Raw genomic sequence first — 57,480 nt, forward strand, 5'->3', positions numbered from 1 at the left:
ACCCACCTCCGCAGCCATTTATTGGTGTGGTCTACAGAGGATTAAGTCTTTTTAGAGGGGAAAATCCCTAGAACCCCAATGTGGTAAAACTCTCTGGGCAGAAAACCATGACTGCTCCGTTGCCGATCATCGTGGTACAAGATGAACCCTTCAAGGCTGGACAGATCGCTTCGTTTGTGGCCGCAGTGGAGAGAAAGCAACGCTCGGACAAACAAAGCTCAACTATCCTTGGCACGTTCGCTGGCCGACAAATAGAGCAGATAGCTCCCAAAAAGTTAAATAAAGAAGATTCAACGTAAAACGAAGACAGAAGAAATTGATATCAGTTGTTCGGTTAAACCGAACAACTGATGCTTTTAAGGATTGTTAGATGTTGTCGTCAATAGCCCAATACGATGAGCCGCTTGGCATTGCTGGAGATTGTTCAAGATGCTCAATTCCCATATCTTTAGCAACATACTGAGCTACATCATGAGACACGTGACCATCATCCAAGTCCGAAGCTATCATTGCTTGTGAGTAAACAAAAAAGGGAGGATGTTCCTTAAAATCACGTTGCCTCATCCAGGCTTGCACTGAGCGAGAAAAATATCCCCACAATTTGTTTTTATATAAAGCAGCTTGGTCAGCGATAGTTGGATTAGGATCGTTCAATTGAACGGATTTGGCCTTTTCAAACATTTCATAAGTAAACAAAGGTCTCCCGAAATACTCACTAGCAGAAGACAATAGAGTACAGAACTGATGATGTAGAACTCTATCCTCAGCCAAGTTTGGCACGTAATTCAAACCACACTTGTCGCAAATAACAGCATGACCTAAACCATCGTATTCAGGCGGCATCATTTCGACAACTGTATTGGACTGAACGCTCCTCAATTCATTCAAATATTTTTCAGTGACAAAAGTACCTGAATCAGAATCCTTTGGAAGGTGAAAATACTTAACCTCAGGGTCATAGTACCAATAACCTCCGCGTCCATTAGTGTAGCGTTTGCCTGTTATAACCACTGTGTACACAGTCATTGAACCTGCTGTGATGCTGGGGTTTTCCGAGTATGCTTTTCTTCTCCTCTCACAAAGCTCGGCGGATAATTCGTTTGACATAACTCGTACTGAGTCAAAAAGATTAATATCCAATATTTCAACTATATAGGATGTTGCCGCGTCAGGATTCGCATCAACCGGAGCTCGTTTTAAAAAAGGCACAGGAAGATCTAAGTCATAAGCGATAGGTGGTCGCTCAGTTAAAGCTTGATCTGTATTTTCAGAAAGCCCAGCCCCAGCCCAGTGGTTCCAATTTTTATAACCCTGAGCCTTAGCTAGTGCATGAAGGAGTTTGATTGGTTTCAGCGAAACATTAAAATCATCTTTCAATGTTGATGACAGTTTTCTTGCGAGATATTCAGCGTTTGATTTCGAGCCAAACGATATCGTGGTAGTTTTCATATTAAAGCAACTCCAAATTAACGGGGTATCTATGAAAGGTTGCCCTGATTACCTGCCAAGCCCCCAGTTAAATGAATCTGCATTAACACGGTTAGACATTTGCAAAGATAAAATCACCTGTTTCACAGGGCGGTCTAGTCAAAAGACTGGTCAAGGACTTGAGCATATTTCAGCGCGAAATCGTAATGACCCCAGAATGATAGCAAGTACATATCAAATGACACACTGTAGAACTGCCCGTTGAGGGCAATCAGGCAGAGAACTGATACATTCACACACATAAATTTGGTTCCCTCATAGATGAGGGAACCAAAATCCATCTGTTCAAAATCCAACCATCCGGAATTTCCGGATGGTTGGTAATTACGCAATTTGATAGTGGAGCCTATCCAAAGAGAGGTCTGTAAACACCAGCCAATACAGGGATGTTTCCTTCAATAGAACTTAAAAATTCCATAAGCTCATCTCGATCCATTACCTTATGATTGCCTTCACTATCAAAGTAAGCGAATTGCTCCACGGGAGAAAAATAGTGAAAGCCAATGCTGTGCTCCAGTTCCTCATTAAAAAAAGCACCAATGGCATTATCGAGACGGTAGTAAAGTGTATTAAGACGAGGGTTATCATAGACCCCAAAATAATCAAGCTGAGATTGTTTTTTCAGTTCATAAGAATCAGGTTCACGCTTTAATTGCGATAAAATGGATAACTTTGCTCGCTCCGCGATCTCTTCGTGAGTCATCATAAAACGCTTGGCAACAACAAATGAATGGATCACACCTCCATAGTTTTCGATATGGAAGTCGTACTCGTCATCCGGCCTCATATGCTCGATAGCTTTTTCTAGTGTAGACAGCACCTTACTACCACATAAATAAGCTATTTCGCTATCGTTAGCTCTAACTTCATCAATACAAGACGCATCTAAGAACTGAATTGGAGTGCGCTCCTCATGAGAAACAAAGAATTCATCATCCCCATTATCACCTGATAAATACATGAGATCAGATTTGGAGCTAAATGCAGAGCCACACCAGTGATTCCAGTTTTTATACCCGAGACATTTAGCCGTGGCGTGAAGCAGTTTTATTGGTTTGAGCGAGATGCTATGGTCTTGTTTCAAAACTGAGGAAAGGTTATCAGCAAATGAATTTGCAGCCTCTTTAGAGGCAAAAGTTACGTCATTAGATAGGTTTTTCATGTCAACTCCAATAGAGCGAGTTTATAGGATGCCCTGATTACCTAACATCGCTCCGGTTTACACGAAACATATTGGTTTAGATAAAAACACCTTTTTCACAGGGCGGTCTAGTCGAAGGACTGGTCAGAGATTTGAGCATCTTTCAGCGCGAAACCAAATTGACGATTAGATTTTCCTTTTCGTTACTCCATTTTTCCACTCCCAAACTGCCCAAAATGGACCATTACACGAAGTCTCTAACCTTTGCGACGTATTTGCCCAAAATGGGCTGATACAGAGTCATAATCTATGCACCTACCCTATTAGACTGGAAACCTCAAACAGGTCTAATTAAAGAGGGCAATACATTAATGAAACGTTCAGCATTGGCAATTGCTTTGATTGCAGCATTAAGCGGATGTGGTTCCGGTGGAGAAGATGGAGGAAGTAGTTCCAATACAAACACCAACCCAGGAACAAAATCTGGCTCTATTAAAATTGATAACATCTCGATAAAAGAAGGAAATTCAGGTAACAGTGATGCCAAAGTGCGTGTTACTCGTAGCGGTGGTAAAGATGGTGTAATTAAAGGTAAATACCGAACTACCCCTGGAACTGCATTATCAGATCAAGATTACCTGGAAACTGTTGGAGAATTTGAGCTTCAAGATGGCGTTACTCGGGTTGATTTGATCATCCCTATCATTGGTGATGTAAAGGATGAATATGATGAAACATTCTCCGTTCAAATTTTCGATGTTTCTGGTGCCTCCAGCATAGAGAGAGATACTGCTACCGTAACAATCACCAATGATGACTCCTCTCCAGAAATATCATTTACCTCAGAAATCAGAACCACATCAGAAGGAAGTGGTCGCGTTAAAATTCCGCTACAACTAAACACTTCATCAGGAAAAGATGTAAGCGTCAGTTACGAACTCAGTGGATTAGCTATTAACGGCCAAGATTATAGTGTCATCAGTGACAGCACTATTGTTTTCCCGGCTGGAACTACTGAGCAGTTTCTTGAGTTAAATATTGTTCAAGATGACGTTCCCGAAGGCGGTGAAACAATAAAAATTAAACTTACCGAGGCTAACAATGCCACACTCAGCAAACAGTTTGAGACCAGTGTTATTATCCTTGGAGACTTAGTGTTAAACGATACTGGCGTCACCAGATATGTAAATGGGAATGACTTCGATGCCCAAGGCGCACCTAATGATCTTCCTGGGCAAGATGCTGAATTTGGCGCTGATACTGACTCACCAAACTACTTAGATGGTTATGCAGGTTTCTCTTTTACAAAATTAGACGTTTCCGGAAACCACCTTCCTCATACAGCGACGGCATGGTCATGTGTCTTGGATAACCGAACAGGGATCGTCTGGGAAAACAAAGGTGATGCAATTACTGATATTCCATCTTCACTTTCGGAAGCAGAATTCAAAGCCCTAGTAAATGATGCTTGGCGTGCCAGCAGAAACCCAAGCTCAAAGGATTATGTTCCTTACCCTTATTATCACTGGCATCAAAACTGGCAAGCTAAAAACTACCTATACACCTGGTACAGCAAAGATAGAACTAATGACGGTGGCAGTGCTGGTGGCGCTTCACTAGAATTCCAAAACCGTAATGCTCCTGTTCACGATAAGGCACAATGCGCGTTCCCTACGACAGATAACGCTGGCTATGTAAAAGTCACATCATGTAGTACCGATGACTACATTCGTGCGGCCAACGAGCTAGCCGTTTGTGGCTATAAAGATTGGCGATTACCTTCCATTGAAGAGCTACGTTCTATTGCCAATTATGAAAACAGTCAAACACTGCTCGATACCGACTATTTCTATAACTACGAAGGTGGCGCACCGATTTGGTCTGGAACCCCGAGTTCAAATGGTGAAGGTACAGCATGGTGCATGGACTCAAGCAATGGACAAGCTAAGTTGTGTCATAAACAAAGCAACTCGGCGAGCATTCGTTTAGCAAGAGGAGGGAAACAGTGATGAAGTCCAAACTAACCGTTGCGGCAAGCATTCTTTGTCTTGTAGGGATATCAACTCAAACTTACGCACAGACTTGTAAGTCAGATATTATCGCTCCCACCACCAATATAGAGCAATTTACAGTACATAAAGACGGCACAGTTACTGACGCCGCAACAGGCTTGATGTGGACCACTTGCACTATGGGACAAAGATATAGTGCCGATAACTGCATTGGAACTCTAAAATCATTTCCTACTTGGTCTGATGCGTTACTAGCTGTGGACGACGCTAACAGCAGCAATTTACTAGGGTACTCTGACTGGAGACTACCCAACATTAAAGAGCTTGGTTCCATTGTCGAAAGGTCATGCTCAGCTCCTGCGATCAGATTGGAGGTATTCAAAAGCACCCCAAAAGTACTTTATTGGTCAAACACTCCTGACAGCAAGGTTAACCCTCAGTTGAAAGCGCGAGTTATTGATTTCAATGAAGGAACTGAGTTCGCATCGTTAGCACAATCTAATATATATCTGCGGCTAGTTCGTGACCTTAAAGAAACGTCCAACTAATTCCATCGTAAGCCCCGGATTTTATTCTGGGGCGTTCCCATAGTGAAGTACACGCGATGAACAAAACATTACCACCTGATACCCCAGAGCAAGCCCGAATCACCAACTATCAAGGAAACCAACTGATAGTTAGGGCCTATGCTGGCACGGGAAAGACAACAACCCTCATCAAATATGCTCTTGCTAATCCTCGCCTAAGAATGCTGTATATCGCGTACAACCGAGCGATAAGAGATGAAGCTGCGGAAAAGTTTCCCCGAAATGTTACGTGCAAAACCTCTCATCAACTAGCATTCGCATCTGTTGGACGTATGTTTGCGCACAAATTAGTGGGAAACATTCGCCTGACCGATATAGCACAAGCGTTAAACACAAAAAACTGGACTCTTGCAAGAGACTGCCTGGATACGCTAAATGCATTTATGTGCAGCGCAGATGACCAAATTCTGTATGACCATTTCGAAAGAGCAGATACTGGATTACTACTAACAACAAAGCAAGAGAGATACGTAATAGAAGTCGTTCAAAGTGCAGAAGATATTTGGAAGAGGATGTGTGAACCTCAAGATCCTTTCCCTATGGTTCATGATGGATACTTAAAGCTGTACCAATTATCTCACCCCAATTTATCATTGAGATACCAGGTAATCCTCTTTGATGAAGCACAGGACGCTAACCCAGTAACTAGTGACATTGTAATTAGGCAGCGCTCAAGGACTATTCTTGTTGGAGACGTCCACCAGCAAATCTATCGTTTCAGAGGTGCAAATGATGCGATGAATAACCCCCGCTTCTCGAACGCAGATCAACTCTACCTCACACATAGTTTCCGATTTGGGCCTAATGTAGCGATGGTTGCTAATGCCCTTCTCGAACTAAAAGGAGAGACCAAGCCGGTAATTGGGCGCGGAGCTAAAGATCAGGTTCTTATGATGCTACCTCAAAATATCGGGCATCATGCTGTGTTACACCGCACGGTAATGGGAGTTATTCAAACTGCTTTGGGCTACACAGGTGCGGGACATAAAGTTTTCTGGGCTGGTGGTATAGAGTCTTACCAAATCGACTATCTGGAAGATATCTTTTGGTTCTCACGTGAAGAAAGAGAACGTGTCAGAAACAAGCAGATACTTAATGATTATGAGGACTATCAAGAGTTCACCGAGATAGCTCGTGCGACTCAAGACAACGAGATGTTTAGAGCGATGGCAATTATCGAAGCCTACGAAGATCTTCCTGAACATCTTGCGATATTACGCCTTAACACCGTAAAAGACGAATTGGTTGCAAATGTCACTGTGTCTACCAGTCATAGAGCAAAGGGACTGGAGTGGGATTATGTCCAACTATTTGATGACTTCCCTGACGTTTTGGACCCCGAGCTAGAACCTGAGGCACGGGATGATGAGATCAATCTACTTTACGTTGCAAGCACGAGAGCCATGCGAGCACTTGCGCTTAACGCTTCAGTGGAAATGGTGATCAGGTACATCACCCATAAGCGTCAACTTGAAAAGATTCAGCAGGAAGAAGCAACTAACAATCAGTCAGAACACATAAAAACAGCCTAATCGACCAAAAATACAACAATAAAACCTCCCCTAATTGCCCTAAATGGGAGGTTTCAGATGCATTCCTTAATCCTCCCCCCCGTTACCATATGCCTGAATGGGAAAATATGTGTGGTGACATGAACAACAAGACTTTAAAGAAAGCTACTTTAGCGCTGGCATTGATAGCCTCAATGCCAAATATCTCCGTAGCAGAAGACAGTAGGCCCGGCTTTTACGATAGAAAGGCGGAAGGATGGTTTTTCTATGAAGTCGAGCCAGAAGAAAAAGAAGTACCTAAACCTAAGCCAGTAGCAGTGCAACCTCCCCCACCACCTCCTGAGCAAGAACAGATGGCCCAGAGTGAAGGACCTGAATATTTTTCTGCTGCGTGGTTTAGAGAGAACTTACCTAAATACAAAGATGCTTGGTGGGATAACCCAACCATTGAGAACGCTAAAGCTTTTGCTTACATGCAGCGATTCGCAATGGATCGTTCAGAACAAGCGCAAGATGCATATGAACTGGCTATTTTAGGTGATCCTTATCTTGATGAAGTGTCCAGAAGACCTTATGCCACGTTCGCATCTCAGCAAGTAGATAGTAAGGCTGGGAAGGAAAGGCAGACATTACTTGGGACTGTAGCAAGTCGTGTGGGTCTATTTTTCTTCTACCAGCCAAACTGCGAAATGTGCGAAATACAGGCTCCAATAGTCAAAATGCTTGAGCAAGGATATGGATTTACTGTCGTGGCAGTATCTTCTGACGGCACCCCTTTCCCAGGAAACATTTTCCCCGAGTTCAAAGTAGATAACGGCCATGCCGAACAGCTAGGTGTCGTCACCTACCCAGCTTTATTCTTAGCTTCACCAGATGGGATTTTTGCTCCTGTTGGGCAAGGGGTAATGTCACTTCCAGATACAGCCAATCGAATTCTAGTTACTGCTCGCCGAGCAGGTTGGATCAGTGATGACGAATTCAACAAAACAAGAGCACTGGTTAATACCGACAACAACATTGCGGAAATTCTTACCGATAAAACAGGTGAGGCTTCCTTAGAAGAAATCATGACGGATGATAAAGGGAACTATATCCCGCCGGAACAATTGATGGACTTCATCCGCGAAAAAATTAAGGAGAAATAAGATGTTCAGAAAGAACAAGCTGCGGAAGAAAGCTCTCGCTATTTGCGTAGCATCCGTTCTGTGGACAGTACCGAGTATATCTACAGCTAACGGCTTAAAGTCTGAAATGGACGCCCTTTTCAATGAAATGAGCAATGTCACTCAACCAGGTGTATTTGAAACACAGCGTCGAGGGGTTCTGGCTGGTGGTCGATACACCACGAAAACACGCATATTTAATGAAAACCTAGTGTCATTCACACCTCCATCATGGAAAGCTGGTTGTGGTGGTGTTGACCTATTTGGGGGCTCATTGAGCTTTGTTAACGCAGAACAAATCGTCACTTTGCTGCGTTCGGTAGCTGCAAATGCAAAGGGATACGCATTCCAATTAGCATTGGATAACGTCTTTCCTGATGGTGCAAAATGGATAGAAAACTTCCAAAAGAAAATACAACAATTAAACCAATATTTGGGTAATTCTTGTCAACTTGCACAAGGTATCGTAAATGACGCTACCTCTTCATTCGATGTTAAACACAAAACTGACGCTTCCATTACAGCTACCACAACGGGTCTGTTTGACGATGTATTCTCATCTAAGCAAGAGCAAGGCGGTTCTACACCACTCGAACAATTGAAATCAAACAACCCAGATGAGTACAAGAAAATGATTGGTAATATCATCTGGAAGCAATTGAAGAAAAATAATGCAAACGCATGGTTCACATACGGAGACAACACATTACTAGAAGCCATAATGTCTGTGACGGGAACAGTAATAATCGGTGATATTGTTAATGATTCACACGCAAGTATTACGGAAAAAACGACACCAATCACCACTTTACCTGGCAATAAAATCCAAATTTCAGATCTAATCACTGGTAGTAACGTTGAAATATACTCATGTGGTTCAGATACTGAAAATTGCCTAAGCGCTGGGGCAACTGGTGGCGGTGTTAAAACCGTCAACATCACAGGCATAAAGAGCCAAATTGAAGATATGCTTATTGGTTCAAGTACATCTACAGGTATTATTTTCAAGTTTGCTAGTAATGCTGGAACACTATCAACTAGCGAGCAAAACTTTTTAGCTAGCTTACCTGTTGGTATAGGTGCAATCATCCGAAATCTTTCTGTTCTATCTAAAGACTCTGCAATGTTATTTGCCTCAGAGTCGTCTGGAGCGATTTCTCTAGCAATGATGTATTCATTTACTAATGAGCTTTTCAGAGCTGCATTTATTGCTATATCAAACAGTGATAGTCCTTATAAACAGCAAGCGTTGGAAGTATTACGTGAATCTCAAGCCAACATGAGAGCCGAATACTCAATTCTTACAGCTCAATATGGAGATCTCTCTTCTCAAATCGAAAAGTACAACAACCTCCTAAATAACGTTCGAAAGCAAAAATATATGTTATCGACGCTAACTAAAGCACCAAGAACAAAGGAGTAAAACTTCATGCCTGAATTTACTATTTACTCCATTGGCGACTCAGCATTTCTTGAGCAGATATTAATTGCTGTAGCCATGATCACGGGGACCAATGACTTCACCAAGATGGTCAGTGTTGGGTTGCTTATTGGTGTAGTGATGATAACCGTTCAATCTGTTTTCCAAGGGGCAAAACAGATCAATATTCAGCAAATTTTTATGGGGTGGCTACTATACGCCTGCTTCTTCGTACCGACTTCATTAGTCAAGATTGAAGATGCTTACACCGGGCAAGTTCGTCCTGTGGCAAACGTGCCGATTGGTATAGGCTTTGCCGGAGGTGTTATATCGAATGTTGGCTACACCCTAACAAAATTATTTGAGACTGGTTACGGCATTATCGTACCCAATGTTACTGAAACTCACTTTTCTGAAACACTCAAGCTACTGAATGATGTAAGACGCGGTGTGTACGATAGCGCTATTTTTACAGCCCTAAACCAAGAGCAAGGTGGTGGCTATGTTGATGTTCGTCGCTCAGTTTCTAATTACATTAGAGAATGTACGCTAACAAAAGTAGATCTCAACCTGATGAGCTTAGATGAGCTTCTAACACTCCCTTTAGATCAAGCCTTACAATTCAATTCTTCACTATACGGAACGCGTGTATATCTAAACGCGTCGAATCCCGATGGTGGTGATTTTACTTGTAGTGAGGCATGGTCTACAGCTGAGGGGGTTGGCATTGTTGGGGCATTAAATAACCTAAGTGGGTCCAATGTAAATAACGCTTTAAACAATCTACTTGGTGTAGATCCTACCTATACAGGTGTAAATGCTCTAACAAAGATAGCTGACTCATTACAAGCAGTAGGAGCAATTTCCACCTCAGCAGTAGAATATACAAAAGTCGCTCTACTAGAGCCTTTGTATTATGAAGCAGCTGCCGGACGATACCAGGACCTTCAAGACTATGGTTCTGCATTGATGATTAACCAAGCGATTCAACAGCGAAACACTCAATGGGCAGCAGAGCAATCTATGTTCATGTCAGTCGTCAGACCGATGTTAACGTTCTTTGAAGGTTTTGTTTACGCGATAACTCCTATAATGGGCTTTATCATCGTTATGGGTTCAATGGGAATGACGTTGGCAGGAAAATACTTCCAAACGGTTCTCTGGATACAGCTATGGATGCCAGTTCTATCTATAACAAACCTATTCATTCATACAGCAGCGACTAATGAAATGGCAAGCCTGTCTACACCAGGCTTAAACTCAATGTATGCATTATCCTCAACAGGAGACATTCTACAGAACTGGATCGCTACGGGGGGAATGTTAGCAGCAGCCACTCCTATTATTTCACTATTCATAGTGACAGGATCAACATACGCATTTACCAGTCTAGCTAACAGGGTTAACGGTTCTGATCATGTCAATGAGAAAATTCAGTCGCCTGACGCTTTGAATCAAGGCCCAGTAATGAACAGTCAACCTGCATATAACCACAACCAATTTAGTGGGACGATGGCAACAGGAGCGGAAAGCATGATCAGTTCATTTTCTCTTGGCTCATCTATTGGAAGCGGGGTTAGCTCAGCAAGGGCAGTACAAAGCCAGAAGTCAGAAGCATTCTCAGACACCCTTGGCCGAGGTTTTTCTCATGGCGTATCACAAGACCAAGCATACTCCCGTCTTTCTAGCATTGGCCGAACAATCGGTTCACAAAACACTCAACAAAGCCAGTTGGTTAATCAACAAGCTAAAAGCTTCATGGATAAGTTTCAAGTTGATGATCAACATGCCGATGCTGTAAAAGGCGCGTTCGCAATGCAGGCTACAGGCTCTTTAGATGTAAAAGAAGCTGCGGCAATGGTAATGCCACTGATGGGCACCGCTCGTGCAGCAGTAAAAAATGCAGTTAAAGGTCCCTCCAAAGGAACTGGTTTGGCAACTATACCTTCTCAAGAGGATGGAGCCAAAGGCGGTGGTGGTGATATTGTAGGTCTAACTGCTCAAGCCCAGGGAAAAACGGAATCGTCTGCAACAGATACGTCAACATGGTCTGCCAGTGATGTATCGCAATTCATGAAAAATGTTTCATGGGGGAAGACTGATTCTCAGGCACTTACCAATCAATTAGCTCATGGCATTAATAGACAAGGTGGCGAATCCTTTAAACAGTCATGGGGTGATAATTTATCTCAAAATCTATCTAAGTCTGCACAAGAGCTTGTTTCTGCCACTAATGCATATACAACAATGGATCAATTGCAAAACTCTATGGGCTCGATGACAAATAGCGACTTTAAAACATTGGGTGGCGAAGTCGCTCGCTCGCCAGAAGCAATGGATTACCTCAACCAACATTATCAAAATGCACCGGACTCAGTTCGAAAAGAAGCGGCAAATCTCGAACAAAGATATCGTGGTTATGGCATGGACCCAGGTGTAGCTAAAGCGGCAGCTAGACTGACAGCTATGACAAATACCAACAACTATCAGCCAGGGCAACAAGTTGGAGGCTTCCAAGCTGCTGTTAGTGCAATCAACTTAGCTACCGGGAGAAATAGCGGATTTGAAAGCGACCCTCTACAGTACAGCGGCCTCACTCCTCCGACTGTGCCAGAGAATTTAGGGCAGACAGTTGGCAGCAACGTTGGAAGCGGTCCTGTTTTACCTTCCAATTTTAGGGAGAACACAATCAGTACGTCTGGCACAGCTCCGGTAACAGAAACGCCACCAACACCTCCTGTTACTCCGGTAACTGGCGAACATGATGCAAACCTCCAACAATTAGGCAATCTTGCAAATCAGACTAACCGAGCTGTTTCTAGCCCAGAAGAGCAAAAAGCAAGAAATAATATGCTCAATGCTTTGCCGGATATGTCATGGAGCGCTTCCACTTGGGGGGCAGTAGACAATACTGGAGACTGGTTGGCTCGAAGAGCTGAGCAAGTTGGTGGTGCAGCAGTAGCTGGTGGACAGGCGACAGCGAGCGATTTTTCAAATGCAATGGATCAGTTGCGAACCATGACACCAGAACAAAGGGACCAGTTTATCGAAGCGACTCAACGTGGTGACGACTATATATCCGAAGAGTACGGCTTTGGCGGAGAAATGGCAGTTGCAGCGGCAAAATTAGGTCGTAATGTTATTGGCGCAGCAGCTAGCGGTTACAACGCAGCCAAAGAGTGGTTAACGGGAGAGTCGGATCTCTCAGAAGCAGCTAAAGGAATGAGCTTAGAACAACGAGGGGCATTCTACGCAGCAGCGGCAGCGTCGGCAGCGGAAGCTGGCTGTAGTGCAGCAGCTAATTTCATGGAACAATATGGAGATGAATTCAAGCAAACTATGGCTGAGCTCGGGACATCGAGATACGGTTTAACAAACGAACAAGCGGCTGTTTATGCTGAATCTTTTGATACTAACCAAGATAGAATGAGTCAAGCTGTTAACAACTTAAAAATGCAGTATGCTGAAACTGATGCTAATGGTTCAGTAATGATGAATGAAGATGGCAGCCCTGTTTTATCTCAACAAAACCAAGAGTTTACAGACCAACTTGTGAATGTTTTACAAAATGCAGGTGACGCTGGAGATAGATCAGGAAGTTATCTTACTGCCGTTCGTGGCTACAACATTGCAAATCAGCAATTCGATTAATTCTTCCCTTTCACCCGAATCCAAAAGGAGCACCAAGTGCTCCTTTTTATTTAGAAGGTATTAAAAGGATTACCATTTGAATCTACATCCATACCTTTGTGGCCCATCATTGGCAAACCTGTAGCGGGATTGTGTCGTTTTTTCTTTGCGCATCTCCCAGTTCCTATTTTATTAACACCACCAGAATAAACAGCGCGCATCCCAACGAAAAGAATAAAAGCCATCATTGCTACCAATGCTACTTGCCACTGTATGTATGCGACAGCAGACCAGAAAACAATCGCTGCAAATGGACTTTTATGAACCAATAACACAAACCCCAACGTCCAGTACATTACAGGAACAGACATCAAAGCCCATCCCCAAGCAGTATCCGCTGCCATAACAAACCCCAGCAGCAACAGAAACAAACCGATAATATTAATGACATGCTTCATGCTCTTACCCTCAACGAATTTCATAATACCAATATAACACAGAATCAAATAATGCAACCATGAATCCGTCTTCTACTACTCACTTTCACATGTGAAAGTGCCTATAACGCCATCTTCATATAGAAAAATATGAAAAATGTGACTTTCACTCAGCAAAAATGTGATGAATACGCTAAATATAATAAAGAACCATTTGTGAAATCAGTTGATTATAATTTTATTAGTGGTTAAAATGCACCCTATTCGGTCAAATGTAATGGTTGCAATTGCATCTGATCCCATCTGCAAGTCAGAGTATTAATAAGAATCACCCTTAGGGTTAGTTGTGAATTTATTAGGAACCAGCGCCCGCTCGGTTCCTAAACCTTATTTAGCTTACTACACACACGTAGAGTACATTCCTTTTTGGTACTCTGCCTCTTCGTACCACTCCCCCGAATGGTACGCCTATAGCCCATGACTCCAACCCAACTGGGCATAAAATTCTAGCAGGTCAAAAGCACCTGCATAAAAATTAAACTTCAAATTTCAATTCGCTTACTGCAAAAAACGTTACCACGCAAGATAAAACTATTTTTAAAGTTTTTTTCTGTTGATAGGCTCACTTTATGATCCTATAAATAAGGTCATAATACGTCAAGAAATGTCAACAAACGACAAGAAAGCAACTTTAAAAAGAGTTTGGTAATAGAGAGACAAAGGATGTATTTGAATAGCGAAATTCCCCAAAACGAAGAACAGAAACGCAGTTGGATAAAGTATCAATTAAAGATACAAGGGAAATCCCTGGCATCCCTGGCAAGGGAGCACAAAACATCTCGACAAGTACTTTCTAACACTTTGTACGAACCGTCCCCGCGCTGGGAGTACGTTATCGCACAAGCGTTAAACAAAAAGCCTACTGAGATATGGCCGGAAAGATACGAAGACGGATTACCAAAAGAAAAATTGAAAGTTTAAGGGATCACCCCGAAGGACTGGCTAGGAAAATAAGGGTTTTCATATATGGCAAGGGTCAAGAAGTTTATAGCAATTACGTTGCTCGGGATGTCTAGCGTAGCAAACGCGATTGACTTAACTGGTACAGTATTCGAAAAGGCAGCAATAAAACACGGTGTAGAAGCGAAGCTTTTGTACTCTGTTGCGTTGGCTGAGTCAGCTACAGGTCGAGGTGATGGAAACATTAGCCCTTGGCCTTGGGCATTAAGGACACTCAAAGGTGGTCCTCATTACGAGACCTCTCTCGAATCAGCCAAGTTAAAACTCGATGCACTTCTCGCTCAGCACGGAAGAAATGTTGACGTAGGTATGATGCAAATCAATCTGCGTTGGCATGGAGATAAAGTAAGTTCTCCAGATGAGCTCTTGGACCCTGCTAAAAACGTTGACGTCGGAGCTGGTTACTTAGCCCAGTGCATTTCGTCCGCTCCTGGAGATTTGGAGCTAGGCATCGGTCGTTATTACACCTGGTCTGATGAAGCTAGAGCAAGAAATTACGGCAGTCGAATCCTTGCCATTTATAGAAACTTGGATACTGAGGGCATTTAGGATGGACTACTCATGTTCTTACAATATGAATATTGCCTCTCTTAGTGAATCCCAGGCTGATAGAAATGTTTACGAATTTGATCTGTCTTTATGGACATTGTTGAAGCACCTAGCAGAAATCCACCCACGAGAAGTCTCGGAGCAATTTTCTCTTCCACTGGAAACAGTGGAAGCACTTGCGGATGCTACAAAGCATCAATTAGAGCTCTTATCATCAGGTGTAATCCTTTCTTTTAAGCTTTCCTCGCCAGAAAAAATCTATATCTCACACTTGGAGCAATCCTTCGATCAAATTTGTTTGACGCCTTCTTCTGACTCTGGATTTGGGGCTGCATATTGGCTGCTTATGGGAAAAGTGTCACAGCAAGACATTAATATTGCAGCGCAAACTTTCGGGGTCTCAGTCAACCTTACAAAAATCGTATCTCAAGCCTCTGATAATCAACTAAGAAACTTAGCATGTAGCCAGGACATGCCATTTTCGATCAGGTTTTCACCTGAGCTGGTGAGAGAAATTCTGGACAGTGACGAACAAAGGGTTACACACCTCATTTTAAAGAAGCATCAACAATCTATAACTACAACGGGAGGCGGCAATGAGTTGTAATTCAAACTCTTTGGCCCGATGGATATCGGCTAGGAACATGGCTTTGGCTGGATACATTACCAAGATCATCATGGTAGAAACAGGACTTACCTACAAGCAAGTACGTAGAATGTACAAAGAGCTAGAAGATGAAGGTCTTGAAATTTGCAGGAAGAGTAGAACTGCGCGTGGAGGTGCAACTTTGATTCATAGCCATACATCAAAGATTGAAGCGTCTCTATTGATGCAGCTTTATTACAATATAGCTGGCGAAGCGGCCCTTCGTTCAATAAACATTGATGCACTCCATGTGGCTTACCAAATGTATTGCGCTATTAGAAATGAGACGCCTGGAATGAAAGGAACTCGTTGGCAGATGCTCGACATCACCGATGCGTGGTGTTTAGCCCAAGAGCTGCGTTCTGGTGAAGCTATGATAGAAACTTGTCATAGCTGCAAGTGCAACTACTTCACATCAGTTAATCAAAGAACAAGTGTGGATTGCCCTTTCTGTAAAAACCAAGCATGTAGCGGAAAAAATGAAGAAGAATCGCTCACCCATGAAAGCAACTATTCTTATGCTTGATTTGCTCATTGATTAAAAAAGGGGTGAGATTTCTCACCCCTTTTCTATTGGAACAACGCTCTATTTACAATCTGCGTCATACACTTTGCAGCAATTTACCTTTCAACCCATTCCTAGCTTTGTCTAACTTATTATTTTTCTCTTCAACCTGCTCTTCAAGTGGAGGGCTAAAGTGTTGGACTGTAGTCATTGCCCCACCTCTAAGAGCATACATACCTAACATAGCTAAACATCTAAGACGGTCACAACGTTCCTTATGATGCATTTGAGATAGCTCTTGATAAAGCTCGGGAAATGCCTGCTCTGAGACTTTGAAATTACTAATTTTCCCATCCCAATCACTACTAGCCATATGTCCCCCTTAACTAGCCGCAGAACCAAAAACCACGAGCATTCGATGCCACTGCGTTGGAAGGAACCACAACCTTTGAATGAGGGAACAGTTCTTTTGCAGCTTCTTTGTAAGCCGAAGCTCCTCCACCAGCAAGCAACACAGCATCAGCAGCCATACCTTCTTCACGCATAGACTTCTTCATAGGCGTTAATGCATTTGGAGCAACCTTAGACGCAGCCTTATCGAAGTACTCACTAAGAGGAACTTTCGAACCGTGTAGAAGCAATTCTTTCTTATTCGAGCGGATAGCTTTTTCGATTTTTTCTAATCCAGGTCCCGTACCATAGTCCTCTTGTATTAGTCTATTTAGTTCCTGTAGAAGAATAGACATTGCTTTCAGAGACGTACCAGAAGATTGATAACGTACCTCCCCCTCTTCGAGAGCGACCCAATCAACACTAAAAAACCCAGGGTCAATAACAACTGTTCGACCTTCATTTATGATTTCTAACAGTTCCTCATCATCGCAAGAACTAACCACATCCATATACGCTCCGGCAGGCTGAGGCACGACTACAACTGATTTCACCAGCACCTTTCTTTTAGGTGAAATTTGATGCTCACCAGTAAGACGTTCAACAAGTGCATCTCTCTTAGACTTATCCATAAACTGATCAACAGGAAGACCAGTTACAAGAACATCAATCTCTGAACGTCCGCTCAAAAGTAAGCCAGCTAAAAATAAAGCCTTATACGATTTGGTTGAGGGATAATCACCATGTAACTCTCTTTCCCAACCCTGCAATCGATCTGGCTCTACCCCAGCGACCCATTTTTCTCCGTCTATGTCCACCAGGATACAATTAGACGCGCCTCCCATTAACTGCTGAGGCATAAGCTCTGCTGGCCCAGCGCCTACAGGCAGAACTTCAACCTTAGGCTCTTCCCCCTTCTCTCCGAATGCAAGTTTTAAGTTTGAGTATCCAATATCTAGACCAAGAACAAACATGCCCCACTCCTATTAAATCAAAAAGTAATCACAAGATGGCTTTTAGATGCAATTCAGCCGATGAGAGACAATTTACATCACGACATTTACCAAGACCGCCTCCACAATTGCCCAAAAGGGGCGTTTAGATTGCTTTTCGATTAAAAAAACCAAAAAAAAGCAACAATCGAAGCATTTGCTCAAGACTCTTTAATAACCTCGCTGGTGTATAGTGAAATATTTATGAGTAGAAATCCTATATCTATCTGGATAAAACCGATACATAATCATAAAGATTGCAATATCTAGGATATTGGTAACAAATTATCCAGATAGATAGAGCGTTGACAAAAATAATTCACGAGCTATCGTAAGAGAGTACCTATCTATCTGGATAAAAGAGTTAAATCCTCCAGATAGATAGGTATTTGGATAGGAATTGGTTAGGAATTTTGCTATTAGCCACGCTAAAGCCAGCTCAGGAGCCTAAGAAATGAGTACGGATAAAACCAGTAAGAAGGCAAATATAGACTGGGATCTTTTGTTAGATCCCAAAAATGAGGATGAAAGATCTGAACTGTACCTTGATGACATTGAAGCAATATCAAGAGACTTTGTTCTAGAGATACAAACCGCACTAGAGCAAGAGATGAAAGTTCTTATCGTTGAAGCAAAGAAAAGAGCAGACGTACATTGGGCATCAAACAGAATAGCCAGAGAAGAAGAGGACGAAAATAATCAATGGCGATTCGGAACTAGGGCAAGAATGAATGGAAGAAGCCTATCTGCCGAATGGTTTTTAAACCGTTTCAAGCCAGATCCAAAGGGGGGTAAATCCCAAGTGTATTCAACATACCTCAAGAAAGGGACAGGCAATCAATACGACTTGTCAGCATTCAAAAAAGCCACTGACGATGAGTTCAAGTCCATAAAAATGACCGAAGAATACTACGCAGTGCTAAGACAACGCTCAAATGTACTAATGAAGATCCGTAGGCTTCTGAATGACTACGAAAAACTTATTGATAAGCGAAAGGTTGAACTATAAGAACAATGAACCAAGGAGACCAACATGAATTCTGTATCAGCCACTGAAATGGCAAAATTAGGCAAATGTGAAAAAATGATCAAACGATCACGAGTGAGTAAAAGGATCAACGAGAGAGCGCCTAGAAAGCTCTCTAACGCTTTTAACGGAACCAGTGATACATTGCGAGGTGAATTTGCTCACTTCTCCTATGAGAGTGCCACACAGCGCTTTATGACAGACAAACAAGTTAAATGCCGTCGTGTGCTGCAACTATGTTTAAGCGGTGCGTTCGCTATGGGATTGCTATCACTAGTAGCTTTATACGCAAGTTAAGCAAGGGTAATTTGCACTCACAAGACACAGAGGAATTGGTGTTAGTACAAAACTTATCCACTTTTTCTGTGGATAAAAACATCATTTGTCACCTCACAACAAACCTTACTGATACACAGAATTTGCACGTTGTTAAGAGCAGCATTGAGACACAGCAAAGGTTTTAATGTCAGAGTCGAAATAATGGCTTACATCCTCTCGGCTTACTTCCATTAGGTGATTACCCCCAAACACAACGCTGCCCTCTACAAATCACCAATCGGATACTAAACATGATTGCCAGGTAAAATTCGAACGAGACGAGAGCTCTAACAATGTCACAGCAGAACATAGCGTGACAAAACACAAATGACGCACCAGAACACACCAAGCCAATTAACATACAGACCCGATCAGTTAACCGATCGCGCCTTATGTCTATGAATCAATATCAAACCTACCCCAAAACCAAATTAGGGAGCTCTACCAATTAGCAACCTAAAAGACTCCAACAGTGCAGGTCCTAGAGTTAACGAAACCACTTGCTGGTCTTACGTTAATCCAGAAAATCAATGTGTATACTTGCCTTGCGGCCAGCTCAGAAGTTCTATTCTCAAGTATTGCGAGCTTTATTACCTTTGCAAACGCGGTATCCAGCTCACTATCGCCATACGATGAACGTCATAAAAAATGATGCAGATATGAATGTCTTGAAGATACCGAAGGATTTATGTAATGCTTGGTACTACCTAGTTGTGTTTCCTTCGGTCCATAGGAACTGCTTTGGTGAAAGCAAAGAAGATAAATAGCACTAGAGGCTAATCAATGAATTAGAACCCGGTTTGGTGATGTTTCCGAGCACCGAAATAACATCACACATCGAATCAAGACCGGATAGACAACTCAGAACCATTACTCGCCATAACCTCCACAATACCAAACAGAGCTAACGAAAGAACAAACACTCCAGCAAGCAGTAACATAAAGTACCCTATCTCTTTGACTGCGAACTTGAGAGCTGACAACAGAGAGACCTGTTTGCCGGAAATCTTTGAGTAACCCCACTGAAATGCCAGGAACGAAGCTAGGCCGCAAAACGCAACTATACCTGCAACAACCAGAGGTTGTTCTATCAAAACATCCTTATTCAGAAAGCCTTTTGAAATCGCTACTGAGAACAATCTACCAATCAAAAACCCAGCCCCCACAGCCACTCCACTGCGAATTAAGACGACCTTAAAAGACTGGGAATAACTTAGCGTTGTTCCGTTAGTACGCCGAGAAGTGTATTGCACCACCAGCGTGGATATAGCTAATCCAAAGAAAGTAATAACGACAAATTCCATACAAGGCTCTCCAAGCCAATTCTGAGCGTCCAATAAAAAGCATAGGACACTGATTTTCTTTAATCGACCGTACTGACATTTACTTTAACCAGCCGTGAATTAGTGTATTGCATCATCTTTATAAGGTCATATAATGAGCTTAAAAGGCAAACCGAAAACGGACTTGGCTTTTCAATGTGAAATATCGAAAAGCAACCCAAAGACGACATTTAGATTGAATGCTGGGTATGCATAAAAATAGATTGAATGCCGTCAAGAAAAGCAAAGTGCCTTTAAGGTAGTGTTTTGATAGATAAGGTAAAGTTGCATTGTTCACTAAAGGAACACAAAAGCAACCTAAAAACAACTTAGGAGTTAGGTAATGATAAATGGAAAACTAATAGGTTTAGGCGTGTCAATAATGTCGGTAATAATGACTGGTTGTGCGTCAACTTCCCAACCAGTGTCATACGATGAATCACACAGTCGTGCATATAACATCGCGCAGGCTGGTGGATTGTACGATGTAAGTGACAAATACGTCCCAAGAGAGAATTACGAGTCTTTGCAATTTGCAGGCAGCGCTGCGACAAACTCTCTTTTGTTTACCTCCTCCTTCGGTGCGAACCTAGATTTAACATCAGGGTTAGGATTGGGGCTTGTCACCTCTCTTTTAGAGCAGCCCGACACAGCATCCAGAAACAGCGTAATTGCATGGATGCCAAAGTCCGAAGCGTCATCCACCAAAAATGCTCAAGAAAAACTTTTGTCTGAAATGAAAACGGCCATTGAATCAACGCTAGAAGAAATGGGATTAGAGTATGAAGCAACAAATGGCAATTCCGAACGCAAAGTAGAGTTCTACTTTCACAGTGAAGAGTACGGTTGCCCCATATACAAACCAGGCATGACAAATGTGGATCTCTGCTACATAGCAACCGAAGTCTTTGAGCCCCGCGAAGCAAAGGCCCCTAGCTTTGTCGGAGTCGATGAAATTGATTCGTATGCTTTTGAATCAAACCACAGTGTTTACTACAACCGATTCCGAGTTACTCCCGGCAAAGGTAGCCATGTCCCAAGCGACAAAATATATTCACTTGTAAGCGGAAAACTTCCCTCTTGGGCTTATGTTTACGTAGCATCTGGGAACATACAGGTAGGTGAATCTAAATTTAAAACGCCTTATCTACTCGACAATGGCGAACCTCTATTGTTCATACACCCAGAGAACTAATTAGCTCTCCCCAAGCATTTTGCTTAGGGAGATTGCCTTTTTCAGGAGGTAGACATGCAGCAGCAGAAAGAACAAATTACACGCTCAACAATTTCATATAGAAACAAAAGAGCTAAAGAACAAATCCAGCACATACTCCAACTTGCCGAAAGGATTACCTCTGACGTCGAAAAGGAAAAACGAGAGTCCATGCATTTGTGTTTATGTTGCTATTACGCTCGTTCTCAACGAATAGGAGGAGCTGCGATAACATCAAAACCTTGTGGTGTTTGCGAAGAAACAATGCAGTTCGGCTCAACTGCTACTGATGCAGTCTGCGACAGCTGTGCAAAGGAACAGGGGTTATGTAAACAGTGCGGAGCAGACATTGAATTGGCGGAAAGAAGAAAGCCGTACCCTTTTGAGAATGAGATAAATAAAAAGGAACTTTCAAATGATCAATGAGGAATGGTTTTCTGAATTAGAAACAGTTCTGTTTGTGTTGGAGGACTGTCAGGTTGACTGTGATGGAATGACTTATCTAGTAAGCCATCTTCTGAAACAAGCCAACGTTGAACACTGTTGCATGTTCGGCTATGTAACAGAAAAGTCGTCAGGAGACGTAGTAACCCCTCATTGCTGGATTACATTGCCAGGAGACTACATCGTTGATCTCAGACTTAGAATGTGGCTTGGGGATTTCGATCATATTCCCCACGGCGTATTTAAATCAAGCTGCACACCAGATATCGTCTACGAAGGAAAAGGGCTAAGAGACTCAAATTTAGATGTAGACACCTTAGATATGATGTCTGACGGTAGACTTTCACATGTGAAAGTCCCCTCTTTGCTTCACTAGTGCTCCACCAGCTGCAATAGCCCCTTCTACACGGGGCTCTTCCCTGCCCTAAAAGTCTTTCACGCTACCCCTTCCCTCATACCGAACCTAAATGCTTAGTACTTCCTAAGTGGCTACGTGACAAATATTTAAGGGGCTATATAATGATACTATAAAGTAATCGAGAGTATCTTATGAATATAGTCTTGTTGTTAGTTTCACTGATTGTCGCTCCATTTCTAATTGCCAAAGTAGACCTATGGCGGAAAAAGCATTTGCATGAGGTGCTCAGCTGGTGGAGTGAAGAAAACATGCCAAAAGAGTTGAGAAACGCAACTCTGTTTCTTTGTGAAGAAGATGTGGCAACAACACTACCTGTACCTCTGCATGGAAGAGTTGATCAGGTTTTTTTATCAAAAAAGAAAGTCCTTATCCCTCTGGATACCAAGTTAAGGAAAGATAACAGGATCTTTGAATCGGATGTAATCCAGCTATCTGTATACCGAGTGATTCTTAAAAATCAATACAACTTAGAGGTATCCGATTACGGGTACGTTAGAACGGTTGTCCCACAGCCCGACGGAAAGAACAAGGTTCGTTACATCAGAACAAAGTTACTGAATGAAAAAAAAGTCGTCTCTCTCTACTACAAATATCAGGCTATTAGGCAAGGACTAATAAAGACGTCCTGTTCGTGTGAGGGATTGTTTCATTGAGTTCTCAGTTGCCCTTATTGGGCATGTTGCCGTGAGAAGCTTTTGCTGTTTATCCGTTACTCTCATGGCAAAGGAGGGCTTATGCCATTAACAAGAATCAATAAAGCAATGATGTTGCTGATATCTATCGGCGGAGTAATTGCTGGTCTTGCAGGTAAACCTATCGTCGCCTGTACAGCATTAGGGGTAGTTCTTTGGCTTGCGGCCAAGAATGGAGGCTCAAACTCCATCATAGAAATCCGCAAAAAAGCAGCCAAATCAGCGTTCGACAATATGGATCTTGTCATTGATAACAAACGCTGGCTCGGGAAGGATGCAACGGTTGTTAAGGTTTCAAACATCACTGCGGCCAACGAGATAAAAGTGCCTTGGAACCTACAAATTCTTGCTAAATCGGTCAGAGGCACTTGGTTCACTGTAGATATGAGTGTGATTGGGAAAGACCAAATCCTAATCATGGCAATTAATGAGATTGATGAAAGCACAGTCAAGCGTCTGTTAGCGAATGATCACGACTTATACCGTCAATACTTCGGTGAACCAGAGTTGGCGTAAGGAGCGAAATGTGGAAAGAACTCAAACACCAGAAAAAAGTGAAGAAAACCTTAGTAACAAGCCATTGAATCAAGCTGGCTATGCTCAATGCCTGTTTATCCTTATCCAATCAGTGCTTTTCCCTGAGCTTGGCGCTGGTGGAGCAATGATCGCTGCCTTATGTGCAATGATGCCTTGGATGGTTATGTACGCTAAAAAAATGCCAGCACGAGTATTCGGTATGGTCATGGCATCTCTACTGCTAACCCCCTTCTATTCAATGCTATGCCTATTTGTCTTGAAGGTCATTGGAGTTGGAGTGTAGTGCGCATGGATCTATTGGCCCCATTCCTAATATCCGACTTGGAGAGACATGGCGCGAGTCAAGAGCTTATTCGTAATGCACAAAGCTTAAAACACTCGGCTTTCCGTTATAAACAAAAAGATATTGAAGAGCTGTCCAGAAAGCTTGGTATAGAAAGCCAGGAGTTGATGGATGGGCATGTTCAATATATGACTTCAAGATTCACGAGGAAAATGAGCGGCATCATTTCATCATACCTAATGAAAGATACCGGACATTTCGCTATTCAATGTACAGAGCTTTGCCGAGAAGCAGAAGCACTTAGCCTTAAACGCAACCGCGAAGGAAAGCTGGTTCCGTATAGTGCAGCAAATGCTGTGGCTGTTGATCGAATGCTTGATGTCGTCATAGCCAGGGCAACGGAGCTTAAAAATAGAATAGCGGATGAGTTCTTCAACGCAGAAACTAGCTCTGTCTTCATAGAACAAAGAGAAGCTGGCACATTTTGCCCAGAAAAAAAGACTAAAAAACGTAAAGCAAGGCGAAGAAAGAGTTCACCTATTTACGTCAAAGGAAAACCCTACGCTAGTTTAACCGAACTGGCCCAACAAACTGGTAAAGCAGAAAGGACTCTCTATTCAAGGATTAGGGATAAAGGGCTATTAAAAGCCTACCAAACCAACACTATGACAGATGAGAACTGGAACTCAGTCTTATCTGAACCACCAGCTCCAAACAAGGGCCCAAAGGCGGCCAACAAACCTATCACCTATAAAGGTGATTCCTACCCCACGTTAAACCATCTAGCCGAAGCCGCTAACTTAACGTACTCGGCTCTCTACCAGAGACTTCGACATCGAGAATTATTGGAAAAGGCACGATGTAACGAGCTTTCAGATATGGACTGGGAAAAGGTACTCAACGCTATTCCCCCTAATCGAAAAGCCGATGTTGAAATTGTGATAAATGGCAAGGGATACCCTTCCGTTGCGGCAGTCGCTACTAATTTCGGGTTAGCGGAATCCACGTTATCAGAGAGGTTAAAACAAGCCGACAAACTTGAATTAGCGAAAGAGAACAAATTAACCGAGGAAGAATGGGAGCTGTTTCTGGTTCCACCTCACCCAGGTCGAAAACAAACCACAACTAAGGAATAAACATGAGTGAAAACAATAAACCAGAAGCATGGGAAAAAGACATGATTAAAGATCTGGTCTTTACCCTCCATAAGGAACAGGTAAAAGACAGAAGATGGCGAAGAGGGATTCAGTTGATTCGCTCCCTTGGCTTTGTCCTTATGATAGTTGCATTTCTAACCGTAGCTTCAAATCCAGGAGGACTACCTTGGCAGACATCCAAAGCTGACACTCCACATGTTGCATTCATTAATATCAAAGGAGAAATCGCTGCGGGTTCACTTGCAGATGAAGATCATCTAATACCTTCCATTCAGGCTGCTTTCAAAAATCCCCATGCAAAAGCTGTCGTTCTACGAATAAACAGTCCTGGTGGAAGCCCTGTGCAAGCAGGTCGAATATACGAAGAGATTCAAGCTCAAAAAGCAGAATACCCAGAAAAACAAGTTATCGCTGTAATTGATGATATCGGTGCATCTGGTGGCTATTACATCGCCGTGGCCGCAGACAAAATTTATGCGGACAAAGCAAGTATGGTTGGCTCTATTGGTGTCATCAGTTCTGGCTTCGGATTTACCGGGCTCATGGAAAAATTGGGTATTGAAAGACGAGCTATAACATCTGGTGAAAACAAAGCTTTGTTAGACCCATTCTCCCCTCTTTCAGAAGAGATAACTAGCTTCTGGAAGGAAGTGCTATCGAAAACCCACCAGCAGTTCATCGAGCGAGTAAAAGAGAGCCGTGGTGAACGACTCAAAGCCGATCCAAAAGTGTTCTCTGGATTGATCTGGAATGGAGAGCAAGCACTTGAGATTGGGTTAATTGATGGTTTAGGAAGCCTACACTCTATTTCTCGCAATGTTATAGAAGAAACAAACCTCGTTGATTACTCACCAAGTGAAGACATCGTTAAGCGCTTAACACAACGCGCAAAAATGGAAGCTTCAACCCTGATTCATGAATTGGCAACTGTAAAAGTTTACTAAGGACAAAATGTAATGTCAGAACAAACCACACCACAACAACAAAAATCATTCAGTCCAATGCAGAAAAAGCTACTGGCCGTTGGTGCTGCTATGACCCTAATTTTGGGAGCGTCTGTCGCTACAGTGGGATATCAAATTTACCAGACCAAAGAGTTGCTCATTCAAGAGCGCGATTCTCTCCAGTCGAAGATTACTCAACTAGAAAGTGACTATCGCTTTAAATCAGAAGAGCGCTTTAACAATGCAGTTCAAAAAGCACTGGAACATTTCGTTCAACAGAAACGCGAACAGGATATTCAGGCTAAATACGCAAAATACGAATCAGCTCCCGAACAAGTGCCTGACGATAAACGCATATATGGAAACCTGAACGCTCGATTCACGCTGGTGGAATTTTCTGACCTGGAGTGTCCGTTCTGCAAAAAATTCCACGACACACCAAAAGAAGTGGTGGATGCAAGTAACGGGAATATCAACTGGCAATGGAAACATCTGCCATTGAGTTTTCATAACCCAGCGGCAGAAAAAGAAGCGTTAGCAGCGGAATGTGTTGCTGAACAAAAAGGCAACCGTGGATTCTGGGTGTTCTTAGACGAAGTATTTGCCAAATCACAAGGCAATGGTGGTGGAGTGCCTAATTTGGCAGAAGTTATTGAGAGTGTTGGTGCCGATGCTTCCCTAGTTCGAGAGTGTTTAGCTTCTGGCCGTTACGACCTGAAAATAGCAGCAGATGTGAAGCAAGCTACTGAAAATGGCATTTCAGGTACACCAGCGACTTTCATCGTAGATAACCAAACTGGGAAAACTCAGCTTATTCGTGGGGCACAGCCATCACAAGCTATCGCGGCCATCATTCGAAAAATGATGATTGAATCCGAAAACAACTAACAACAGAGGATGTAATTGATGTTAAGAAGAACAGCTTTAGCAGCTGCTCTACTATCAGTGTTGGCAGGATGTGGTGGTTCCAGTGGAGGCACTGGAACTACTTCCAATGGCAATGGTAGTGAAAGCAATAACCAAGACAACTCAACAGAAACAACAACGGTCGCTAAGCGAGAATGGCAAAAAGAAGTGTTACTGAGCTCTCCAACAAGAGATGCAACACTTCCTGTCATCCAGCTACAAAACGAAAATGGTTCGGCTGTTCTATACAGTGCCTGGGTCGAAGAAGCCAACAATGACAAACCGGATGAGCTATATGCTTCTGTAGCCCCTATCGAAGACTATGCGAATGGCAATGTACCTAACAAAGTCAAGATAAGTGCCGATATTGGTGAAATACTAAGATCAGACTGGCAACCATTCATTGTCGATGAAAACCACTATAAGAGCTCTGTTCAAATGAGCCTTTCAAATCATGGTAATGCCTATATTACATGGGTACAGAGAGACAATAGTAACAACCAGAAACTGAACGTTTCCTATTACGACGCAACAACACAAGAATGGTCCCCACCATTAGAAGTTGATCATGTACTTATGACTGACGCGGCAGCTACGAATGAGGAAAGTCGAGTAAAAATCACCGACAACACTCTCTTCACTGACCCGTCAGGACAAAGCATCGTTATCTGGCAAACTCCGATTTTTGGCTCCGATACAAATGCATTGGCAATAGCCTGGTTAAGCAACGACGGCACAAAAGCCAATATCATTGCAACGACAGAACTTTCGAGAAATATAAAAACAAACAGTGACGGTGAAGTTAAAAGTGCTATCTCGATACATTCAGTAGAAACTTCTCCTGGCGTACTTGAAATCCTAAGTATCGAAAAGGGCGCTGATGATGAAAATGATGTCCTAGCCAAACATACCGTCAAACTTGGTCCATTCAATACGCCTGTAGTGGAACGCAGCGTTATTGATGATGATGGAGTCAAGAGTGGTTTAGCATCTATCAACACTAACCTTACTAGCTATGCGCTATGGTCTGAAAGCCGAGGGTCGGGTTCTTCTGACCTAATCGGCGTAACATGGCGTAATGACAACAATGGTTACTCTCCTATCTCAGGCATTCCCAATATAAGTGCCGATGCAGGGCAAGCTAGCTTAACCAGTACCAATGGAGATGTTCATGCTGTGTGGCGTCAACGCGACAATGTTGTTGGCAATACCATCAGAACAGAGAAGCTAATGTTTGCCACATTAGAACAATCCATAGCAAGTAACGTCACAGAGCTCAATTCAAACGGTGCTATATATCCACGTTTGTTTTCTGGAAATGACGACAAGTTATATACAACTTGGAATGGCGAGTACTTCCATATCAAAGAGGCATACATCGAATCTGGAGATATCCATTGGCAAGAAACATATCGTCCATCCTGTGACCCAACAACAGCGATTGATGACCTCTTGTGTGGTCTAGGTGTGCGGGAACGGTACAGCGCGATGGTCGATGGAGATTATGGTGCAATGTCATGGCTGAAAGATGTAAATGGCACAAAGTCAGTATTTATCTCTATCAGCACAAATTGACTTTCACATGTGAAAGCGGCCCCAGTAATTGGGGCCTTTTTGATTGGAGACTACTAAGTCCCCATCCAAAAAGGGCTTCTGGTTCAACGATGACAGTATCCGTCACAGCTATGGATCGGAATTAAATGAAAAAACAACCTAAAAACAACTTTCACATGTGAAAGTGGAATAGGTAAGGAGTGTTATGAAACCACAAATGATGATAAAAATGGCAGCAGCCTACATGATGGCATCAGCTGTAATTTGGAGTGCTGGAGTATGGTTACTAGAACTACCCTCGCCTCTTGGTACTCAAACATGGACGACGTGGTTGGGAGGTCCAATTTTAGTTCTAGTATGCGCATCTTTCATTTCGTACTTGCTTGTAACCTATCACTCAACTGGATTGCTCTTCACTAAAATTTGGATGCTGTGCAATGTCTGCTTGTCTGGGTACAGCCTATTCATGACGTTCAATGATCTAATGCTGGCTGGTGGATGTTTAGCGATTCTCTTAGGGTCTCTTTGGTTCTTGAAGGAACTGGAGCGACCAGAAATGAAAGGGGCCTATACCGCTATTTCGGCATTACACAAACAAATGTGGAATGCTCTATCAGGACAACAGTAAGGAATTAATCATGCTTAAAAAAATTCTAACTACCACCCTTCTCTACTTCGTTTTTAATGCACCAATTATGGCTGAAACCTTTTATGGGAAGGTGGTACGAGTCAGCGATGGTGACACTATAAAAGTCCTCACAGATGCCTCATGCACTGGCACCTATCAGTGTACCGATGGTAAAAAAGAACACCGTATTAGACTTGCAGAAATCGACACACCCGAGTCGAAACAACCCTGGGGAAAGAAAGCAAAACAAGCCCTTCTTTCTATAGTGGGTGGGAAAGTCGTTCGTGTAGAACAAACCGACGTTGATCGTTATGGCCGCATTGTTGGTCATATCTACGTCGATGATTTGTGGGTAAACGGACAACTGGTAAAAACGGGTAACGCATGGGTATACAGGCGGTATGCAAAAAGCACTGAACTGTTTTCTTACGAGCAAGAGGCAAAACAGAATGGTGTAGGCTTATGGGCATTGCCGGAGGCAGAAAGAATGCCACCTTGGGAATGGAGACGTAAAAAGTGAAACTATCCATTAACAACCAACTGGGTAGGGATGTAAGCACATTGGCTTTGAATGTATTTGGTATTTTTGTCTATATCGGCCTGATCCGGATATACCTCCACCAGCTGACGCTTCCAGAGCCACTACTTTTTGCTCTTATGTTCTCCCTTGTATTCAATATCTACTATGAGTTTAAAGCGGGGATATCCCGCTTAACCCATGTAAGAATACTGTGTACCATCATTATCTTTTGTGTTGCGGCATTCCTTGCCCAAGAGATTAGAGGTGTCTATCTAACAACTATGACCGAACTTACAAACTACGAGAACGCAGAAGAACTCATAGGGCAAGAGTACTTAAAAGCTGCTCAAAATAGAGTTGTTGGTTACGGTGGGTGTTTTGCAGTTGGTTTGGTAACGGCGAGAATGTTGCTCTACAAAATCTTAGTTAACGTGGCAAGTAGAGTTTTGGTATTGCCTAACTATCGCGGTAACGTTTGTCCAATGTGCCAGCAACCGACACAAATCCACTAAATCCTCAGCCGACTTTCACATGTGAAAGTCGGTACTTCATCATATCACCTGACGATAGAAGCCCTTTCTCCACAAAGCATTTCATCAAAGACATACTCAAAAAAAATCGCTCTCGCTCACTAAGGTTCAAAATGTTGGCGTTATGCATTTCACGATATGCAATTACCGTCATCATACTTGCTTCAAGCGGTTCTGCTTGGCCTATTACTGCTTTAATGTCTGGCAGGCTATCTAGATCCACGCCAGGCACAGCTTCGTGCAGTGTATTTAATTTAAACACTAATATTTACCCAATAAATAAGTTGCTTTCAAAGGTTCACGATAAGTAATAGTTAATATAGTAGATCTTATCAATGAACATAAAATGTTCTGTCAGAACATCGCAAGGATCTCATTATAGATAAAGAAGATCCAACTCGCACTTTCACATGTGAAAGTCTGTGGCATAAGTTGGCAGGAATCTCATATTTTACAAAACGTTACCCTAGCTAAGTCGCCATAAACTCAACAATGAATCACTTTAAAGAGCTCCCATTATCCAATTAGTTCAATTCCATCGAAGAGATATACCGACATCTCTACAGGATTTAGATATTGCCATTTCATTTAAAGAACTATAAAATGATTCTATGAATTATTAATATTGGTCTGGAGCATAAATGAAACCAAACATGCAGGGGCAGCTGGAGCTTTTCCATGTGGAAGAAGCTTATGCACAAGCTGATGGTCCAATGACCAATGCCGAGCTATATGCGAAGGTAGCAAGTATAGCCGGGCTATCAGAGGCTGAAATCAATACTAAAGCCGAAATCGGCAAAGCCAAGGCACAACACAGCCCTATCAAAAGAAAAATTCGTTGGTTTCAGCAAACATTAAAGTCCATGAATATCATCCAAAAAGTGGACGGTGAGCGTGGCGTATAGAAGCTGGCAAACAAAAATAAAAAAGGGCTTCATGAAGCAATGGGCGAAGTAAAGCTTGTCGCATATTCAACAAATCTAGGCATCGCTATTTGGGGAAATAGCAAAAAGGTATTCACAGAGCTTGGAGAACCGATCCACCTTTGTGTGACATCCCCTCCGTATCCTTTAAAAATCGAGCGCGGGTATGGGAATGTTAGTGAACAGGCATGGGTGGACTTTATCACCGAGTCTTTGGAACCAATTGTAGAAAACTTGGTGCCAGGGGGTTCTGTGGTACTCAACGTGAGTAACGACATTTTTGAAAGTAAACGCCCTTCGCGTTCAACTTACCTTGAACGTATGGTCTTAGCTCTAAATGATCGATTAGGGCTTTCATTAATGGACCGTTGGCCCTGGATAAACACATCCAAGCCACCAGCTCCAACCCAATGGGCTTGCGTTAACCGTATGCAGCTTTGTTCCGCGTGGGAACCTGTTTACTGGTTTACGAACGATCCAGACCGAGTTCGCTCTGATAACCGAAGAGTTTTGGTAGAGCACACTGAGCAACATAAGAAATTACTCGAACAAGGGGGCGATAGTCGTATCGCTACTTACGGTGATGGTGCTTACCGATTAAGAGGGAATGCCTTTTCCAATAAAACGCAAGGCAAGATCCCTAAAAACATAATCCAACGAGGTCATCGTTGTGCTGATACATCAGCAGTAAGGAAGATAGCCAAGGAATTGGGTTTACCACCACACCCTGCAATGTTTCCTACAGACATTCCATCATTCGCTATTGAGTTCCTAACCAATGAAGATGAGCTGGTGGTTGATCTCTTTTCTGGTAGCAATAAAACCGGACTGGCAGCGGAGAGAGCGGGGCGACGTTGGGTTGCATGTGACTTAATTTTAGAGTACGTGCGAACACAAGCTGAGTTGTTTAGCTCGTTTGCTGGCTTTTGGATGAATCCTGCTTTGGCCTGTGTCGGTCGAAGTGTTAAATAAACTCGTGATTACTGGAGAGTACATTATGAACAAACCTTCAAACACACCAAGCACACTGGTTGTATCCATGCTTTGTATTTTAGTCCTGGCTCTGGAGTTTGCTGCTGTAACCCATTTTACTGGTTCTACTTCACCTTTAGATTGGGATCGCATCACGCTTATCTCCGTTGCTTATTTAGCCGCAAGCACCATCTTAGGTGCCACATTTTGCTTGGTTAAAAGCAAGTTGCGTTTCAATACTCTGCAACATCAAAAAAATCTGGGATAGCAAGAATGCCAGAGCAATGTGATAAAGCAGGACTAAGCCGTTGGTGCAATAACCAGGATGTTCGACAGGTTCAGCAAAGGGCCTGTCGTACATATGTGTAGTGAGTATGATTTCGACCATGCTGTTGGTTATATCGTTCAAGTACGAGAGAAGCGTGACGCATATGGCTCTGAACAATATCTTGTGCGTCATCCAAATGGAGAGCTACACACACATGAAAACCAATCCTTCTGGCTACTAAACGAAGAGCATCAAGGGCAAGCTTTAGCTTTATTTGCCCAAAAGCCAACAGAAGAGGGGAGCGATACTGTTTACACGGTAGCCGAAGGTTTTCCAGAATCCGGCTATATCATTCCTTTTAAAAAAGGTGCGCCAGAGAGCGAAAATCAGCATCTAACTATGGCAATTACTATCACGGAGAACAAATAGAATGGACCCTAAAAAGAAAGAGCTTGCGGAAATGTTCATTCAGAGTTGTATTGAGCAAGGCTTAACTATGGACGAGTCAGCTGAATTGTCAGCTCATATACTCATATCAGCTGTTAGTGCAAACGGGAAAAGTCATACGAGAATTGAGATTGCCAATCTCGGCTCAGTGGAAGTAGATTGCTAAGGGCTCTAGGAGGCAAGGATGGCTCCTAGAGAATGGCAAATCCATTGCCAGCGATATCAAAGTGTTTGTTCTTCATCACCAGACCAGAAGAAGGATTAACTATAAACCGTTGCTTTTTAATAGCAGGAGTATTTGGAACGCGCTTGATTGAAGCTGTGGCCGAAAAAACAACAAACGCCAAAAGAGCAACTACGGCAACCTGCCATGAAAAGTAAGCTACGCCAGACCAAAAGACGACCATTACTACTGCATTTTTATGAACAAGCCTAAGCAGAGGCATCAACCAGAAAACAACCGCTACGCTGATTACAGCCAAACCCCATTGATTATCGTTAGTTTCAATCATAGCAACGCCAAGAAGAATCACTGCTAAAGCAACTAGGTTAAGTATGTGTCTCATTTTTCGTCTCCTTAATTGACTCTGGAAAGCTATCTCGGCATCACCGTCAAGCCCTCATTCAATTCAACTTACACTTCCATAATATCATGGAATTAAAAAATGCAACCGTGACCCAGAAACACGCTTAGCCCACTTTCACATGTGAAAGTCTTATGTAGCAATGCCTAAGAGCGTGATCTGGCTTTTCCTAAAATTAAGGTATGGTCGAACATTTCCTAAAATTAAGCTATAACGTGAAATGTAAAGCGTTCTATTGTCCTTTTTTAAGGTATAAATCACATCTATTTGGCTTGTTTTCCTCTTTTTAAGGTATGTGGTATGCTTCAAAAAAACATTACGGTATTAAAAAATGAGTAGTAACACAGACAATTTAGAAGGGTATTTCCCTGCTGAGATAGTCAACGAGGCATTTGGCAGCAGGCCATCGACTACTACGTTAATGGATTGCATCTTTTTGCCAGGTAGAATTCCGCGAGACTTAATTACAAGGATCAGTGGTAACAAGGCTGAACTTGAGCAACAGCTACTGGCACAAAAGCCTCTTCTATCCACCAGCTTGTCAAAGCCATACTGGAAGAAGGGGACTAATAAACGTGAATTCGATGCCGTTAGAATCGACGTATACAGTGCTGTCTGCTTGGCCGATGACAGACATCTACTGGAAGGGATCGTTAGTGTAGGGGGGATGTACGTAGACCTATCTGGCTTAACGCTTCGCCAGGCTATTGAGCTCGCGCAGATTAATGTCGAACTGGATAAGTTGTCACACCAATACCACAACCTTCTCGATACAAAAATGTTTAGTGGGGTATACGACTACTTCCTTTGTGACTTCACAACACTGTTTGAGTTCTTGAACCTGAAAAATCAAAAGGCCAACAAGAACACAGTAATGACAAGACTTCAAAGGCTATCACAAATGTTACTGGTCTTGGATTACGAGAAGGATGGTGAAACGCTACCTCACTACCACACGCGAATGAAGCTGGTGGACAGCAACTACATTCCATTGCTGGTTCTGGATGGGATTAAAAATAAAGGATCTATCAGGGCAGATACGATCACTCACTTCATAGTTGGAGTGCATAAGACTTTCACTGCGTCTTTGCGACAAGAGGGAGCTATTAGCCGGAAACGTTTTTTAAAAGTCTACCCGCAGCTAACGGGCAAACATGCTGTTACTGACTTCTGTAAATATATTGATGCTCATAAGCGTGAATATGTACATGGTAAGTATCTGAGTCACCTTATTAAAGATTACTATGCCAACAAGGTTAGAGTGTCTAAACAGCATCTGAGTCGCCATATCAATAACACTATGGCCGAAGTCATTTTGAAAAAGGATGTGTTATTGCGAGATTTCCGATTGCTACTCCAAGAGAAAGTACGTGACGATGGTAAGCAAGATATTATGCTGTTGTACCTGGGCGATGAAGAGAAAGAAGAGGTAACGACATGACAACAACACTCCACAATGAGGATGTTATCGCTCTAAGCGAAGAAGACATTAATGAAAGTTTAGCCAATTCCAACAAAGAACAGATTTTGAAAGGTTTGTTTCGAGGCAGTGTCGGATTTCTGATCGCTCCACCTGATTCTGGTAAGAGCTATTTGTCTTTATCAATAGCTTATGAGATGGCTTTGCCAGAGTACCCATTAATTGGTGTACGGGATGAGGAAAACAAAGTGCTTAGAACTTTGATATGGCCGATCGAAGATTCCTTGCCCGGAACACTTCCGCGTATCAAAGCACATTTGACTGAGTTCTCCACCAGCATCAAAGACCGATTAAAATCGAGCATTGGGATATACAAGCATTCTGATCCAATTTGTAGTTCAGGCTCATCTAAACATACTAAAGAGTGGGAAGAAGCATCCAGTGCACTGGAAAAACTTATTGCCACGGCCAAAGGGTACGACTTGGTAGTTATAGATACATTGCGTGATGCAATTGGCTCAGCTGACGTAGTAGATGATGACTATTACATCAGAATTGCTTTGGAGAGGCTTGCCAATGAAGCGAATGTCGCGGTTCTTGTTGTTCACCATCCGACAAAAGATGTGAGCAGAGGAAAGGAGATAATCAACAGCGTCTCTGGCTCTGGTTTATCTTCCACTCTCTCAAAGTCAAAACTTCATCTGTATTTAGATCAGTTGATAGACAAGAAAGATGGAACGGTACAAGAGACTCGTTTGCGTCATATCAAAGCTAACTATGTGCCTTTTGACCAGCAGTGGAGAAAACCGATAAGGCTGCACTGGAGTAACAATTCACTATTGCACGTTGATCAAGAAGTCGTTATCCAACTTAGAAATGATCAATTAGACGGTGATAGTGATAATGAGAAAAAGCCAGGAGCAGATAAACCAGTTAAAAGACGGTTATCGCGTCTTTCAGAAGAGCCAGGATTGATACACAGAGATGACTCCCTTCTATCTGAGGAATCGAAGCGCTTGGCCCAACAAACCAGTCATGGCCCATTTGGTGGTGGCATGGCATCAGAGCTCTCCGAACTTCGTACTGGTAAGTCCTCCAAGTAATCCAATTCCTTAAATTAAGCTATTGCTTAACGCCTTTTTCCTAAAATTAAGCTATATATACGGATTAAGGCGTTTCCTCATTTTAAGCTTAGATATAGGTGTGTTTCCTAATATTAAGCTATGTGATAGAGATGAACTTCCTAATATTAAGCTTCAATTTCCTAATATTAAGCTTTAGCTTACAGAAACAAAGCTTAAAGTTAGGAAATTTCCTGATATTAAGCTACCTAACACGCTGCATGATCTTATGATCCTATGGATCTATATATGATCAGTAGCGTTCACCGCTGATGCGGCTTCGCTGATCACTCAACTTCGTTTCACTGCTATGAGCAGTAAAACAAAGTCGAGCGATTCAATTAAAACCCGCTTCCATATTAGCCATTGTTTCATGTCTGTATGCGCCCGTATAGGGCAGTTAAGCATGAAGTTAATCTCTTTGATTAAGTTGATAATAGAGTCCGTGTAGAAGGTAATTAATGGACTTTAGAAACCAGTGGATCATTTTCATACTAACTTAATTGCAAGAGCTTGTTTGTTAGCACTTATAGTTCCTAGTGCTGTTTCTGCTCAGTGGCGTATCAATGCCAGTGGTAGTTCAGAAATTGATGCAATGAGATTTGATCTCCCAGAGCAAGCGCATGAATTTTTAAGGGACTATAGAATTAACGAGCTCGCAAGCACACACAGCTATGTGAGTGAAAAGCTATACCCGAGTGAAACGTATAGTGATGGAAGACTAATCTCATGGCTGTGTATGCATCGTAGTGATGCTCCAGGTAGTTATGACCCTGACACTTGTTACTTTGGAGCTCTCTCTGGAACTACACTGACAAAATTCATAATTCCTGGGGAGATGACTGATTCTCCACTTCTCAATAGAGATCTTGGTAAACCAGAGACAGAATTGTGCGTTGGAAACCCTATCAACCTAGCTACTGGTAATAAATATCAGCAAGAAACCGATTATGTAAGCGCTGGTATGGAGCCTCTTGTATTCACAAGACATTACAACAGCCAGTTAGCGTTGAGTGGTAAACAAAGCGATGTTGGTATTGGATGGAGCCACAACTATTCAAACAAAGTGATTTTTGACAAAGAAAGTCACGGAGAGAATATGGTTGTCTTGCATCGGCCAGATGGGAAAGAGTTAGCATTCTACCGGACAAATGCGGTTTGGATGACAACATGGAAAAGTGATGATCGGTTATACAAAGATTCTGGTTGGAGATATCAGAGAGCTGATGGTGTTGTCGAACTATATGATAGTAATGGTCAGTTGATACGTATTGTTCATCCATCGGGAAATGAGCTGGATCTGAATTATACCAACGGTAAGTTAGACTCTGTTTCTGACAGTTTTGGCCGGACTTTAAGGTTTAGTTATGATCAAGGGAAGATCATAAAGATGATCGACCCTGCTGGACAAATCTTCTCTTACGATTATTCGAATGAATTGTTAGTTGCAGTGCATAAACCGGATGCCAATCAGCGACGTTACCACTATGAAGACAGTTTAAACCCAAGCCTTTTGACTGGCCTTACGGATGAAAAGGGAAGCAGATTTGCTACGTGGTCTTATGATCCTTCGGGTCGCGCTGTTCTTAGCGAACATAGCAGTGGTGTTGATAGGACAAGTGTTACATACAACCCTGATGGCTCGGTTACGGTAACGAATGCTCTAGGTCACGAACAACATTATCTGTTTAGTCGTTATAACGGAAAACTAAAGCCTGACAGTATACAGGGTGCTGCATGTACTGGTTTTGCTGGTGGTACGAAGTCGTTTGGCTACGATGCCAACGGTGAGTTGAAGTCTATTATCAATGAAGAAGGCCAATCATTCTCTTACCAATATGACCAAAGAGGACTTGAAATTTCGAGGACAAGCTCGACTGGTGATACGATCACAACACAATGGCATTCAGAGTTCCCAAAACCAACCAAAATTACATCGTCATACTTGGTCCAAGAATTTACCTATGACGACCACCAGCGGCTGTTAACGCTTAAATTGATTGACCGAACCAACTCAGATGTCAGGCAGTGGACATTTGAATATTATCCAGACTCTCTCGGTGTTCCTGGACAACTGAAATCAGTGGATGGTCCTCGGGTGGATGTTGATGATGTAACGCGCTTTGAATACGACGCTCAAGCCAACCTAAGCCGAGTTATCAACTCTCTTGGGCACGTAGTGTCATTTGACAATTACGATGCTCATGGAAGGGCTCAGAGCGTCACAGATGCCAATGGAGTAAGCTACTCGCTTAACTACAACACGTTAGGTCAATTGATTTCTTCTACTGGTCCAGACGGAACTACATTGTACTCTTACGATGAATCAGGACTCTTGGTATCTATCACCTTACCAACCAACAGCACTTTCACTTATGAGTACGATGCAGCTCAGCAGCTTATGGCCGTGATTGATGCAAATGGAAATAGACAAAGCATTAATCGAGATTTACTAGGAAATATTGAGCAAGTTGAGCTGAAAGATAACAGTGGTATTGCTCACTGGAAGCAACTGCATAGTTACACTTTGAATGGTTGGCTTTCGTCAACAACAAATGGAACGGGCAATGTTTATACCTATTCCTATGACAAGACAGCCAACCTGACTGGCAAAGTTGATCCTTCTGGAAATGCTTATGCCTACCGCTATGATGGTTTTAGCAACCTGCTCCAATCAATTGACCCTGTTAACCGCGCCACTGCAATGCAGTATAACGATAATGCCTTAGTAACGAGAGTCACTGATCCAAGAGGGCGGAGAACTTACTATTCATACAACGGATATGGCGATGTTCTCTCAGTACAAAGCCCAGACACAGGCACGGCTCATTACACTTATGACAAGGCTGGAAACCTGATCGGTAAAACAGATGCCAAAGGTCAGGTTTTCACTTATCACTACGACGCGCTTAATCGCCTTTCTTCAATCACTGTGGATGGTCAACCTAATGCTAGTGTGACATTCCGCTACGATGAGCCAGAAGCGCTGTATGGGGTAGGGCAGCTTACTTCCATTACAGACGCTTCTGGCGTATCAAAATACAGTTACACAGCCAGTGGTGAGATAGCCAGCCAAGAACTAATTGTGGATGGCCGCACCTTGTTAACCAATTACACCTATGATGGTGCAGGGCAGTTGGTGAGTATCGAGTACCCGAGTGGCCGCAAAGCGGTATATCAGCGAAATGTAGCTGGTGAGGTCATTGGCGTTACATTGAAGAATGGTGTTAACAGCAGAACATTAGTCTCTGACTTGGTACGGAAACCTTTTGGGCCTGTAACTGATCTGACTCATGGAAATGGGCTTTGGGAAGAGCGCCATTACGACATGAACTATCAATTGGAGTCTGTACAGGTTGCTGGTGCAATGCACCGCAGTTATCTCTATACGGCCAATAGCAATGTCGATTCAATTACAGACTTAATGGATAGTAGCTATAGCCAAACTTTCAATTACGACAAGCTGAGCCGCTTGATTGAGGCTACTGGTGGTTACGGGACCCGAGAGTACACCTACAACTACAACGGCAACCGGACGGCTATCTACCGCGACGGCGTGAAAGATTCGTACAGCATTGTGTTCAATAGCAATCGCCTAACCAAAACAAGTATTGGCTCGATCACCTACAGCTATGATGCAAACGGAAACACGATTGGCCGAGGAACGGATGTCTTTGTCTATGATGCTTTCAATAGATTGACTGAGGCTACGGTCAATGGCGAAACATCAATCTATCACTATAACAGTGCTCATCAACGAGTGAGGAAGTCAGCTGGTGGCGTGGATGTGCTTTATGTTTACGGCCTCGATGGCGAGTTATTGGCTGAGGTGGATGCCGGAACCGGGCAAACCCAGCGCGAATATGAATATCAAGGAGATAAAATGGCTAGTCAGTATCAATACAATCCATTTTTAATAGGGAAAGACACATTTACCACCAGCAAAGTAGAGCTTTGTGAAGATGAGGTAAGACAATCGAAGCCACAGTATCAGTTAATTTGTTTCGGTAGTTCTTCCCGGTATCCTCTATGGATAGAACTAGGGACTAACCAACTAGTTGGTGGTAATTATCATTGTTTCTATAATGATGATGAACTAAAAGCGTTGTACACGTTATTTCAGCAAGATGCGCAACGACAAGGTTATTCTGACCAGAAGCAAAACTATTGGGCTAAAACACCTAATCCTTTTCCTATCGAGTTTCTTGAGGGGATGCCACAAAGTCTATGGGCTTACTTTTACGAAAGTGGCCGTAGACAAGCCGCTTGTGAAAAAAGCGTTCAGGAATTACTACCCATGTTCGAAAAGTGATAAGTGCTTGACTGAATGTAATATTTAGCTTGAAAATCAGTCGAGTAAATAATGCCACTTTGAACAATGTAACAGGAACAAGAATGATGAAGAAAATTGGACTACTGCTAGCGACGTTAACTGCATTTTCAGCTCAAGCGGATGTTTTCCCTAAAACAGAAGTTGATGCGTATCTAATGGCGATGCACTCTATGGCCCCAGTTAACGCGAAATACACCATTCAATACAAGGCCGCAGTGGAAAGTAGCTGTAAGACAAAGCTTAGTATTGAACAATTAAGCTCACGCGACTTTGCCAATGTTGTACAAGCTCTTGTTAGTAGTGAAACCGTTGACCGCTTAGGGCTTGATGCTAGTGGTGGTTCCCTCACTGACACGCTTCAACTGGTAGGGGCTAATATTGTCAGTTGAACTAATTGTGCTATATTGCTGGGGGATGTGTTTGAGACTTTGGACAATTAGTTAAAGTTTGTGCAAAATTACATCACTGACCTGGCTGATGGCGTTTCTGCTTCGAACCTCAGCTTATTACTTATCGTGCCCCAGCAATAAAACCTCTTTGATTTCCCCCTTTAAATCGACATAATGAGCATATGTAGTCAACATAATGGTGATATGTATGTCTGGAGTCGTTTTTCATCAAGTAAAAGAAGGTGAGTTCCGCCGTCTCGCGGAGACTCGAACAATGACCAAACTAATTGCGCAGGAATCTAAACTGCATCCTAACAAGTTTCATTTGGTTGGGATTGATAGTGGTAAAGGAATCGCGTATGCAATTAGACATGGAAGAACCAGTGACTTGAGAGTGTGGAGGCTTGATATCCTGGTAAATCAGGTTAGAGACATGGGGTTTGAGAATATAGAAGTACAACTCATAAACAAAACCCACGCATGAAGCATGGGCTAATAGTCTTAACATGCCGAAAGGCACTTATTTTTCAAGAATATAATCACGAAAATCGTGGTTCTCAATTTCCAACTTCCCACGCTCTGGGCTGTAAATTAGCTCAAGCGACTTCAATCGTGTGACTGCATTTTTCACCGACCATTTTGTAACGTCTGTTTCTGGGTCGCCAGTGAAAGCTTTTACTTTGTCTAGTCCTGCTTTGGTATAAAGACCTTTTGACTCATTGGCAGCAACAAGCTTTAGGATCGCCACTTCGATAGGTTTCAGTTGTTCGTATGTTTTTGAAAAGTGGTCCTCTGACTCGATACGATCAACGTCATAACGATGGACACCAATATCTAGGTCATGAACCATGTTCAGGGCCATATTCTTTAACATTTCAACAAACCGAGCGGGAGCGCGATTTTGTTTGATTAAGATTTCTAGGGCTTTGTGTTTGTCGAGTTCGACACCACCAGTGACATTTTTGAATGCGGCCAACTCGAATTCAACGAAATCCATATCCAGCTCTTCAAATATCTGGGTTTGGCTGGAGTTGTAGAATGGAGCCTTGTTGTCTTTGAATAAGCGACTTAACCCCTCTCTACTTGAACCTGTGAAGATGCATTTGACGTTGTTATCCTCTCTGTTCACTACAAAACTGCGTAGAGCTGCCGTAAACGAGTCAAATTCTTTGCGAGTAGCCAAATGTTGAACTTCGTCAAGCAACAGTAAAACAGGCATATCCAGCTCGTTTAAGCGTTGAAATACAGCGAACAAGTCAGCTCTCAGTTCTCCCTGAGAACGCTCTACTTCAACTTTGCCACCAGCTGCACTAAAACCTAACTTTTTGAAGTTGAGAGCTTTGCCAAGCTTATGTAGAAATCCTTCATTCCTTTCACAAGCATCAATGACGGATTTAATGAAGATGCCTTCTGGGTCGTCTTTTTGCATCCAAAAATCTACATAGATAGGTAAGACACCAAGTTCACGAGCCATAGGAATGATATCTTTTTGAATGAATTGAGTTTTTCCTCGCTTACGTGGAGCGAAGATTGAAACACGTTGAAGAAGACCTTTGTCCATCCCGTTAAGGATAAACGTAGCAAGCTGTGTACGAGGATAGTGCCAGATATCCATTGTCGTGCTCCTTTGGTAAATTGTGTTATCAATGATACCACAAAATAGAATTGTGGTAGATAATTTAACACAACTTACCACAAATAGGATTGCCATCCTAAAGCAGATCACTCTTTTACTAAGTAGCTCTTTGTCATGTCCCTCAATTTGCACAAAAAAGGGCAAGTTCTCATCTCTTAAAAAAATGTCATGTCGGTACACTAAGAGCATGATGCTCTGGAGATTGATCTTATGGATATGATAAACGGCTGGCTATATGAAGTTCAGAGAGCCCTTGATAGTTCTTTAGGTGATATACCCTTTGATTGGCGCTGGATTGCTGCTGTGATTGGGTTCTTTTTAATATGGAGGCTGTTCTCTTTTGGCTTTGCCATCGTTAAGTTTGTCATCGTTGCGGCAATAGCTGCTGCCATTTATGCTGCTGTTGTTGGCGATTCGGCAGGACTTGCTGGTGGTGGTAGTTTCTTTGGATTTTAGTACAGTTTGGTAGCTAAATATGAGCATTCTGATATCGGATGGAAGTGAAACGCTCGATGCAGCAACCGCAATTTCTGAGTTGCCAGATTCGTACACGGGTCATTGTTCTGTCGTAACAATCAATGAAGAAATAGTTGCCACTATACCTAACCCTCAAATTGCATTTTCTATTGCGTGTTACGCGATTGGAACAGAAGGGGGTTATGGAAGTGTTTATGTTCGTCCGGCCAAAGACGGTGAAATTCTCACCCATACAGATTTTGACAGTTGGGCGTACTAGCTGGATTTCTACTTAGACTTTCACATGTGAAAGTGGAGGGGAGGGGTTGCGTTTTCAAAAAGCATGATAAAGTAAGTATGAATATTAACTAAATGAGGTCCTTACGGCGATGCCGGAAGGGATCTTAAATACCGGAGATAAGACTATGATGATTCTAACCACTCTTTCTGAAAAACTAGATGACCAAACGAGCCGAGTATTCTGGCGTGTGGGCACTAAACGCAGTGGAATTCTTGATGTAAAAATCGACTTTTCCCATGAAGATTCTGATTTGATTTCAGAATTATCAGCCATTCAATACCTACTCTTTGAAGAAAAAGTAATGGGTCGAGAGCCGGGTTCTGGTTCTGGCTACAAACTCGTTGTGTCAAAGGGAGCAATCAAAAAGCTTGCCCGTGGTAAATCTACGAAAAAACATGCACAAAAGTTTGCAGCATTTCTTCAAAACCGAATGGCTGGAGTGCAAATAGAGGTATCACAAAGTCGTGAGTTCATGGCCGACCCAAAATCATGTGTAACAGTGCTCTTAGATGCAAATCGCCAGGAATATGCAAATACGCATGATGCCGTTGAAACACCAGCAATGGGGACCGTTTATGTTACCGCTCACGCTGTTGAACAGTATAAAGAGCGATTGAGCACTGGAGATCCCAAAAAGCCCTGGGCGAGTTTAGTCAATCGACTTAAACATCCTGAGTTGAGAATTCGAAATTTGCCTGCAAATGTTTTGGCCCATAAAGCGAAAAAATACGGTACTGCCGACAATGTAGAAGCTTGGGGGCATCCAACTTCCAAATTCACATACCTTATTGTTAACGATAATGGGCGTCGCACCTTAGTAACTGTTTTTGAGCGCGAACAATAACCTTGGAAGGAATAAAATTGGATAGTGCAACTAACTACATAAAGGATGGTCACGCACGGATTATGGGTAACAGAAAAATCGCTGTATTAATTGATTCAGAAAACACTCCACACTCAAAGCTAAACCTGATTATTGAAGAGCTTTCTAGTTTTGGGCAGATCATCGTTAAACGTGCATATGGCGATTTTTCTGCTGAACAACTAAAAAACTGGAAGCAGCCTTTGAATGAGTTAGCGATTCAAGCTAAGCAGCAATTTGCCTATATCTGGAAAAAACTCGACAGACTCTTTAATGATTATTGATGCAATGGATCTCTTGTACAGCCAAAGGTTTGATGCTTTTGCTTTGATATCCAGTGATAGTGACTTTACAAGTCTTGCTACGAGATTAAGAGAGTCGGAGATACACGTCATCGGTGTAGGAAAAGCGATGACTCCGACTTCGTTTAAAAACGCTTGTGATGACTTTGTAGCGATAGAGAACTTAAACGCTGATGTTGATCTTGGGGAGGCACAACCAAGCTCTAATCAAGACTCAGAACGCGAATTATGGCGATTAATGCATCAAGCTTGGCAGAACTATCGAGATGAATCGGGCTGGGCAAAACTAGGTGAAATAGGCAAGTACTTAAAGAGACTGAAGCCAGATTTTGACCCTCGAAACTACGGGTTGAAGAAGTTATCTGACTTTTTTGATAAATATCCAACGCGCTATAGAACCCGTAACACTAAACGCACTGGTATGGAGTTTCAGCTGATAACAAAGGCAAGCAAACAAAAATGATGTGCTGCCTTCGCTGACGACATACTGCAATCGGGTAACTCAAAAATGCCCCATTCTAAGCTAGAGCTGTTCTGTACCTCATTTCTAAGCGAGGTTATTTGACCTATTTTTTCTTATGTCACAAAGTGCCTATGGATTTGGTGGCAATTCAATGTACTCGCCATCTGTAGGAGTGAATTTTATAGGTAGGGTTGGCATGTTTGAAGTGACTAAGAGTAACCCTTTAGTTATTAGTTTCATCTTGTGCTGATATTGCACTGCGATCTAACCATTTAAGGTATTGAATAAACTTTGTATATAAAGAATAAAAATGGCGTTACCCAACACAACGAGTTCAAAATTAGAAAGGGGCCTGATGGTGTCCACTTATTTAGCCGCCAAAATGGGCTTAACATACTTCTAGATGATGAAATCCCACCTGAGTCCGATTGGACTCTTAGTCCTAGGCAGGTTTCTATCGCACTTACTAATAACTGTGACTTGAGGTGTGCGCATTGTTATGCGCCAAAGCATCGTTCAACTCTGGATAAAAGTAGAGTAAAAGATTGGTTGCTTGAAATGGATAGTATGGGTGTGTTTGGTATCGGCTTTGGTGGAGGTGAGCCAACATTGCATGAAGACTTGGTTGAACTTTGCCAGTTTGGACAAGAAGAAACCAAGCTAGCAATTAGCTTTACGACGCATGGTCATAGTTTAACTCCTGAACTAATATCTCAGCTAAAAAGTCATGTGAACTTTATTAGAGTAAGTATGGATGGAACTTATAGTAATTATGAGTCTATAAGGAAGAGACCATTTAAGCAGCTGTTAAGCAATTTAGAATTATTTAAAGGGCGTCTCCCATTTGGGATAAATTACGTAGTTAACAGCAAAACTATTGACGACCTACCAAATGCCTTGGAACTGTGCAAGGAGCTAGGTGCTGATGAGTTTCTGATTTTACCAGAGGTACCTGTGGGGTTTGGTAAAAAAATCGATGATGTAACACTAAGTAAATTAAAAGAAATTGTCGACAGTCGAAGAAAAACCACAAAAAGTATGAGGGTATCTATAAGCTCTGATTACAAAAATCAATTTGTCACTGCTATCGGTCTTCAGAAAGAGAGCGACCTGCAAGGCTTTGCGCATATAGATGCGTCAGGTGTTTTAAAACTGAGTTCGTTCGACAAGAATGGAGTTCCTATAGGTGGTGGTTCTCTAACTAATGCTTATCGTCAGTTAACAAATACTATAAGGGTTGAATTAGAATGAAAATTTGGCAGGGCTACGGTGCGGAGCACTCTTTAAATCTAGTAATCGTTGGTGAGTTCAAGGATGTAGAAAAGGCTGAAAATTTTGAGCAATTAGTATCAACGATTAGTTCTTTTCTATGCAGTGATGAATCGAATTTTGACGTGGATGCAGATAGATATGGTGATGAAGTGCTTGAGTTCCTTCGCAAGCAAAATCTGTTTTGTTTTTCTCCCCAACAATTAGCGCAATTTATGTATGACCAACGCCTCGAAAGAAAAGGTTCAAAGATAACCATATCTTCAGATGACGACCTGAATGTATTCATATCTTTACTGATTCATGAAGGAGCGAAGGTCGAATGCTTTTCAGCACACGATTATCCTGATTTAGTTAAAAAAGAGGATTAACTAGTGCTTGATTGGGCTAAGTTTGAACATGTAGCTGGAGAGCATCCTAACGCGCATGCATTTAGTTTTGAAAGCTTATGTAGAGGAATAGTCATTCGACAATTTCGAAATCATGGGCCAATAAAAGAGTTAAAAAATCAACCAGGAGTGGAGTTCCATCTTGAGCTTGATTGTGATGACCCAAGATTGGGAACAAAAGGGTTAAAGGTTGGATGGCAATGCAAATGGTTCCAATATAAGAGTGACGGTGGCTTAACTACCGGGGCAAAGAGCCAGATTAAACACTCGCTGGATACAACGAAAAAATACTTACCAGATTTAAATGTATGGATTCTTTGGACACACAAAACCTTAGCGAAGGCTGACCAAACTTGGTTCTATGATTTACAAACAAAATATGGCTTTACATTACATCTTTGGAATGAAAACGACTTAGAGTCTTATCTCTCAGGCCCAGCAACAGAGTTAAGGGCTAGTTATTTTGGAGAGCTGGCTTTAACACCAGATATGTTAAATGAACAGCATACGAATTCAGTGGCTCCGATTAGAAATCGTTGGATTCATGAAGTTCATCAATCTACGGGCGTAGAGAGAGATATAAGAAGAGTGCTCGGTGAACCTAGCGCATGGTCTGATATATATGCTGCGAAAGTTAAACTAGACGGTTATTTGTCAACTATTTCTGAGTTATCGAGGCATAAGGATTATGTAGATCTTTCGTCTGGTCTAGAAGAATTTATAGCCTTTTGTAAACAGGTTATATTTAGCTGTAAGGTCTTTGAGTCTACAGTGTCAGGCAGAGAAATAGGTAGAATTGCGAACTTTGCTCAATCTTCAGAGCAGACAAAAAACATAAGTCAGTTACTAAGGTTAACAAGAAGGCAGAACCTACCGCTTTCTCTTTATTTGACCAATGCGAATGCAGTTATCAAAGATATCAAAAAGCTGTTGTCAGAAGCTGTAGAACTGTTTTCTCATCAACTAGTAGCTGTTATTGGTAAAGCTGGCAGAGGTAAAACACAATTAGCTGCTGAAGTTACAAGCCAAAATGATGACAGGCTAGCTGGAATACTTCTTCATGGAAAAAAACTTCGTAAGGGGGGAACGCTTGATTCTCTGGTTCAAAATATGTCCTTTGCCTCTAACGAAGTTAGATCGTTTGAATTGTTGCTTTCAGCTATAGATTCGGCGGGAGAAAGAAATCGTTGTCGAGTTCCAATAGTTATTGATGGATTAAATGAGGCTGAAGACCCAAGAGAATGGAAGAACTTATTGGCAAGCATAGAGACTGTATTACCTCGATATCCAAATGTAGTTCTCGTCTGTACATTGCGAGATGGTTATCAGTCTCGGAAACATGTCGGTGCTGTCAGAGCTAATAGTTCATCAAGAGAAGGGTTTGCACAGCAAGCGCTCCCCAATGATTGCTTTGAGTTACTGTTAAAAGGGTTTAGTGACGAAGTAACTGTCCAAGCTATAGGTGCATACTTTAGATATTATAAGATTAGTGCTAATCCAATAGCGGCTCCGCAAAGTTTCTTCAGTCATCCTTTAAACTTGAAAATCTTTTGTGAAGTTATGAATCGCCCAAGGAAGACTTGTGTGGTGGTTCAAAGTTTTCCGTCATCCATATACTCATTGTTTAAAGAGCAAGTCACACATATCGGACAAACTATCTCTGAAATGACTAACCTGTCTATCAGATACACAATTACTGAGGTAGAAAACGCAGTCTACTACTTAGGCGAAGCTCTGTGGGAAGCAAACGGTAGAGGTGTTTTAGAAACAGACTTTTTGCGGAAGTATAATCCACAGTCGACAGATTGGGACAGTAATATTGTCAACTTGCTATCTCAAGAAGGTTTGATATTCAGAGATCTGGTTCGTCGTGGAGAATATCGCTTAAGCCCAGCGTATGATCGACTAGGTGGATACATTATAGCTTTCTATTTAATGGAGCACTATTGTCTAAATCGAGACGTATCGCTATTTAGTTCACAAGGTTTTTTAGCGAAAATTTTCGAAGATGTGACTTTACAGCATGAGCTGTCAGAGGACATCCTACATGCACTTGTCGCTATTGCACCGCAGTATAATCTGCCACACATTTGGCAAATAGTTCCTTCAACATACAAAAACGAAGTTTTAAGTTTGTCGCATTTGATTGAACCTAATTTCATTTGTGATGAAACAGTATGCGAATTGAAAAACTTAATACTTAATGAAGGGTTGAAACAAAAATATATTGAATCTTTAGGAGACGTACGATTCGCAATATCTCACCCTCTAAACGCAAAGTTTCTAAGTGATATATTGTTAGACATGTCTATGGTGGACAGAGATCTTTCATGGGGAGAGTACTTTCGAAGAAACCATGATGAATTGATAAAAGGCATTCGATTTAGGGCTGAATGTTGGAAAAATAGAGAGTTTTCAGATCCAGAAATAGAAAAACTAAGGCTAATTACAACAATTTGGTTCCTTAACTCAGTCGTAACTGAGCTAAGAGATGTTTCAACTGAGGCTTTAGTCTACTATGGAGTGCATAACACTAAGAGTTTCCTAGAAATAGTCAAACCTATTCTAGTGGCTGATGATGAATATATATTAGAGCGGATAATTGCAGCATGTTACTCAATAGTCAGTATTTCTTTGGATAAATCTGAAAACTTAGGTGAGATAGAGGCGTTCAGCAAACACATAGTAGCTGTTTTTTTCAGCCATGATTCGAAGTACGCTACAACCAACATATTGGTTAGAGAATATGCCTCATGTCTAGTGAAGCGTGCGAGTTTGGAATCTCAAATTAATATTAGTGAATCAGAAGTTAAAGCAGCTACTGAACCTTTTGAACAAATGCCCAGAAGTGAATGGAATGAAGAAATAACTGATGGTATGAGCGGGCATTTATCTCCTCTTAAAATGGATTTTGAGAACTATACTATTGGTCGTTTGGTTAAAGATCGTAGCAATTACGACTATGAACATGAGGCTTATGCGAAAATTCGTAATCAGATACTATGGAAAGTATATGATTTGGGGTGGAGCGAGGACAAATTTGGCAACTTAGACAATCAAATTTCTTCGAGCGGTTATCACCGGAGACACGAAACAAAAAAAGTAGAGCGCTATGGCAAAAAGTACTCTTGGATAGCGTACTACCAAATGGCAGGAAAACTACTCGATTCGGAACAGTTGGAGTTCTGGGGGGGAAGGTTTATAGAAGGAATTGACCCTTTCTTTCCTAGTAAAAGGTTAAAAATCTACCCTCTTAGTGAAAAAATGTACTTAGGCGATGAAGGGTTAACTACAGAAGAATGGATTAACTATTCGGAAGATCCGAATCTGGTTCATCTCAGCGATTGTGCAAGTTCTGAAAATGAAAATTTGATTTTGGTTGATGCATTTATAGTCGAGGAATCTGAGGAATTAAATCGTCATTTCTATGCTTCTGTAAACTCCTTTTTAGTTTTCGATGAGTCGTTGAAAGACTTTGATTTTGATAGCGAGGAATCTAGCAAATTGGAGTTCCCCGAAATCGCCAAATTATCTGATGTTTATTTGGGAGAGCTTTATAGCTCGTGGAGTAAAAGCCTTGAACCCCAAGTTATCAAGGAAGAAGATGGTGAAGAAGAAATAGAAGTTGAATCAAACGTGTTCTTTGATGGAAGTGCTTTTGTAAGAACATCTGGAACACATACAATGACTGTTCCTAAATATAAGGAGCATTCGCTTAAAGATTTTATCATCGAATATAGTTCGGAACATTCAAGTGGTAGTTTTTCTATGCCGATGCTAGCTGCTAGTTTTGTTAAAGAGCATGCGCTTAAGTTTGACTGTGAGCGGCTTTGTTACTTCAAAGACGGACAACAAATCTCAAAGTATATAGTTGAAGATCTAGACGGATACTCTAACTCTCGGAAAAGATTCTACTTGGATAAAGAATTCTTAACTGCTGCACTGAAATCTAGTGGCTTAAGAATAATAACTCGGATTAAGGGTGAAAGAAGAGTTTCTGACGTCGGGTATAGTGGGGATTTTGCGTACAAAGATTTTGAAAGTATAGACTTTCTGAGAGCTAATTATTGATTGGAAAGGGAATGCGTAACACATTCCCTCTGTTATTTTTAGTGGATGAACAAAAATGGGCACTAAGATCGAGGTTTTGCCGTACCTCAGGTAATCCGTTAAATTCTAATTTAGCAAAGTCACTGACACGTTTCTGTCCAAAACCTTCACCGGATGAATTTTTACCCGTGGCATTTTCCAACTCAAAAATGCCCCAAAACAATTCAGATCAAAAGTTCTCGCTCACTTAGTTCACAGTACTTTCCCCTATCAAAAGTTATCCGAAGGAGTTTGGGTAGCAGCATTTTTCTGAAATTATAAGGCATCATGCAATCTAACCTCCGTTAACTTTCATTAACCTATTGATTACACGTTGATGGGGTATTAAAAAGGTTGCATCATAGGAATATGAAAGACGGCTAAAAGCCGCATAGAAAGCGTTATGTGCTTTCTCTAAAACTCACCAGGTTCACCAAAACTTTTTTCTAGCTGGCCGCATCGCTTATTTTGAATTAGCACCCTTTAAAATGCCATTTTGATGCCTTATCTTGGCTAAAACGGGGTGTTTTAAGTGTCTGTTTTTATTGGTTTTGTTTTTGTTGAGAACTTTCAGGTAAATGGTAGTCTTCAAATCAAATGTTTTTTGGAGCTACAGCATGGAAAAATCAAAGCAATTATATAATCAAGTGAACTTCTCACATCAGGACTTGCAAGAACATATCTTTAGCAATTGTACTTTTATACATTGTAATTTTAAGCGCTCAAACCTTCGAGATACACAGTGTCAGCGCCGATGTAAAAATGACCCACTAACGCCGATTTAAAATTGACCCACTTGAGGCAAACTATCCGTTCGTAAATGGACAAAGCGGCGGATTATGATCAATCAGGAGCAACTAGTGGAAATACATGTTTTACATCAGCAAGGGTGCAGCATCCGCCGTATCGCCAAGGATTTGGGTATCTCAAGGAATACCGTTCGTAACTATCTCCGTGATAGAAGCAAAGCCCTCGTGTACCCCGAGCGTCAATCGCGACCAACTAAACTTCAGCCATACCATGACTACTTGCGTACTCGCATTGACGCAGCAAAACCGTATTGGATACCAGCAACAGTCCTACTTCGTGAATTAAAAGCGCTTGGCTATGAGGGCGGTATAACGATGCTCAAGGAGCACATCAAGCAATACAAACCTAGCACGCCAGTCGACCCTGTGGTTCGATTCGAGACAAAGCCTGGTGAGCAGATGCAGGTCGACTTCACTACCATCACGCATTACGGCGTACGTGTTAAAGCCTTCGTTGCAACGCTTGGTTATAGCAGAGCGACCTTCGTTCGCTTTTGCGAGCGAGAGCGACAAGAAGACTGGGTTGAAGGTCTTGAAGAAGCGTTTGAATACTTCGGTGGCGTACCCAAAGAAGTTCTCTTCGATAATGCAAAAGCCATCATGATAGAACGAGATGCTTACGGTGAAGGTGAACACCGATGGAATCCTATGTTGCTCACTGCCGCTAAGAAGTACAACTTCAAACCAAGAGCTTGCCGCCCTTATCGCGCAAAGACCAAAGGGAAAGTGGAGCGATTTAACTCTTACTTGAAAAGTAGCTTCGTTACTCCGCTTGCAGCGACACTCAAACAACACGGACTTAAAGTCACCGTCGATGTTCTTAATGGGCATATCGGCGCGTGGTTAGAAACCGTCGCTCACCAACGGATCCACGGTACGACGGGTACAAAGCCTCAAGTTCTCTTAGATGAAGAGCGCTTTACACTTCAACCCCTCCCGTCACCGACACGCCTAATGGTACCGCTAACAATGGGTGATAATGTAATGCCAGTTGAGAGCTTCCAACACCCACTCTCAACCTATGACGCGCTGTTGGAGGTACGAGTATGAACCTTCAAATGAATCGCATCGAAGCGGCCTGTGCAGCGCTGAAGTTACAAGCTATAGGTCAGGACTGGCCAAGACTGGCAGAAGTCGCTAATAGTCGTGAGTTCAGCCTAGCCGATTACTTAGAGTCACTTCTCAACGCAGAGCTTGATGCGAGAGCTGAACGCACAAGAGCCACGCTGACCAAATTCGCCAGCTTCCCTATGGAGAAAACATTCGATGACTATGACTTCAAGTTCGCAACAGGCGCTCCAAGAAAACAGCTTAAGGAGCTAACAGGGTTAGCCTTTATTGAGCGAAAGGAAAACGTGATATTACTTGGCCCAAGTGGCGTTGGTAAAAGCCACCTTGCTGTGAGCCTTGGTCAAATAGCGGTTCAAAAGGGGCTAAAGACACGCTTCATCACAGCAGCAGACTTAATGCTTCAACTGTCTACAGCAAAAACTCAAGGCAAGCTTGAAAGCTACCTAAGACGAAGCGTGCTCGCTCCAAAGCTTCTTATCGTCGATGAAATCGGATATCTACCGTTCGGCAGAGAAGAGGCGAACTTGTTCTTCAACGTCATCGCTAAAAGATACGAGCAAGGCAGCATTATCGTGACCAGTAACTTGCCGTTCTCTCAATGGTCAAATGCGTTCGCCGACGATACGACACTGACGGCGGCGTTACTGGATAGACTTCTTCATCACTCGCACATCGTACAAATCAGTGGAGAAAGCTATCGATTACGAGGAAAGAAGGCGGCTGGAACCATACCAACGGTTCTAGAGAATCTATCTGAAAGTAGAAGTTAATTACGTGGGTGGGTCAGTTTTACTTCGGCGATAACGTCGATAAGTGGGTCAATTTTAAACTGGCGTTGACAACAGTTCATTAACTGTACTTTCATAGAGCAGGGGGCACTGGAAGGGTGCGATTTTTCTTATGCTGATCTTCGAGATGCTTCATTTAAAGATTGTCAGCTTTCAATGTCCCATTTTAAGGGGGCAAATTGCTTTGGTATTGAACTGAGAGATTGTGATCTTAAAGGGGCAAATTTTAGCCAAGTTAGTTTTGTAAATCAGGTTTCGAATAAAATGTACTTTTGCTCTGCATACATAACAGGTTGTAACTTATCCTATGCCAATTTTGAGCAGCAGCTTATTGAAAAATGTGACCTGTTCGAAAATAGATGGATTGGTGCAAATCTTCGAGGCGCTTCATTTAAAGAATCAGATTTAAGTCGTGGCGTTTTTTCAGAAGACTGCTGGGAACAGTTTAGAGTACAAGGCTGTGATTTAAGTCATTCAGAGCTTTATGGTTTAGATCCTCGAAAGATTGATCTTACAGGTGTAAAAATATGCTCGTGGCAACAGGAGCAGTTACTGGAGCAATTAGGGGTAATCATTGTTCCTGACTAAGCGCAAGATTCGGCTACGCACATAACAAAGCGTTTAAGACAGATTCGCAACGCTGGGCATTTTCGGTTTGCTTTGAATTTAGTGTTTACGGCACAATGGTTTAGGTTGGGTGGCATGTTGCTCACTACTTAACGCGGCGTTAGCTTAAAACATTAAAAATCAGTTGTTTGTGGTTTTTCTTTCTTCCTTCGGCCATTCGCTCTGGTTCCACGGCAAATCCACATTGTTTGTCAACATGAGTTTCGAACAGTTGCCTCAATTGAGTTTTGGGACTGCGCGAGGTTCGCCAGTTTGGTGCAAAGTCGCTTTGGAGGTTTTGTTTTAGCTTTGAATTTTCCGAAAGTGATTTATCAAAATTTTCGGGTTTTCAAATCGCATGAAAGGCCACAAAGTTTGAGCCAATTCGGGTTTCAAAGCTTAAGTGGTTTGTTGATTTTCCAAATCGGTTTAATCTCAGGCTTGGTAAATCTAAGGTGCTGAAATTTAAGCTAACAAACTGCTTAAGCGGGATTCGCAATGCGTGGCATTTTCAGCATGCGGTGAGTTTTGTGATTAAGGCGGTGTGCAGTGGCTCTTGCAGTGCATTGCTCACCCCTTAGCAGGGCGTTAGCCCTCAGGAGGAAAAATGAAAATATCCATTATGGCAGCTGTTTCCGAGAATGGAGTAATTGGCTCTGGATTGGATATACCTTGGCATGTATATGGTGAGCAGCTCCTGTTCAAAGCTATGACTTACAATCATTGGCTTTTAGTCGGTCGTAAAACTTTCGACTCAATGGGTAAACTTCCCAATAGGAAATATGCTGTGGTTACTCGCTCAGAAATGGTCTCGAATGATCCAGATGTTATTTATTTCACCAGCATTGAATCGGCATTATCTTACTTAGACAATACGACAACACATGTCTTTGTTTCTGGTGGTGGTGAAATTTACAAAGCATTAATCGAACAAGCAGATGTTATCCATCTTTCAGTGATTCATAAGCACATCTCTGGCGACGTGTTTTTCCCTTCAGTTCCACAGAGTTTCAAACAAACATTTGAGCAAAGTTTCAGTTCAAATATTGATTACACGTACCAAATTTGGGCAAAGGGCTAACAAACTGTTTAAGAGGGATTCACAACGCGTGGCATTTTTACTATGCGTTGGTTTTAGTGGTTAAGGCGGTATGCGGAAGCTTCGGTATTGCGTTGCTCACCCCTTAACAGGGCGTTAGAGCACTCCTAGTAAAGTAACATAGAGTTAACAAAATAATGTTAGATAAATTAGTTGGTAAGGTTATTAATTTCAAAGCGGTCACTAAAACCAAGGTACAGTTTGAATTAAGTGAAAATAATTGTGTAATCGAACTTCAAGTATCTGATGCTTGGGTTATTAATCGTAATGATGAAGTTACTGTTGTCGGCGAGCGGGACTCAAAAACAGGTAAGTTTATTGCCTATGCTTACAATAACCACACAAAGGGAGTATTTGGTAAGTATGATGCCCAAGTAGTAGGTGGATGGTTGTTTGTTGTTATTGGGCTATTCTTTTTTTGGGCTATTTTTCCACTGTTCTTACATGTTCCTGCAGGAATCAAACAGATTTCGCTTGGGAAAAAAGTTAACGAAGCTTTTGACTTGGTGACACAGAGCAAAGTGCTCTAACAAAGCATTTAAGAGTGATTCGCAACGCGTGACTCTGTAACGAAAATCACCTCCCCCTATTGATTAATGTATACCAATTTCATAGAACCACTTGAAGATGTATACATTAATCAGAATCCAAATTTATGCCTGAGCCACACTCAAAATCGGTGTCTATTATTCCTATTATGTTAAACGGGCGAGTTAGCTATCAAAAACAGCCCTTAGAACGCCATCAGAGGCTCTAGGCACGTTTTTAAGCACTTACTATGCCCTACTGACCCAGAAATCGGGCTGAAAGTTTGTGACGCTTTTCAGGCGATTTACAGGGCAAAGATGGCGCTGTTCGTTTGAAACAAAAAACGCCCTCTAAGGGGCGTTTTTCTAGGTTTTATCAAAAAATTAAGTAATTTAAAGATGCAACATTGGGTTCATCTGTTGGTGCAAGATCCGGATAACAAAGATATCGAACTCTCGAACTCGATAAAAAATGGCGTGTTTCTGATGATCATGACGACGTACGCCAGAACGAAGTTCGGAACAATCTCGACCAATGAATGGTGCCTCTGACAGAGTTTGTAAACATTGTTCCATTTCATCGGTGTAGTTGTCGGCTTGCTCTGCGCCAAAATTTAAAAAGGTATATTCGTAGATATCCCCAAAATCGTCTGCTGCTTTTTGGGAAAGTTTATACATGCAGCTTGGCCTTTCTTCTTGCTGCCACTTCTTTTAATGACAAGGAACACTCTCCGCTCGCCTCACCCTCATCGAGCGCTTTTCGCAGTAAGTCTTGTTGATTCTCTTGTTGTTCGAGTAGTCGCAATGCACTTCTCATCACTTCACTTGTTGAGCCATAACGACCTGTTGCGATCATTCTTTCGATAAAACAATCAAGAGATTCTCCGATTGTGACGCTTGTTGTTCTAGCCATAAAATCACCATGTGTTAATTATTAACACACCTAGTATACCTCTTCATTTTCTCTTTTTCGCTAATTGCTTATCACACCATGCCATGAGCTGTTCGGCTTTCAATGTTATTACCCCCAGAGCCAACATACCCAAGATGTAACTCCACCCCAAAGCATTCCCCCAACCCGGTATGTTGTCACTCACCACAATGAAAACAGCGCAAAATGATAATGCTGTAAAAATAACTCGAATAAACATAACAGCCTCTTTCTCATAGATTCTTTTATCCACCTTACCATCAGCGTTTTGTTTCCTAAGTTTGGCTCTTGATCATGCAGCTCAAAAACGCCTAGCGTTCAAAATGCACATCACCGGCCCAGGATAAACTTGCAGTTTATCTTGGGCTAGTGATGCGACAAGCGCAGCGCGTCAGTTCGTGAGGGGCTACTGCCCCTAACCCCGTCAAATTCACTCAAAGCACCGCCCTGTTGCTACGCAATTCAGGCGGTACTTTTCGCAAATTTCGCGAGCCTACTCGCGCTATGTAGAATTTAAAAATTCCACATAGCGCGAGCTTTAATAAGCTTTTATATAATTTCACGCAACAAAAAGCCTGCAACAAAACAATATTGCAGATAAAACGTGAAAATGTCACAATGGAATTTCCATAGCCCACTGCTGCTTATGCAGGAACCTGACCTCTACAACCTCCTTGGTTTGGTCTGCGAAAATCAAATCCGCGCTTAGTCAGAGAACTAAAAAATGATTTTGCCTCAGGGGAGTACGGCCTAGTTAACACCGTACACGTTGGTTTTAATTACTGATACCAACGGTGCTTCTCAAAGCAGCGAAACACAAAAATCAGTACGCACTTCACTGGCGGAAAGTGAACGTGAAAAGGTGTGAACAGTCGGCCTTGCTATACGAAAAAAAGCAAAATTGGCGAACGGCAATGCCGTCTGGATATTTTTACGAAAATATTTAGCTAGTTCTTACGCCCACATCGAGATTTTTATGAGCTTTGATCCAGTAGCAGCGACCGAAGCTGCAAAAAAGACCCGTGCTTTACGCAAAGGCAAAAACTATAAGAAACGCACCTCTAAACTTGAACCGTTCCGTTCTGAAATCGCCAAAATGTACAAGCATGGCGCATCTTTAGAACTGATTGCTCTGCACCTCCAAACTGAACACAAGCAATATGCAGCTCGCAGTACCATCCTCCGATATATCCATTCCATCGGAGTAACACGCAATGGCTAAAGGGCACTTCGCAAAATCAGAAAAACAAGCCGCTTCTGTCATGAAAGAAATGCAGGGGAAAGGTAATGCCATAGAATCGGTGGGAACGGCGAGGAACTACGAACAAGCATTGAAAACCTGTTGCGATTATCTGAAAGAGTTCAAGCTTGGCTCTCTAAGAGAACTAACCCCAGAACAAGCAAAAAACTACATAGAGTTACGCGCTCACGAATGTAAACA

The 57,480-nt window shown here is 42.2% G+C and carries 60 protein-coding genes and 2 pseudogenes (1 of these 62 only partly in view); 50 read left to right on the plus strand and 12 right to left on the minus strand.

Annotated features, from left to right (window positions below; translation table 11 throughout):
• The first annotated feature begins 107 nt into the window (after positions 1-107).
• Positions 108-299, plus strand: coding sequence for a hypothetical protein (locus R7Z41_RS19145; RefSeq protein ID WP_318136403.1), 192 nt, complete (start codon positions 108-110; stop codon positions 297-299).
• 67 nt (positions 300-366) lie between these two features.
• Here R7Z41_RS19145 and R7Z41_RS19150 read toward each other — a convergent pair whose 3' ends face one another.
• Both R7Z41_RS19150 and R7Z41_RS19155 read right to left on the minus strand, forming a co-directional pair.
• Complete coding sequence (locus R7Z41_RS19150; RefSeq protein ID WP_032073039.1) at positions 367-1,449, minus strand: hypothetical protein; 1,083 nt, start codon at positions 1,447-1,449, stop codon at positions 367-369.
• Between the two features lie 385 nt (positions 1,450-1,834).
• Positions 1,835-2,650, minus strand: a complete 816-nt coding sequence (locus tag R7Z41_RS19155) for a hypothetical protein (RefSeq protein WP_032073040.1) — start codon at positions 2,648-2,650, stop codon at positions 1,835-1,837.
• A gap of 350 nt (positions 2,651-3,000) precedes the next feature.
• Between R7Z41_RS19155 and R7Z41_RS19160 the strand changes: the two genes are divergently transcribed.
• The 6 genes from R7Z41_RS19160 (at position 3,001) to R7Z41_RS19185 (ending at position 12,973) form a co-directional block, all read left to right on the plus strand.
• Positions 3,001-4,638, plus strand: coding sequence for a DUF1566 domain-containing protein (locus tag R7Z41_RS19160; protein WP_046224259.1), 1,638 nt, complete (start codon positions 3,001-3,003; stop codon positions 4,636-4,638).
• A complete protein-coding gene (locus R7Z41_RS19165) occupies positions 4,638-5,189 on the plus strand; it encodes a DUF1566 domain-containing protein (protein WP_014386830.1) in 552 nt (183 codons plus the stop codon). The genes R7Z41_RS19160 and R7Z41_RS19165 overlap by 1 nt, the downstream gene beginning before the upstream one ends.
• Before the next feature lie 56 nt (positions 5,190-5,245).
• A complete protein-coding gene (locus R7Z41_RS19170; protein ID WP_014386831.1) occupies positions 5,246-6,760 on the plus strand; it encodes a UvrD-helicase domain-containing protein in 1,515 nt (504 codons plus the stop codon).
• Between the two features lie 173 nt (positions 6,761-6,933).
• Positions 6,934-7,884 carry a conjugal transfer protein TraF gene (gene traF, locus R7Z41_RS19175; RefSeq protein WP_318141605.1) on the plus strand — a complete coding sequence of 317 codons (951 nt, stop codon included), beginning with the start codon at positions 6,934-6,936 and terminating at the stop codon, positions 7,882-7,884.
• 1 nt (position 7,885) lies between these two features.
• A complete protein-coding gene (locus R7Z41_RS19180; protein WP_014386833.1) occupies positions 7,886-9,325 on the plus strand; it encodes a conjugal transfer protein TraH in 1,440 nt (479 codons plus the stop codon).
• 6 nt (positions 9,326-9,331) lie between these two features.
• The gene (locus R7Z41_RS19185; RefSeq protein WP_181726417.1) at positions 9,332-12,973 is read left to right on the plus strand and encodes a conjugal transfer protein TraG N-terminal domain-containing protein; all 3,642 of its coding nucleotides are present in this window, start codon (positions 9,332-9,334) and stop codon (positions 12,971-12,973) included.
• Positions 12,974-13,023: 50 nt separating this feature from the next.
• Here R7Z41_RS19185 and R7Z41_RS19190 read toward each other — a convergent pair whose 3' ends face one another.
• Positions 13,024-13,410: a hypothetical protein gene (locus R7Z41_RS19190; protein ID WP_109320325.1), complete on the minus strand. Its 387-nt coding sequence runs from the start codon at positions 13,408-13,410 to the stop codon at positions 13,024-13,026.
• A gap of 702 nt (positions 13,411-14,112) precedes the next feature.
• On the opposite strand from R7Z41_RS19190, the gene R7Z41_RS19195 reads away from it, so the two are divergent.
• Genes R7Z41_RS19195 through R7Z41_RS19210 form a run of 4 tightly spaced genes read left to right on the plus strand, consistent with a single transcriptional unit; the run spans position 14,113 to position 16,130 of the window.
• Positions 14,113-14,370, plus strand: coding sequence for a transcriptional regulator (locus R7Z41_RS19195; RefSeq protein ID WP_032073043.1), 258 nt, complete (start codon positions 14,113-14,115; stop codon positions 14,368-14,370).
• 45 nt (positions 14,371-14,415) lie between these two features.
• Positions 14,416-14,958 (plus strand): transglycosylase SLT domain-containing protein, encoded by a 543-nt coding sequence (locus R7Z41_RS19200; protein ID WP_014386837.1) that lies wholly within the window; start codon positions 14,416-14,418, stop codon positions 14,956-14,958.
• Between the two features lies 1 nt (position 14,959).
• The gene (locus R7Z41_RS19205) at positions 14,960-15,565 is read left to right on the plus strand and encodes a hypothetical protein (protein ID WP_014386838.1); all 606 of its coding nucleotides are present in this window, start codon (positions 14,960-14,962) and stop codon (positions 15,563-15,565) included.
• 37 nt (positions 15,566-15,602) lie between these two features.
• Positions 15,603-16,130 carry a FlhC family transcriptional regulator gene (locus tag R7Z41_RS19210; protein ID WP_342749706.1) on the plus strand — a complete coding sequence of 176 codons (528 nt, stop codon included), beginning with the start codon at positions 15,603-15,605 and terminating at the stop codon, positions 16,128-16,130.
• 76 nt (positions 16,131-16,206) lie between these two features.
• Here R7Z41_RS19210 and R7Z41_RS19215 read toward each other — a convergent pair whose 3' ends face one another.
• Both R7Z41_RS19215 and R7Z41_RS19220 read right to left on the minus strand, forming a co-directional pair.
• The gene (locus tag R7Z41_RS19215; protein WP_014386840.1) at positions 16,207-16,482 is read right to left on the minus strand and encodes a hypothetical protein; all 276 of its coding nucleotides are present in this window, start codon (positions 16,480-16,482) and stop codon (positions 16,207-16,209) included.
• A 13-nt stretch (positions 16,483-16,495) separates the two neighbouring features.
• Positions 16,496-17,473, minus strand: coding sequence for a ParM/StbA family protein (locus tag R7Z41_RS19220; protein WP_181726418.1), 978 nt, complete (start codon positions 17,471-17,473; stop codon positions 16,496-16,498).
• A 472-nt stretch (positions 17,474-17,945) separates the two neighbouring features.
• Here R7Z41_RS19220 and mobI point away from each other — a divergent pair, with 472 nt between their 5' ends.
• Both mobI and R7Z41_RS19230 read left to right on the plus strand, forming a co-directional pair.
• Positions 17,946-18,500: a conjugative transfer protein MobI(A/C) gene (gene mobI, locus R7Z41_RS19225; RefSeq protein ID WP_014386842.1), complete on the plus strand. Its 555-nt coding sequence runs from the start codon at positions 17,946-17,948 to the stop codon at positions 18,498-18,500.
• Positions 18,501-18,524: 24 nt separating this feature from the next.
• Complete coding sequence (locus R7Z41_RS19230) at positions 18,525-18,815, plus strand: hypothetical protein (protein ID WP_014386843.1); 291 nt, start codon at positions 18,525-18,527, stop codon at positions 18,813-18,815.
• Positions 18,816-19,678: 863 nt separating this feature from the next.
• Here the strand turns inward: R7Z41_RS19230 and R7Z41_RS19235 are convergent.
• Positions 19,679-20,140: a hypothetical protein gene (locus R7Z41_RS19235; protein ID WP_014386844.1), complete on the minus strand. Its 462-nt coding sequence runs from the start codon at positions 20,138-20,140 to the stop codon at positions 19,679-19,681.
• A gap of 400 nt (positions 20,141-20,540) precedes the next feature.
• On the opposite strand from R7Z41_RS19235, the gene R7Z41_RS19240 reads away from it, so the two are divergent.
• From R7Z41_RS19240 to R7Z41_RS19295, 12 genes are all read left to right on the plus strand, one after another.
• Positions 20,541-21,353 carry a hypothetical protein gene (locus R7Z41_RS19240; RefSeq protein WP_181726419.1) on the plus strand — a complete coding sequence of 271 codons (813 nt, stop codon included), beginning with the start codon at positions 20,541-20,543 and terminating at the stop codon, positions 21,351-21,353.
• A 54-nt stretch (positions 21,354-21,407) separates the two neighbouring features.
• A complete protein-coding gene (locus tag R7Z41_RS19245) occupies positions 21,408-21,797 on the plus strand; it encodes a hypothetical protein (protein WP_014386846.1) in 390 nt (129 codons plus the stop codon).
• Complete coding sequence (locus R7Z41_RS19250; protein WP_014386847.1) at positions 21,787-22,191, plus strand: hypothetical protein; 405 nt, start codon at positions 21,787-21,789, stop codon at positions 22,189-22,191. The genes R7Z41_RS19245 and R7Z41_RS19250 overlap by 11 nt, the downstream gene beginning before the upstream one ends.
• Positions 22,192-22,967: 776 nt before the next feature.
• A complete protein-coding gene (locus R7Z41_RS19255) occupies positions 22,968-23,441 on the plus strand; it encodes a hypothetical protein (RefSeq protein ID WP_014386849.1) in 474 nt (157 codons plus the stop codon).
• 10 nt (positions 23,442-23,451) lie between these two features.
• A complete protein-coding gene (locus tag R7Z41_RS19260) occupies positions 23,452-23,745 on the plus strand; it encodes a hypothetical protein (protein ID WP_014386850.1) in 294 nt (97 codons plus the stop codon).
• A gap of 5 nt (positions 23,746-23,750) precedes the next feature.
• Positions 23,751-24,881: a hypothetical protein gene (locus R7Z41_RS19265; RefSeq protein ID WP_014386851.1), complete on the plus strand. Its 1,131-nt coding sequence runs from the start codon at positions 23,751-23,753 to the stop codon at positions 24,879-24,881.
• 2 nt (positions 24,882-24,883) lie between these two features.
• On the plus strand, positions 24,884-25,846 hold the full coding sequence (sppA, locus tag R7Z41_RS19270) for a signal peptide peptidase SppA (RefSeq protein ID WP_014386852.1): 963 nt from the start codon (positions 24,884-24,886) through the stop codon (positions 25,844-25,846).
• Positions 25,847-25,858: 12 nt separating this feature from the next.
• A complete protein-coding gene (locus R7Z41_RS19275; protein ID WP_032073044.1) occupies positions 25,859-26,734 on the plus strand; it encodes a DsbA family protein in 876 nt (291 codons plus the stop codon).
• 18 nt (positions 26,735-26,752) lie between these two features.
• A complete protein-coding gene (locus tag R7Z41_RS19280; protein WP_032073045.1) occupies positions 26,753-28,327 on the plus strand; it encodes a hypothetical protein in 1,575 nt (524 codons plus the stop codon).
• A 184-nt stretch (positions 28,328-28,511) separates the two neighbouring features.
• Entirely contained in the window at positions 28,512-28,934 is a 423-nt protein-coding gene (locus R7Z41_RS19285) for a hypothetical protein (RefSeq protein ID WP_017086025.1), read from the plus strand.
• A 67-nt stretch (positions 28,935-29,001) separates the two neighbouring features.
• Positions 29,002-29,454 (plus strand): thermonuclease family protein, encoded by a 453-nt coding sequence (locus R7Z41_RS19290; RefSeq protein ID WP_228209261.1) that lies wholly within the window; start codon positions 29,002-29,004, stop codon positions 29,452-29,454.
• The gene (locus R7Z41_RS19295) at positions 29,451-29,966 is read left to right on the plus strand and encodes a hypothetical protein (RefSeq protein ID WP_181726420.1); all 516 of its coding nucleotides are present in this window, start codon (positions 29,451-29,453) and stop codon (positions 29,964-29,966) included. Before R7Z41_RS19290 ends, R7Z41_RS19295 begins: the two co-directional genes overlap by 4 nt.
• A 4-nt stretch (positions 29,967-29,970) precedes the next feature.
• Here the strand turns inward: R7Z41_RS19295 and R7Z41_RS19300 are convergent, their stop codons facing one another.
• On the minus strand, positions 29,971-30,246 hold the full coding sequence (locus R7Z41_RS19300) for a hypothetical protein (protein WP_032073047.1): 276 nt from the start codon (positions 30,244-30,246) through the stop codon (positions 29,971-29,973).
• A gap of 379 nt (positions 30,247-30,625) precedes the next feature.
• Between R7Z41_RS19300 and R7Z41_RS19305 the strand changes: the two genes are divergently transcribed.
• From R7Z41_RS19305 to R7Z41_RS19320, 4 genes are read left to right on the plus strand one after another with little or no spacing between them, the layout of a single operon-like run.
• A complete protein-coding gene (locus R7Z41_RS19305) occupies positions 30,626-30,889 on the plus strand; it encodes a hypothetical protein (RefSeq protein WP_226977602.1) in 264 nt (87 codons plus the stop codon).
• A gap of 39 nt (positions 30,890-30,928) precedes the next feature.
• Positions 30,929-31,879 (plus strand): DNA-methyltransferase, encoded by a 951-nt coding sequence (locus R7Z41_RS19310; RefSeq protein ID WP_046224247.1) that lies wholly within the window; start codon positions 30,929-30,931, stop codon positions 31,877-31,879.
• A 25-nt stretch (positions 31,880-31,904) separates the two neighbouring features.
• Positions 31,905-32,147, plus strand: a complete 243-nt coding sequence (locus R7Z41_RS19315) for a hypothetical protein (protein WP_014386860.1) — start codon at positions 31,905-31,907, stop codon at positions 32,145-32,147.
• Between the two features lie 57 nt (positions 32,148-32,204).
• The gene (locus R7Z41_RS19320) at positions 32,205-32,576 is read left to right on the plus strand and encodes a hypothetical protein (RefSeq protein ID WP_180827199.1); all 372 of its coding nucleotides are present in this window, start codon (positions 32,205-32,207) and stop codon (positions 32,574-32,576) included.
• Positions 32,577-32,785: 209 nt separating this feature from the next.
• Here the strand turns inward: R7Z41_RS19320 and R7Z41_RS19325 are convergent, their stop codons facing one another.
• Entirely contained in the window at positions 32,786-33,160 is a 375-nt protein-coding gene (locus R7Z41_RS19325; protein ID WP_052715035.1) for a hypothetical protein, read from the minus strand.
• A 349-nt stretch (positions 33,161-33,509) separates the two neighbouring features.
• Here R7Z41_RS19325 and R7Z41_RS19330 point away from each other — a divergent pair, with 349 nt between their 5' ends.
• From R7Z41_RS19330 to R7Z41_RS19350, 5 genes are all read left to right on the plus strand, one after another.
• A complete protein-coding gene (locus tag R7Z41_RS19330) occupies positions 33,510-34,619 on the plus strand; it encodes a hypothetical protein (protein WP_046224245.1) in 1,110 nt (369 codons plus the stop codon).
• Positions 34,616-35,701 (plus strand): AAA family ATPase, encoded by a 1,086-nt coding sequence (locus R7Z41_RS19335; RefSeq protein WP_046224244.1) that lies wholly within the window; start codon positions 34,616-34,618, stop codon positions 35,699-35,701. The genes R7Z41_RS19330 and R7Z41_RS19335 overlap by 4 nt, the downstream gene beginning before the upstream one ends.
• Before the next feature lie 856 nt (positions 35,702-36,557).
• Positions 36,558-40,031: a DUF6531 domain-containing protein gene (locus tag R7Z41_RS19340; protein ID WP_318136401.1), complete on the plus strand. Its 3,474-nt coding sequence runs from the start codon at positions 36,558-36,560 to the stop codon at positions 40,029-40,031.
• 83 nt (positions 40,032-40,114) lie between these two features.
• Complete coding sequence (locus R7Z41_RS19345; RefSeq protein WP_226977600.1) at positions 40,115-40,441, plus strand: hypothetical protein; 327 nt, start codon at positions 40,115-40,117, stop codon at positions 40,439-40,441.
• A 208-nt stretch (positions 40,442-40,649) separates the two neighbouring features.
• The gene (locus R7Z41_RS19350) at positions 40,650-40,925 is read left to right on the plus strand and encodes a hypothetical protein (RefSeq protein ID WP_014386655.1); all 276 of its coding nucleotides are present in this window, start codon (positions 40,650-40,652) and stop codon (positions 40,923-40,925) included.
• Positions 40,926-40,961: 36 nt separating this feature from the next.
• On the opposite strand, the gene R7Z41_RS19355 is transcribed toward R7Z41_RS19350, so the two are convergent.
• Positions 40,962-42,056, minus strand: coding sequence for a hypothetical protein (locus tag R7Z41_RS19355; protein ID WP_046224237.1), 1,095 nt, complete (start codon positions 42,054-42,056; stop codon positions 40,962-40,964).
• A gap of 231 nt (positions 42,057-42,287) precedes the next feature.
• Here R7Z41_RS19355 and R7Z41_RS19360 point away from each other — a divergent pair, with 231 nt between their 5' ends.
• From R7Z41_RS19360 to R7Z41_RS19425, 14 genes and pseudogenes are all read left to right on the plus strand, one after another.
• Positions 42,288-42,533: a hypothetical protein gene (locus R7Z41_RS19360; RefSeq protein WP_046224236.1), complete on the plus strand. Its 246-nt coding sequence runs from the start codon at positions 42,288-42,290 to the stop codon at positions 42,531-42,533.
• Positions 42,534-42,552: 19 nt separating this feature from the next.
• Positions 42,553-42,813 carry a hypothetical protein gene (locus R7Z41_RS19365; RefSeq protein WP_046224235.1) on the plus strand — a complete coding sequence of 87 codons (261 nt, stop codon included), beginning with the start codon at positions 42,553-42,555 and terminating at the stop codon, positions 42,811-42,813.
• A 145-nt stretch (positions 42,814-42,958) separates the two neighbouring features.
• Positions 42,959-43,678, plus strand: coding sequence for a hypothetical protein (locus R7Z41_RS19370; protein ID WP_032073007.1), 720 nt, complete (start codon positions 42,959-42,961; stop codon positions 43,676-43,678).
• Between the two features lie 62 nt (positions 43,679-43,740).
• Positions 43,741-44,098: pseudogene (locus R7Z41_RS19375) on the plus strand (NYN domain-containing protein); the annotation flags it as partial.
• Positions 44,099-44,236: 138 nt separating this feature from the next.
• The gene (locus R7Z41_RS19380; protein WP_242531767.1) at positions 44,237-44,461 is read left to right on the plus strand and encodes an OST-HTH/LOTUS domain-containing protein; all 225 of its coding nucleotides are present in this window, start codon (positions 44,237-44,239) and stop codon (positions 44,459-44,461) included.
• Between the two features lie 291 nt (positions 44,462-44,752).
• Positions 44,753-45,712: a radical SAM protein gene (locus tag R7Z41_RS19385; protein ID WP_101905913.1), complete on the plus strand. Its 960-nt coding sequence runs from the start codon at positions 44,753-44,755 to the stop codon at positions 45,710-45,712.
• Complete coding sequence (locus R7Z41_RS19390) at positions 45,709-46,101, plus strand: DUF6375 family protein (protein ID WP_101905914.1); 393 nt, start codon at positions 45,709-45,711, stop codon at positions 46,099-46,101. Before R7Z41_RS19385 ends, R7Z41_RS19390 begins: the two co-directional genes overlap by 4 nt.
• A 3-nt stretch (positions 46,102-46,104) precedes the next feature.
• A complete protein-coding gene (locus R7Z41_RS19395; protein WP_101905915.1) occupies positions 46,105-50,190 on the plus strand; it encodes a hypothetical protein in 4,086 nt (1,361 codons plus the stop codon).
• Between the two features lie 635 nt (positions 50,191-50,825).
• Positions 50,826-50,993, plus strand: a complete 168-nt coding sequence (locus tag R7Z41_RS19400) for a pentapeptide repeat-containing protein (RefSeq protein ID WP_258557324.1) — start codon at positions 50,826-50,828, stop codon at positions 50,991-50,993.
• Positions 50,994-51,047: 54 nt separating this feature from the next.
• Positions 51,048-52,067, plus strand: a complete 1,020-nt coding sequence (gene istA / locus R7Z41_RS19405; protein WP_181726412.1) for an IS21 family transposase — start codon at positions 51,048-51,050, stop codon at positions 52,065-52,067.
• The gene (istB, locus tag R7Z41_RS19410; RefSeq protein WP_046209544.1) at positions 52,064-52,858 is read left to right on the plus strand and encodes an IS21-like element helper ATPase IstB; all 795 of its coding nucleotides are present in this window, start codon (positions 52,064-52,066) and stop codon (positions 52,856-52,858) included. Before istA ends, istB begins: the two co-directional genes overlap by 4 nt.
• Before the next feature lie 72 nt (positions 52,859-52,930).
• Positions 52,931-53,464 (plus strand): annotated as a pseudogene (locus R7Z41_RS19415) (Qnr family pentapeptide repeat protein); the annotation flags it as partial.
• A 625-nt stretch (positions 53,465-54,089) separates the two neighbouring features.
• Positions 54,090-54,563 carry a trimethoprim-resistant dihydrofolate reductase DfrA31 gene (dfrA31, locus tag R7Z41_RS19420; protein WP_318136399.1) on the plus strand — a complete coding sequence of 158 codons (474 nt, stop codon included), beginning with the start codon at positions 54,090-54,092 and terminating at the stop codon, positions 54,561-54,563.
• A 155-nt stretch (positions 54,564-54,718) separates the two neighbouring features.
• A complete protein-coding gene (locus R7Z41_RS19425) occupies positions 54,719-55,111 on the plus strand; it encodes a hypothetical protein (protein ID WP_000884724.1) in 393 nt (130 codons plus the stop codon).
• A 390-nt stretch (positions 55,112-55,501) separates the two neighbouring features.
• Here the strand turns inward: R7Z41_RS19425 and R7Z41_RS19430 are convergent, their stop codons facing one another.
• Genes R7Z41_RS19430 through R7Z41_RS19440 form a run of 3 tightly spaced genes read right to left on the minus strand, consistent with a single transcriptional unit; the run spans position 55,502 to position 56,292 of the window.
• Positions 55,502-55,786, minus strand: a complete 285-nt coding sequence (locus R7Z41_RS19430; protein WP_012615283.1) for a type II toxin-antitoxin system RelE/ParE family toxin — start codon at positions 55,784-55,786, stop codon at positions 55,502-55,504.
• Positions 55,779-56,021, minus strand: a complete 243-nt coding sequence (locus tag R7Z41_RS19435; RefSeq protein WP_012615282.1) for a type II toxin-antitoxin system ParD family antitoxin — start codon at positions 56,019-56,021, stop codon at positions 55,779-55,781. The genes R7Z41_RS19430 and R7Z41_RS19435 overlap by 8 nt, the downstream gene beginning before the upstream one ends.
• Positions 56,022-56,064: 43 nt before the next feature.
• Positions 56,065-56,292 (minus strand): hypothetical protein, encoded by a 228-nt coding sequence (locus R7Z41_RS19440; protein ID WP_225452192.1) that lies wholly within the window; start codon positions 56,290-56,292, stop codon positions 56,065-56,067.
• 723 nt (positions 56,293-57,015) lie between these two features.
• On the opposite strand from R7Z41_RS19440, the gene R7Z41_RS19445 reads away from it, so the two are divergent.
• Positions 57,016-57,261: a hypothetical protein gene (locus R7Z41_RS19445; protein WP_169573145.1), complete on the plus strand. Its 246-nt coding sequence runs from the start codon at positions 57,016-57,018 to the stop codon at positions 57,259-57,261.
• Positions 57,254-57,480, plus strand: the 5' portion of a protein-coding gene (locus tag R7Z41_RS19450; RefSeq protein ID WP_102137292.1) for a tyrosine-type recombinase/integrase. The gene runs 682 nt beyond the window's last position; 227 of the gene's 909 nt are visible here — the first part of the coding sequence; the start codon lies at positions 57,254-57,256; its stop codon lies off the right edge, out of view. Before R7Z41_RS19445 ends, R7Z41_RS19450 begins: the two co-directional genes overlap by 8 nt.

It is taken from the genome of Vibrio sp. 1457 (assembly GCF_033340195.1).
Taxonomy (GTDB): Bacteria; Pseudomonadota; Gammaproteobacteria; order Enterobacterales; family Vibrionaceae; genus Vibrio; species Vibrio alginolyticus.

Excerpts from the sequence above, each read along its gene's own strand:
- R7Z41_RS19145 (WP_318136403.1), top strand. The coding sequence starts at position 108 with ATGACTGCTCCGTTGCCGATCATCGTGGTACAAGATGAACCCTTCAAG.
- R7Z41_RS19150 (WP_032073039.1), bottom strand. The coding sequence starts at position 1,449 with ATGAAAACTACCACGATATCGTTTGGCTCGAAATCAAACGCTGAATAT.
- R7Z41_RS19155 (WP_032073040.1), bottom strand. The coding sequence starts at position 2,650 with ATGAAAAACCTATCTAATGACGTAACTTTTGCCTCTAAAGAGGCTGCA.
- R7Z41_RS19160 (WP_046224259.1), top strand. The coding sequence starts at position 3,001 with ATGAAACGTTCAGCATTGGCAATTGCTTTGATTGCAGCATTAAGCGGA.
- R7Z41_RS19165 (WP_014386830.1), top strand. The coding sequence starts at position 4,638 with ATGAAGTCCAAACTAACCGTTGCGGCAAGCATTCTTTGTCTTGTAGGG.
- R7Z41_RS19170 (WP_014386831.1), top strand. The coding sequence starts at position 5,246 with ATGAACAAAACATTACCACCTGATACCCCAGAGCAAGCCCGAATCACC.
- traF (WP_318141605.1), top strand. The coding sequence starts at position 6,934 with ATGCCAAATATCTCCGTAGCAGAAGACAGTAGGCCCGGCTTTTACGAT.
- R7Z41_RS19180 (WP_014386833.1), top strand. The coding sequence starts at position 7,886 with ATGTTCAGAAAGAACAAGCTGCGGAAGAAAGCTCTCGCTATTTGCGTA.
- R7Z41_RS19185 (WP_181726417.1), top strand. The coding sequence starts at position 9,332 with ATGCCTGAATTTACTATTTACTCCATTGGCGACTCAGCATTTCTTGAG.
- R7Z41_RS19190 (WP_109320325.1), bottom strand. The coding sequence starts at position 13,410 with ATGAAGCATGTCATTAATATTATCGGTTTGTTTCTGTTGCTGCTGGGG.
- R7Z41_RS19195 (WP_032073043.1), top strand. The coding sequence starts at position 14,113 with ATGTATTTGAATAGCGAAATTCCCCAAAACGAAGAACAGAAACGCAGT.
- R7Z41_RS19200 (WP_014386837.1), top strand. The coding sequence starts at position 14,416 with ATGGCAAGGGTCAAGAAGTTTATAGCAATTACGTTGCTCGGGATGTCT.
- R7Z41_RS19205 (WP_014386838.1), top strand. The coding sequence starts at position 14,960 with ATGGACTACTCATGTTCTTACAATATGAATATTGCCTCTCTTAGTGAA.
- R7Z41_RS19210 (WP_342749706.1), top strand. The coding sequence starts at position 15,603 with ATGGCTTTGGCTGGATACATTACCAAGATCATCATGGTAGAAACAGGA.
- R7Z41_RS19215 (WP_014386840.1), bottom strand. The coding sequence starts at position 16,482 with ATGGCTAGTAGTGATTGGGATGGGAAAATTAGTAATTTCAAAGTCTCA.
- R7Z41_RS19220 (WP_181726418.1), bottom strand. The coding sequence starts at position 17,473 with ATGTTTGTTCTTGGTCTAGATATTGGATACTCAAACTTAAAACTTGCA.
- mobI (WP_014386842.1), top strand. The coding sequence starts at position 17,946 with ATGAGTACGGATAAAACCAGTAAGAAGGCAAATATAGACTGGGATCTT.
- R7Z41_RS19230 (WP_014386843.1), top strand. The coding sequence starts at position 18,525 with ATGAATTCTGTATCAGCCACTGAAATGGCAAAATTAGGCAAATGTGAA.
- R7Z41_RS19235 (WP_014386844.1), bottom strand. The coding sequence starts at position 20,140 with ATGGAATTTGTCGTTATTACTTTCTTTGGATTAGCTATATCCACGCTG.
- R7Z41_RS19240 (WP_181726419.1), top strand. The coding sequence starts at position 20,541 with ATGTCGGTAATAATGACTGGTTGTGCGTCAACTTCCCAACCAGTGTCA.
- R7Z41_RS19245 (WP_014386846.1), top strand. The coding sequence starts at position 21,408 with ATGCAGCAGCAGAAAGAACAAATTACACGCTCAACAATTTCATATAGA.
- R7Z41_RS19250 (WP_014386847.1), top strand. The coding sequence starts at position 21,787 with ATGATCAATGAGGAATGGTTTTCTGAATTAGAAACAGTTCTGTTTGTG.
- R7Z41_RS19255 (WP_014386849.1), top strand. The coding sequence starts at position 22,968 with ATGCCATTAACAAGAATCAATAAAGCAATGATGTTGCTGATATCTATC.
- R7Z41_RS19265 (WP_014386851.1), top strand. The coding sequence starts at position 23,751 with ATGGATCTATTGGCCCCATTCCTAATATCCGACTTGGAGAGACATGGC.
- sppA (WP_014386852.1), top strand. The coding sequence starts at position 24,884 with ATGAGTGAAAACAATAAACCAGAAGCATGGGAAAAAGACATGATTAAA.
- R7Z41_RS19275 (WP_032073044.1), top strand. The coding sequence starts at position 25,859 with ATGTCAGAACAAACCACACCACAACAACAAAAATCATTCAGTCCAATG.
- R7Z41_RS19280 (WP_032073045.1), top strand. The coding sequence starts at position 26,753 with ATGTTAAGAAGAACAGCTTTAGCAGCTGCTCTACTATCAGTGTTGGCA.
- R7Z41_RS19285 (WP_017086025.1), top strand. The coding sequence starts at position 28,512 with ATGAAACCACAAATGATGATAAAAATGGCAGCAGCCTACATGATGGCA.
- R7Z41_RS19290 (WP_228209261.1), top strand. The coding sequence starts at position 29,002 with ATGGCTGAAACCTTTTATGGGAAGGTGGTACGAGTCAGCGATGGTGAC.
- R7Z41_RS19305 (WP_226977602.1), top strand. The coding sequence starts at position 30,626 with ATGAAACCAAACATGCAGGGGCAGCTGGAGCTTTTCCATGTGGAAGAA.
- R7Z41_RS19310 (WP_046224247.1), top strand. The coding sequence starts at position 30,929 with ATGGGCGAAGTAAAGCTTGTCGCATATTCAACAAATCTAGGCATCGCT.
- R7Z41_RS19315 (WP_014386860.1), top strand. The coding sequence starts at position 31,905 with ATGAACAAACCTTCAAACACACCAAGCACACTGGTTGTATCCATGCTT.
- R7Z41_RS19320 (WP_180827199.1), top strand. The coding sequence starts at position 32,205 with ATGTTCGACAGGTTCAGCAAAGGGCCTGTCGTACATATGTGTAGTGAG.
- R7Z41_RS19325 (WP_052715035.1), bottom strand. The coding sequence starts at position 33,160 with ATGAGACACATACTTAACCTAGTTGCTTTAGCAGTGATTCTTCTTGGC.
- R7Z41_RS19330 (WP_046224245.1), top strand. The coding sequence starts at position 33,510 with ATGAGTAGTAACACAGACAATTTAGAAGGGTATTTCCCTGCTGAGATA.
- R7Z41_RS19335 (WP_046224244.1), top strand. The coding sequence starts at position 34,616 with ATGACAACAACACTCCACAATGAGGATGTTATCGCTCTAAGCGAAGAA.
- R7Z41_RS19340 (WP_318136401.1), top strand. The coding sequence starts at position 36,558 with ATGACTGATTCTCCACTTCTCAATAGAGATCTTGGTAAACCAGAGACA.
- R7Z41_RS19345 (WP_226977600.1), top strand. The coding sequence starts at position 40,115 with ATGATGAAGAAAATTGGACTACTGCTAGCGACGTTAACTGCATTTTCA.
- R7Z41_RS19350 (WP_014386655.1), top strand. The coding sequence starts at position 40,650 with ATGTCTGGAGTCGTTTTTCATCAAGTAAAAGAAGGTGAGTTCCGCCGT.
- R7Z41_RS19355 (WP_046224237.1), bottom strand. The coding sequence starts at position 42,056 with ATGGATATCTGGCACTATCCTCGTACACAGCTTGCTACGTTTATCCTT.
- R7Z41_RS19360 (WP_046224236.1), top strand. The coding sequence starts at position 42,288 with ATGGATATGATAAACGGCTGGCTATATGAAGTTCAGAGAGCCCTTGAT.
- R7Z41_RS19365 (WP_046224235.1), top strand. The coding sequence starts at position 42,553 with ATGAGCATTCTGATATCGGATGGAAGTGAAACGCTCGATGCAGCAACC.
- R7Z41_RS19370 (WP_032073007.1), top strand. The coding sequence starts at position 42,959 with ATGATGATTCTAACCACTCTTTCTGAAAAACTAGATGACCAAACGAGC.
- R7Z41_RS19380 (WP_242531767.1), top strand. The coding sequence starts at position 44,237 with ATGCATCAAGCTTGGCAGAACTATCGAGATGAATCGGGCTGGGCAAAA.
- R7Z41_RS19390 (WP_101905914.1), top strand. The coding sequence starts at position 45,709 with ATGAAAATTTGGCAGGGCTACGGTGCGGAGCACTCTTTAAATCTAGTA.
- R7Z41_RS19400 (WP_258557324.1), top strand. The coding sequence starts at position 50,826 with ATGGAAAAATCAAAGCAATTATATAATCAAGTGAACTTCTCACATCAG.
- istA (WP_181726412.1), top strand. The coding sequence starts at position 51,048 with ATGATCAATCAGGAGCAACTAGTGGAAATACATGTTTTACATCAGCAA.
- istB (WP_046209544.1), top strand. The coding sequence starts at position 52,064 with ATGAACCTTCAAATGAATCGCATCGAAGCGGCCTGTGCAGCGCTGAAG.
- dfrA31 (WP_318136399.1), top strand. The coding sequence starts at position 54,090 with ATGAAAATATCCATTATGGCAGCTGTTTCCGAGAATGGAGTAATTGGC.
- R7Z41_RS19425 (WP_000884724.1), top strand. The coding sequence starts at position 54,719 with ATGTTAGATAAATTAGTTGGTAAGGTTATTAATTTCAAAGCGGTCACT.
- R7Z41_RS19430 (WP_012615283.1), bottom strand. The coding sequence starts at position 55,786 with ATGTATAAACTTTCCCAAAAAGCAGCAGACGATTTTGGGGATATCTAC.
- R7Z41_RS19435 (WP_012615282.1), bottom strand. The coding sequence starts at position 56,021 with ATGGCTAGAACAACAAGCGTCACAATCGGAGAATCTCTTGATTGTTTT.
- R7Z41_RS19445 (WP_169573145.1), top strand. The coding sequence starts at position 57,016 with ATGAGCTTTGATCCAGTAGCAGCGACCGAAGCTGCAAAAAAGACCCGT.